36 protein-coding genes and 1 pseudogene are annotated in these 42,578 nt (G+C 72.0%); 16 read left to right on the top strand and 21 right to left on the bottom strand.

The window, feature by feature from the left end; all coding sequences use genetic code 11:
* Together ABZZ04_RS36000 and ABZZ04_RS35995 are read left to right on the top strand one after the other, a co-directional pair.
* Positions 1-1,266 (top strand): aldehyde dehydrogenase family protein (locus ABZZ04_RS36000; protein ID WP_356936451.1); only part of this gene is annotated, 1,266 nt, incomplete at its 5' end.
* A gap of 6 nt (positions 1,267-1,272) precedes the next feature.
* Entirely contained in the window at positions 1,273-2,058 is a 786-nt protein-coding gene (locus ABZZ04_RS35995; protein WP_356936450.1) for a 3-oxoacyl-ACP reductase, read from the top strand.
* A gap of 114 nt (positions 2,059-2,172) precedes the next feature.
* On the opposite strand, the gene ABZZ04_RS35990 is transcribed toward ABZZ04_RS35995, so the two are convergent.
* The 4 genes from ABZZ04_RS35990 to ABZZ04_RS35975 all read right to left on the bottom strand — a co-directional run bounded on the left by ABZZ04_RS35990 (position 2,173) and on the right by ABZZ04_RS35975 (position 5,282).
* Positions 2,173-2,832 (bottom strand): ATP-dependent endonuclease, encoded by a 660-nt coding sequence (locus ABZZ04_RS35990; RefSeq protein ID WP_356936449.1) that lies wholly within the window; start codon positions 2,830-2,832, stop codon positions 2,173-2,175.
* Positions 2,833-2,930: 98 nt separating this feature from the next.
* Complete coding sequence (locus ABZZ04_RS35985; protein ID WP_356936448.1) at positions 2,931-3,614, bottom strand: DUF4232 domain-containing protein; 684 nt, start codon at positions 3,612-3,614, stop codon at positions 2,931-2,933.
* Positions 3,615-3,778: 164 nt separating this feature from the next.
* Positions 3,779-4,693, bottom strand: coding sequence for an alpha/beta hydrolase (locus tag ABZZ04_RS35980; RefSeq protein ID WP_356936446.1), 915 nt, complete (start codon positions 4,691-4,693; stop codon positions 3,779-3,781).
* A complete protein-coding gene (locus ABZZ04_RS35975; protein WP_356936445.1) occupies positions 4,686-5,282 on the bottom strand; it encodes a WHG domain-containing protein in 597 nt (198 codons plus the stop codon). The genes ABZZ04_RS35980 and ABZZ04_RS35975 overlap by 8 nt, the downstream gene beginning before the upstream one ends.
* A 172-nt stretch (positions 5,283-5,454) precedes the next feature.
* On the opposite strand from ABZZ04_RS35975, the gene gndA reads away from it, so the two are divergent.
* From gndA to ABZZ04_RS35960, 3 genes are all read left to right on the top strand, one after another.
* Positions 5,455-6,897, top strand: coding sequence for an NADP-dependent phosphogluconate dehydrogenase (gndA, locus tag ABZZ04_RS35970; RefSeq protein WP_356936444.1), 1,443 nt, complete (start codon positions 5,455-5,457; stop codon positions 6,895-6,897).
* A gap of 248 nt (positions 6,898-7,145) precedes the next feature.
* Positions 7,146-8,231: a Dyp-type peroxidase gene (locus tag ABZZ04_RS35965; protein ID WP_356936443.1), complete on the top strand. Its 1,086-nt coding sequence runs from the start codon at positions 7,146-7,148 to the stop codon at positions 8,229-8,231.
* The gene (locus tag ABZZ04_RS35960; RefSeq protein WP_356936442.1) at positions 8,231-9,028 is read left to right on the top strand and encodes a family 1 encapsulin nanocompartment shell protein; all 798 of its coding nucleotides are present in this window, start codon (positions 8,231-8,233) and stop codon (positions 9,026-9,028) included. The genes ABZZ04_RS35965 and ABZZ04_RS35960 overlap by 1 nt, the downstream gene beginning before the upstream one ends.
* Before the next feature lie 346 nt (positions 9,029-9,374).
* On the opposite strand, the gene panD is transcribed toward ABZZ04_RS35960, so the two are convergent.
* Positions 9,375-9,800 carry an aspartate 1-decarboxylase gene (gene panD, locus ABZZ04_RS35955; protein ID WP_356936441.1) on the bottom strand — a complete coding sequence of 142 codons (426 nt, stop codon included), beginning with the start codon at positions 9,798-9,800 and terminating at the stop codon, positions 9,375-9,377.
* A 1,314-nt stretch (positions 9,801-11,114) separates the two neighbouring features.
* Between panD and ABZZ04_RS35950 the strand changes: the two genes are divergently transcribed.
* A complete protein-coding gene (locus ABZZ04_RS35950) occupies positions 11,115-15,701 on the top strand; it encodes a hypothetical protein (protein WP_356936440.1) in 4,587 nt (1,528 codons plus the stop codon).
* A gap of 428 nt (positions 15,702-16,129) precedes the next feature.
* Here the strand turns inward: ABZZ04_RS35950 and ABZZ04_RS35945 are convergent.
* A pseudogene (locus tag ABZZ04_RS35945) lies at positions 16,130-16,726 on the bottom strand (transposase family protein); the annotation flags it as partial.
* Positions 16,727-16,818: 92 nt separating this feature from the next.
* Here ABZZ04_RS35945 and ABZZ04_RS35940 point away from each other — a divergent pair.
* Entirely contained in the window at positions 16,819-17,277 is a 459-nt protein-coding gene (locus tag ABZZ04_RS35940; RefSeq protein ID WP_356936438.1) for a hypothetical protein, read from the top strand.
* A gap of 96 nt (positions 17,278-17,373) precedes the next feature.
* Here ABZZ04_RS35940 and ABZZ04_RS35935 read toward each other — a convergent pair whose 3' ends face one another.
* The 3 genes from ABZZ04_RS35935 to ABZZ04_RS35925 all read right to left on the bottom strand — a co-directional run bounded on the left by ABZZ04_RS35935 (position 17,374) and on the right by ABZZ04_RS35925 (position 19,093).
* The gene (locus tag ABZZ04_RS35935) at positions 17,374-18,315 is read right to left on the bottom strand and encodes an IS3 family transposase (protein ID WP_356936437.1); all 942 of its coding nucleotides are present in this window, start codon (positions 18,313-18,315) and stop codon (positions 17,374-17,376) included.
* Complete coding sequence (locus tag ABZZ04_RS35930; RefSeq protein ID WP_356936435.1) at positions 18,312-18,611, bottom strand: transposase; 300 nt, start codon at positions 18,609-18,611, stop codon at positions 18,312-18,314. Before ABZZ04_RS35930 ends, ABZZ04_RS35935 begins: the two co-directional genes overlap by 4 nt.
* Before the next feature lie 158 nt (positions 18,612-18,769).
* Entirely contained in the window at positions 18,770-19,093 is a 324-nt protein-coding gene (locus ABZZ04_RS35925) for a transposase (protein WP_356936453.1), read from the bottom strand.
* 45 nt (positions 19,094-19,138) lie between these two features.
* Between ABZZ04_RS35925 and ABZZ04_RS35920 the strand changes: the two genes are divergently transcribed.
* Entirely contained in the window at positions 19,139-20,275 is a 1,137-nt protein-coding gene (locus tag ABZZ04_RS35920; protein WP_356936452.1) for an agmatine deiminase family protein, read from the top strand.
* Positions 20,276-20,600: 325 nt separating this feature from the next.
* Here the strand turns inward: ABZZ04_RS35920 and ABZZ04_RS35915 are convergent, their stop codons facing one another.
* The 7 genes from ABZZ04_RS35915 to ABZZ04_RS35885 all read right to left on the bottom strand — a co-directional run bounded on the left by ABZZ04_RS35915 (position 20,601) and on the right by ABZZ04_RS35885 (position 27,351).
* The gene (locus ABZZ04_RS35915) at positions 20,601-20,906 is read right to left on the bottom strand and encodes an SHOCT domain-containing protein (protein ID WP_356936434.1); all 306 of its coding nucleotides are present in this window, start codon (positions 20,904-20,906) and stop codon (positions 20,601-20,603) included.
* Between the two features lie 60 nt (positions 20,907-20,966).
* Positions 20,967-21,428 (bottom strand): DUF6325 family protein, encoded by a 462-nt coding sequence (locus ABZZ04_RS35910; protein ID WP_356936432.1) that lies wholly within the window; start codon positions 21,426-21,428, stop codon positions 20,967-20,969.
* A 96-nt stretch (positions 21,429-21,524) separates the two neighbouring features.
* Positions 21,525-21,893 (bottom strand): amphi-Trp domain-containing protein, encoded by a 369-nt coding sequence (locus ABZZ04_RS35905; protein WP_356936431.1) that lies wholly within the window; start codon positions 21,891-21,893, stop codon positions 21,525-21,527.
* A 41-nt stretch (positions 21,894-21,934) separates the two neighbouring features.
* Positions 21,935-22,351 carry an SHOCT domain-containing protein gene (locus ABZZ04_RS35900; RefSeq protein ID WP_356936430.1) on the bottom strand — a complete coding sequence of 139 codons (417 nt, stop codon included), beginning with the start codon at positions 22,349-22,351 and terminating at the stop codon, positions 21,935-21,937.
* 120 nt (positions 22,352-22,471) lie between these two features.
* Positions 22,472-22,669, bottom strand: a complete 198-nt coding sequence (locus ABZZ04_RS35895) for a hypothetical protein (protein ID WP_356936429.1) — start codon at positions 22,667-22,669, stop codon at positions 22,472-22,474.
* Between the two features lie 74 nt (positions 22,670-22,743).
* Positions 22,744-24,384: an MFS transporter gene (locus ABZZ04_RS35890; RefSeq protein ID WP_356936428.1), complete on the bottom strand. Its 1,641-nt coding sequence runs from the start codon at positions 24,382-24,384 to the stop codon at positions 22,744-22,746.
* A 207-nt stretch (positions 24,385-24,591) separates the two neighbouring features.
* On the bottom strand, positions 24,592-27,351 hold the full coding sequence (locus ABZZ04_RS35885; RefSeq protein ID WP_356936427.1) for a LuxR C-terminal-related transcriptional regulator: 2,760 nt from the start codon (positions 27,349-27,351) through the stop codon (positions 24,592-24,594).
* Positions 27,352-27,698: 347 nt separating this feature from the next.
* Here ABZZ04_RS35885 and ABZZ04_RS35880 point away from each other — a divergent pair, with 347 nt between their 5' ends.
* The 5 genes from ABZZ04_RS35880 to ABZZ04_RS35860 are packed head-to-tail and all read left to right on the top strand — an operon-like array spanning position 27,699 to position 32,908.
* Positions 27,699-28,583: an ABC transporter substrate-binding protein gene (locus ABZZ04_RS35880; protein WP_356936426.1), complete on the top strand. Its 885-nt coding sequence runs from the start codon at positions 27,699-27,701 to the stop codon at positions 28,581-28,583.
* Positions 28,584-28,591: 8 nt separating this feature from the next.
* Positions 28,592-29,566, top strand: a complete 975-nt coding sequence (locus ABZZ04_RS35875) for an amino acid ABC transporter permease (protein WP_356936425.1) — start codon at positions 28,592-28,594, stop codon at positions 29,564-29,566.
* The gene (locus tag ABZZ04_RS35870) at positions 29,563-30,336 is read left to right on the top strand and encodes an amino acid ABC transporter ATP-binding protein (protein ID WP_356936424.1); all 774 of its coding nucleotides are present in this window, start codon (positions 29,563-29,565) and stop codon (positions 30,334-30,336) included. The genes ABZZ04_RS35875 and ABZZ04_RS35870 overlap by 4 nt, the downstream gene beginning before the upstream one ends.
* On the top strand, positions 30,336-31,955 hold the full coding sequence (locus ABZZ04_RS35865; RefSeq protein WP_356936423.1) for a D-aminoacylase: 1,620 nt from the start codon (positions 30,336-30,338) through the stop codon (positions 31,953-31,955). The genes ABZZ04_RS35870 and ABZZ04_RS35865 overlap by 1 nt, the downstream gene beginning before the upstream one ends.
* Entirely contained in the window at positions 31,952-32,908 is a 957-nt protein-coding gene (locus ABZZ04_RS35860; RefSeq protein ID WP_356936422.1) for a serine hydrolase, read from the top strand. Before ABZZ04_RS35865 ends, ABZZ04_RS35860 begins: the two co-directional genes overlap by 4 nt.
* 13 nt (positions 32,909-32,921) lie before the next feature.
* On the opposite strand, the gene ABZZ04_RS35855 is transcribed toward ABZZ04_RS35860, so the two are convergent.
* Positions 32,922-33,845, bottom strand: coding sequence for a LysR family transcriptional regulator (locus ABZZ04_RS35855; RefSeq protein ID WP_356936421.1), 924 nt, complete (start codon positions 33,843-33,845; stop codon positions 32,922-32,924).
* Positions 33,846-33,854: 9 nt separating this feature from the next.
* Complete coding sequence (gene lysA, locus ABZZ04_RS35850; protein WP_356936420.1) at positions 33,855-35,192, bottom strand: diaminopimelate decarboxylase; 1,338 nt, start codon at positions 35,190-35,192, stop codon at positions 33,855-33,857.
* Positions 35,193-35,454: 262 nt separating this feature from the next.
* Here lysA and ABZZ04_RS35845 point away from each other — a divergent pair, with 262 nt between their 5' ends.
* Entirely contained in the window at positions 35,455-35,970 is a 516-nt protein-coding gene (locus tag ABZZ04_RS35845) for a hypothetical protein (protein WP_356936419.1), read from the top strand.
* A gap of 58 nt (positions 35,971-36,028) precedes the next feature.
* Here ABZZ04_RS35845 and ABZZ04_RS35840 read toward each other — a convergent pair whose 3' ends face one another.
* Positions 36,029-36,952: a PfkB family carbohydrate kinase gene (locus ABZZ04_RS35840; RefSeq protein WP_356936418.1), complete on the bottom strand. Its 924-nt coding sequence runs from the start codon at positions 36,950-36,952 to the stop codon at positions 36,029-36,031.
* 449 nt (positions 36,953-37,401) lie between these two features.
* On the opposite strand from ABZZ04_RS35840, the gene ABZZ04_RS35835 reads away from it, so the two are divergent.
* The gene (locus ABZZ04_RS35835) at positions 37,402-39,693 is read left to right on the top strand and encodes a hypothetical protein (RefSeq protein WP_356936417.1); all 2,292 of its coding nucleotides are present in this window, start codon (positions 37,402-37,404) and stop codon (positions 39,691-39,693) included.
* The gene (locus tag ABZZ04_RS35830; RefSeq protein WP_356936416.1) at positions 39,683-41,011 is read left to right on the top strand and encodes a hypothetical protein; all 1,329 of its coding nucleotides are present in this window, start codon (positions 39,683-39,685) and stop codon (positions 41,009-41,011) included. The genes ABZZ04_RS35835 and ABZZ04_RS35830 overlap by 11 nt, the downstream gene beginning before the upstream one ends.
* 153 nt (positions 41,012-41,164) lie before the next feature.
* On the opposite strand, the gene ABZZ04_RS35825 is transcribed toward ABZZ04_RS35830, so the two are convergent.
* The gene (locus ABZZ04_RS35825) at positions 41,165-41,989 is read right to left on the bottom strand and encodes an urease accessory protein UreD (protein WP_356936415.1); all 825 of its coding nucleotides are present in this window, start codon (positions 41,987-41,989) and stop codon (positions 41,165-41,167) included.
* A 100-nt stretch (positions 41,990-42,089) separates the two neighbouring features.
* On the bottom strand, positions 42,090-42,578 hold a 489-nt coding region (locus ABZZ04_RS35820), incomplete at its 5' end, for a GTP-binding protein (RefSeq protein WP_356936414.1).

The raw sequence follows: 42,578 nt of genomic DNA, 5'->3' as shown, positions 1-42,578 counted from the left end.
GCCCAGCGCGCCTGGGCCGCCGCGGCACCCGCCGACCGCGCCCGGCTGCTGCGCCGTTTCGCCGCCGTGGTCGACGAACACATCGAGGAACTGGCCCTGTTGGAGGTCCGCGAGGCCGGCCACACCATCGGCAACGCCCGCTGGGAGGCGGGCAACGTGCGCGACCTCCTCGACTACTGCGCGGGGGGCGCCGAGCGCCTGACGGGCCGACAGATCCCGGTCGCGGGCGGCATCGACTTCACCCTGCTGGAACCCCTCGGCGTCGTCGGTGTCATCGCACCCTGGAACTTCCCGATGCCGATCGCCGCCTGGGGCACGGCCCCGGCGCTCGCCGCCGGCAACGCCGTCCTGCTCAAGCCCGCCGAGACCACGCCGTTGACCGCACTGCGCCTGGCGGAGCTGGCCCTGGTGGCCGGACTGCCCGACGGACTCTTCCAGGTACTGCCGGGCGAGGGCGCGGTGGCCGGGAACGCCCTGGTGGAGCACCCCGGCGTGGCCAAGATCGTCTTCACCGGCTCCACCCGGACCGGCAAGCGCATCATGGCCCGCTGCGCCGACCGCGTGAAGCCCCTCACCCTGGAACTCGGCGGCAAGAGCCCGAACGTGGTCTTCGCCGACGCCGACCTGGCCGCCGCGGCCGCCGCCGCCCCGATGTCCTTCCTGGACAACGCCGGCCAGGACTGCTGCGCCCGGACCCGCATCCTCGTCGAGCGCTCCGTCCACGACCGCTTCCTCGATCTACTGACCCCGGCCGTCGCCGCCGTGGTGGTCGGCGACCCGTCCGACGAGAAGACCCAAATGGGGCCGCTGATCTCCGCCGTCCAGCGGGAGCGCGTGAGCGGGTTCGTGGACGTCCTGCCCGACGGCGTACGGACGATCCTCGGCTCGGCGCCCGACGGCCCCGGGTTCTGGTATCCGCCGACCGTGCTCGCCGGGGTGTCGCCGGACGCGCCGGTGGCCGTCGAGGAGGTGTTCGGCCCGGTCGCCGTGGTCCTGCCCTTCGACGACGAGGCGGACGCCGTACGCCTGGCGAACGCCACGGAGTACGGGCTCTCCGGCTCGGTCTGGACCCGCGACGTGGGCCGCGCCCTGCGCGTGGCCCAGGGCCTGCGGGCCGGAAACCTCTCGGTCAACTCGCACTCCAGCGTCCGCTATTCGACTCCCTTCGGCGGTTACAAGCAGTCCGGGCTGGGCCGTGAACTCGGTCCCGACGCCCTCGCCGCCTTCACCGAAACCAAAAATGTCTTCATCAGCACGGAGGCCTGAAGCACCATGACCGACACCACCGCCGTCTGCCGCCGCCTGGTCGGCCGCACCGCCGTCGTCACCGGAGCCGGCAGCGGCATCGGGCTCGCCACCGCACGGCGCCTGGCCGACGAGGGCGCCCACGTCGTCTGCGCGGACGTGGACGAGGAGAGCGGCAAGGCCGTCGCCGAGGAGGTCGCCGGCCTCTTCGTCCGTACCGACGTCACGGACGCCGAGCAGGTCGAGGCGCTGTTCAAGGCCGCGTTCGACACGTATGGCTCGGTCGACATCGCCTTCAACAACGCGGGGATCTCGCCGCCCGACGACGACTCGATCCTGGAGACCGGCCTCGACGCCTGGCGGCGGGTGCAGGAGGTCAACCTCACCTCCGTCTACCTGTGCTGCAAGGCGGCGATCCCCTACATGCGCCGCCAGGGCAAGGGCTCCATCATCAACACCGCCTCGTTCGTGGCCCGGATGGGCGCCGCCACCTCGCAGATCTCCTACACCGCGTCCAAGGGCGGCGTCCTGGCCATGTCCCGCGAACTCGGGGTGCAGTTCGCCCGTGAGGGCATCCGGGTCAACGCCCTGTGCCCCGGGCCGGTCAACACCCCGCTGCTCCAGGAGCTGTTCGCCAAGGACCCGGAGCGGGCGGCACGCAGGCTGGTGCACATCCCGGTCGGCCGGTTCGCCGAACCCGACGAGATGGCCGCCGCCGTGGCCTTCCTGGCCAGCGACGACTCCTCCTTCGTCAACGCCACCGACTTCCTGGTCGACGGCGGGCTCTCCGGCGCGTACGTCACGCCGCTCTAGGCCGTACTGCCGGGCTCCCCCACCCGCATCGCGTGACGGCACCTGGCCCCCATACGTCAGTACGGGGCCGGGTGGCCGTCACGCGGTGCGGACCCGCGGCCGCCGGTCGAGCCGCTACAGGTGCGCGAGCAGGCGGTCCAGCGGGCGCGGCACCCGGGCGAGGTCCAGGGCGTCGACGAGGGAGCGGGCGTACTGGCTCTTCCGGCCGCTGATGGTTCCCATGAAGCGCCGCAGCTGCCGCTCGACGCTCCGCTCCCGCTGGGCGGGCTGCTTCCGGAAGATACGGAAGGCCCGCAGGTCGCCCTGGGCCTCGATGACCTGTTGCACGGAGTCGGCGCCGAGGGCGCGGATCAGCTCCTCCTCCAGGTCGGCGACGCACACGTGGAAACCGAGCGGCTCCATGTCGGCGCGCGTGAGGTCGTGGCCGAGGCCCGCCCGCTCCAGGGCGCGCGAGAAGTGACCCTCCTCGCCGACGTCGCACAGTCCCGCCACCGCGATGCCGAGCCCCCGTGGACCCAGCAGGCTCAGGAACCGGCCGATGTTGGTGGCGCCACCGAGCGGGACGACGGCGATGCCCTCCGCGTCGAGGGCGCGGCCGTGGCGCGCGGCCAGCGCTTCGAGCGCCACCCGGTCGCTGGCCCCTTCCACGAGCACGGCCGTGCGCAGGTCGGGGCCGGTGGCCAGTTCTCGTGCGGCCTCGGCGGCCGCCGGCGCCCCGGCACCGTCGGCCGCCCACTCCACGACCGCTGCCCGGAATCGCCTCGTCGTATCCATGGGCCCAGTCTCTCAATCAGGACCGGGGCGTCCGCAACGAACTTTTCCCGCGCGGGACTTCGCCCGGTCAGACTTTTCCCGCGCGGGACTTCGCCCGGTCAGAAGTCGTAGGGCCTGGCCGTGTTCCAGTTCGTGACGTCGGCGCCGGACCAGGTGAACTCCGACGGCGCGCCCTCGCCGTCACGGGCGTCCTGCTCGACGGCCCGGCCCGTGTGCCCGGTCCCGTCGCGCAGGGCGATCGAGAGGCCCGCCGCCGTACGGGTTCCCGGGCCGTCGGCGAAGAGCGCCACGGCGGAGTAGACCCTGCCGCCGGGCCGGACCGTGATCCGGGCGCTGCCGCCCGGGGCGTCCTTCGTCGAGTGGGGCAGGACGTCCGGGCCGTCCCCGAGCACGACCGACGGGGACGAGGTGACCCAGCAGGGCGCGGAGCCGGCGTTCCGCGCGGTGATCAGCAGGTGCTCGCCCGGCTGGTCCGGGAAACGGTGCAGCACCGAGTACGCCATCTCGTCGCCCGCGCACGGAACGGCACCGGCGGAGGTGACGGTGCCGCCCGCGGCGGAGCCGGAGCGCGAGACGGAGGCGAGGACGTTCTTGCCGTCGTCCGTCCCCGACACCTGCCACGTGTTCTCCGCCCCCGCCGAACCGCCCACCGTGGTGGTGCCCATGCGTGTGCTCGCGGCCCCGCCGACGGCACTGTCCGAACCGCCGCAGGCGGTCAGGGACAGGGCGAGTGCGGCGGTGCCGACGGTCAGAGCGACGGTGCTGATCCGGAAAGTGCGCATGTCGAGGTTCCCCTGTGCGGTGAGGTGGGTTTCGCGGGGTCGTCCCCGCCGCGGTCACCAGCCCGTACAGCCCTGCCGGCGCATCGCTCGCGCCCGGCCGGCGTCTCGCCGAGGTGGCGGCCGACGGCACAGAGCCTACGTCCCGCACCCCGTTCTTCCCGGTCTCACGCGCCGGGGCTGGTCCGGTCGAGCAGCACCGACCGCAGCCGCGCGGCGAACGCCTCGGGGTGCTCGCTCGATCCGGTGTGCCCGCCGGGGAACTCCACGAGGCCGCCGCCCGCCCGGTCCGCCAGCCGGGGGCCCGGGACCGCCGTGAGCAGGGTGCCGGATTCCGCTCCGACCCCGACGACCAGCTTCCGTCCACCGCGTGCCAGTGCTTCCAGGTCCAGGGTGTGACCGCTGAACGAGCACAGCACGTGTTCCAGGAACACCGGAAGGTTGGCGTGCATCCGCTGCACGGCCTCGGCCTCCCGCACGGTCTGCTCGACCGGCTCCGGCTCCATCCTCGGCTCCGTCTCCGTCTTCGCGGCCGTCTCCCGTACGGGGGGCGAGGACGGGGCCGAGGCCATGAGGCCCTCCGTCATGGTGGCCAGTGCCGCGGCCACCCCACCGGCGCGGAAGGAGTCCCGCACCGAGGCGAAGAGCCGTCGTCCCCGTTCCGGGTCGGGCAGCAGTTCCACCAGGGGCGGCTCGTGCGCGACCACCCGGTGCAGCCGCCCGGGGTGCCGGGCGAGCAGGTCCAGGGCCACGATCGCCCCCGAGCTGGCGCCGAAGACCGACACCGGTCCGCCGTCCGGCGCGAGCAGCTCGATCAGCCGGTACGCGTCCTCGCTCTGCACCGCCACCCGCTGCTCGCCCGTCCCGCCGTCGATGACGCTGCGCGAGTACCCGCGCGGGTCGAGGGTCGCGACGGTCCACCTGTCGGCGAGCCGCGCCGCCATCCGGTCGTAGATCCCCGCGTCGGCGCTGCCTCCCGGCAGCAACAGCAGCAACGGGCCCTCGCCGCGCACCTCGTGGTACAGCGTCGCGCCGGGCACCTCCAGGTGTCCGGTGCGGTCCGGTGCCATGTGGTCAGCCATCCTCGTTCTCCCCCTCGTCCGTGGCCGACGGCCAGTGCTCCAGCAGGAAGTGCAGGGCCTCGACGGCCCGTTCCCAGGACGTCCGCACATCGCGGGGCGCGCCGAAGCCCCCGCTCGCCTCCAGCGCGCAGTAGCCGTGGAAAGTGCTGCGCAACAGCCGTACGGCGTCCGTGAGATCGGGCTCGGCCAGGCCGTAGGCCCGCAGCATCGCGCCCGTGGTCTCGATGGTGCGGCGGTACGCGGACGTCCGGGCCGCGACGGCGGGATCGACCCGCAGCTGTGTCGCCTCGTACCGGCCAGGCCGCTCCAGCGCGAAGGCCCGGTAGGCATCGGCGAACCCGATCAGGGCGTCCTTCCCGGCCCGTCCCACCACGGCGGCGGCGATCCGGTCGATGAACTCCTCCGAGGCCAGCACCGCGACCCGGAACCGCAGGTCCTGGAGGTTCTTGACGTGCGAGTACAGGCTGGCGTCCTTGACGCCGAAGCCCCGGGCCAGGGCGGAGATCGTGACCTTGTCGAAGCCGATGTCGTCGGCCAGATCGGCCGCCGCCTCCACCACGCGCTCGGTCGTGAGTCCCGCGCGAACCATCCGCCACCTCCGCCGCAATCAATCCTAGGGACCCTAGGCACTTTTCTAACATACCAAGGTGACTTCGCGCAGTCGACGGCGAACAGGCCGTTCCCCCGCCCCGAATCCATACTGAAGATCCCGGCGAAAACGAGGATCCGGGCATTCCCGACATGGATTGCGGAGCGCACTGATGAGCGGCACGGCACAGATCGGCGTCACGGGACTCGCGGTCATGGGCCGCAACCTCGCGCGCAACTTCGCCCGCAACGGCCTCACGGTCGCGGTGCACAACCGGACGGCCGCGCGGACGGACGCCCTGGTGGCGGAGTTCGGCGGCGAGGGGGCCTTCGTCCCCGCGCACACCCCGCAGGAGTTCGTCGCGGCACTCGAACGGCCGCGACGGCTCGTGATCATGGTGAAGGCGGGCGACCCGACCGATGCCGTGATCGAGGAGTTCGCCCCGCTCCTCGAAGAGGGCGACGTCATCATCGACGGTGGCAACGCGCACTTCCAGGACACCCGGCGCCGGGAGAAGGAACTGCGCGGGCGCGGCATCCACTTCGTCGGCGTCGGCATCTCGGGCGGCGAGGAGGGCGCGCTGAACGGGCCGAGCATCATGCCGGGCGGTTCGGCCGAGTCGTACGAGTCGCTGGGGCCGCTGCTGGAGCGGATCGCCGCCCGGGCGAAGGACGGCACCCCGTGCACCACCCACATCGGTCCCGACGGGGCCGGGCACTTCGTGAAGATGGTCCACAACGGCATCGAGTACGCGGACATGCAGCTGATCGCGGAGGCGTACGACCTGCTGCGCACCGTGGCGGGCTACTCCCCCGCGAAGATCGCCGAGACATTCCGCGGCTGGAACACCGGCCGCCTCGACTCGTATCTGATCGAGATCACGGCGGAGGTCCTCGCCCACACCGACGCGGCCACCGGGAAGCCCTTCGTCGACATCGTGCAGGACCGGGCCGAGCAGAAGGGCACGGGCCGCTGGACGGTGCAGATCGCCCTGGACCTGGGAGTGCCCGTCTCCGGAATCGCGGAGGCGGTCTTCGCCCGGTCCCTGTCCGGGCACGCGGATCTGCGCGAGGCCGCCCGGGACCTGCCCGGCCCGTCGGCCTCCCCGCTCGGCGCGGCCGAGGCCGCGGTCTTCGCCGACCGGGTGGAGCAGGCGCTGTACGCGTCCAAGATCGTCTCGTACACGCAGGGGTTCCACCAGATCCGGGCGGGCAGCGAGGCGTACGACTGGGACATCGACCTCGGTGCGGTGGCGGCGATCTGGCGGGCCGGGTGCATCATCAGGGCCGCGTTCCTCGACCGGATCCGGGCCGCCTACGACGCCCGTCCCGACCTGCCGAGCCTGCTGTCGGACGAGAAGTTCGCCGCGGAGATCGGCGCGGCGCAGGACGACTGGCGCGCGGTGGTCGCCGAGGCGGTACGGCAGGGCGTGCCGACGCCGGGGTTCGCGGCCGCGCTCTCGTACTACGACGGCCTGCGCGCCGACCGGCTGCCCGCGGCGCTCACCCAGGGACAGCGCGACTTCTTCGGCGCGCACACCTACCGCCGTACCGACCGCGAGGGCTCCTTCCACACGCTCTGGGGCGGCGACCGGTCGGAGGTCGCCGCGGGGTGACCCGGGCTGGGGCGACGCGGTCCGTGCGGGGCGATGCGTCCGGTGAGATCCGTGCGGACCGGCACGGGAACTCCCACCGGAACGGCCCGTGCGTCCGCCCGCCTCCGGAGTCGCCCGGCCGGGTGTCCCGGGGTGCGGCGGCGGCCCGCCCGTGCGTAAGTAGCAGCGAGCCCCTTCCCCGGCTCCGGCCCATCGCCCCGCCGCCCCGCCGCCCCGGCCCGCCGTCGCCCGTCCCAGGGAGCCCCCGCATGTCCGACGCCACCCCGGAACCCGCCTCGGAGCCGCCCGCGGCCCAGCCCGTCGTCTCGCCGCTGACCGGCGCCGCCCTGATCCTGGTCGCCACGATCGAGCCCGGCGGGGAAAGCACGGTGCGCGAGGTGCTGCCCGACCTGGCGGCCTTCGGCCGCTCCATCGGATTCCGGTTTCCCGACACCGGCCTGGCCTGTGTGACCGGCTTCGGCTCCGACGCCTGGGACCGGCTGTTCTCCGGACCCCGGCCGGCCCTGCTGCATCCGTTCCAAGAACTGCGCGGCGCCCGGCACCACGCACCCGCCACCCCGGGTGACCTGCTGTTCCACATCCGGGGCGAGCGGATGGATGTGTGCTACCAGTGGGCGGCCCAGTTGTTCGACCGGCTCGGCGGGGCGGTGAAGGTGGTCGACGAGACCCAGGGGTTCCGCTACTTCGACCACCGGGACCTGCTCGGATTCGTCGACGGTACGGAGAACCCGGTGGGCGCGGACGCCCGGTCGGCGGCGCTGGTCGGCGCCGAGGACCCCGCGTTCACCGGCGGCAGCTACGTCATCGTGCAGAAGTACCTCCACGACCTCACGGCCTGGAACTCTCTGAGCACCGAGGCCCAGGAGCGGGTCATCGGCCGCACGAAGGCCGACGACATCGAGTTCCCCGACGACCTCAAACCCGCCGACTCGCACATCGCCCTCAACACGATCACCGACCCGGACGGCACGGAACGCGACATCCTGCGGGCCAACATGCCGTTCGGCAGCTTCGAGGAGGGCGCGTTCGGCACGTACTTCATCGGGTACGCCGCCGACCCGGGCGTGACCGAGCAGATGCTCCGCAACATGTTCCTCGGTGACCCGCCCGGCACCCACGACCGCATCCTGGACTTCTCGACCGCGGTCACCGGCACCCTCTTCCACGCCCCCTGCGCCGACTTCCTCGACGCCCCGCCCCCGCCGCCCGCGGCAGCCGGGACCGAGCCCCTGCCGGAGCCGGTGCCCGTGCCGGTGGCGGCGGGGGCTCCCGGCCCGGCCCGTCCGTCCGACGGTTCGCTGCGCATCGGCAGCCTGCAAGAAAGCGACCGGTGATGAACAACCTGCATCGTGAACTCGCCCCCGTCACGGAAGCCGCCTGGGCGCAGATCGAGGAGGAGGCCCGGCGCACCTTCAGCCGCCATCTGGCGGGCCGCCGCGTCGTCGACGTGACCGGCCCGGAAGGCCCCGGGCTGGCCGCCATCGGCGACGGTCATCTGCGCGACATCGACCCGCCCGCGCCGGACGTGATCGCGCGGGCCCGCACCTCGGTGCCGGTCATCGAGTGGCGGGTGCCGTTCACGGTGACCCGGGCGGCCGTGGACGACGTCGAGCGCGGCTCGGACGACAGCGACTGGCAGCCCGTAAAGGACGCCGCCCGCACCTGCGCGTTCGCCGAGGACATGGCGATCATCGACGGCTACGCCTCGGCCGGGATCACCGGGCTGCGGGACGGTTCCTCGCACGCCCCGCTCTCACTGCCCGCCGACGCCCGCGACTATCCGACCACCGTCAGCCAGGCGCTCACCCGGCTGCGGCTGGCCGGGGTCGACGGCCCGTACCGGCTGCTGCTCGGTGCCGACGCCTTCACCGAGGCCACCGAGACCTCCGACCACGGGTACCCGGTGGCCACCCATCTGGCCCGGCTGCTCGACGACCAGATCCTGTGGGCCCCGGCCGTCAAGGGCGGGGTGCTGCTGTCCACCCGTGGCGGCGACTTCGAACTGTGCCTCGGCCAGGACCTCTCCATCGGCTACCAGGACCACGACGCGACCGGCATCAGGCTCTACTTCCACCAGTCGTTCACCTTCCGGATGCTGACGCCCGAAGCCGTGGTGCCGATCATCGCCTGAGCGGCCGGGCCCGAACGGGCCCGGCCGACCGGCCTATTGGGGCGACGGCTGGGGTTCGGGCCCGGGTGTGGGCGGGATCGGATCCGGCGCCGGGCCCGGCGGTACCGGGCCGGGCGGCGGAGGCGGTGGCTCCGGCAGCGGGGCCGGCGGTCCGGGCATCGGCCCGGGGGTGGGTGCCGGAGGCACCGGGTCGGGATACGGATTGGTCATCGGAGGCCTCCGAACGGTTCGGGACGGATCTGCTTCCACCGTCTCCCGGACCCGCCGCCCGCGCCCGGTGGGGCCGTACGTACGGGTTCCGGATGCTCCGCCGGACCCCTGCGGACCTCGCCCGGGCCGGCCCGGGTCAGCGCGCGGCGGGCACCGCGTGCGGGCTCCGCTCGGTGGCGGTGCCGGGCACGGGCTCCGACGCGTCGGAGCCGAGCTCGACGATCCGGTTGTCGGCGTCGACGTGCACGACCCGCGGGACCAGGCTACGGGCCTCGGCGTCGTCGACCTGGGCGTAACTGATCAGGATGACCAGGTCACCGGGGTGGACGAGGTGTGCGGCGGCCCCGTTGACACCGATGACGCCGGAGCCGCGTTCGCCCTCGATGACGTACGTCTCCAGGCGGGCGCCGTTGTCGATGTCGACGATGTGCACCAGCTCACCGGGCAGCAGGTCCGCCGCTTCCATCAGCTCGGCGTCGATGGTGACCGAACCGACGTAGTGCAGGTCGGCCTGGGTCACGGTGGCCCGGTGGATCTTGGACTTGAACATGGTGCGCAGCATGTTGGACTCCTGAAAGACGGCTCCCTGCCTGCGTTCTTGCAGGTCAAGGGCGTTCTTCACTTTACACCGGCACACGTTGGACTCGAAGGTTGTGAGGAACATCGCTTCCCTCTGGCGAGGAGGCTCCCTGCCTGCACTTCCGCACGAACCAGGCTGTTGTGACGCCACCGACCAGGCGCCTGTTCGGACAGCCGTCTCGGAATGTTCGGAGACTGATGCTGATCAGATGCCGACCTACCTGATGACACATCAGGTGCATGAGGAGGCATTTCAGCACGCAAGCGCGCGAGGTAAATGACCGCCCCCGATTGACGGTCCTACGTCGTCGTTGACGCAGGCGTCGAGAACCGCCTCAAGCGCCCCACGCGTACGCAGCTTTCACCCAGATCGCAGGACGGGCTTCGCACCCTCGTGAGGGGCTTGCCGTCAAGATCGACACCAACGCCCTCCGAGAGCGGTCGCCACTCCGGGAACCGGTCTGCTCTACGCCGCGATGCACCTCCGTTGAGCCCGACAACCGTCGGTCACGGTTATGAAACGTCTTGCTGCGCCCAGACATCGGTGTCTCACAGTGCGCGCCCCTCACGGGTGCGCCTCATGAGCCGGCCCGCGCTCGCCGGCCAAGTTCCCTCATGCAACCCCTGTCCGTTGGCGAGTACCACCAGCTCGGCAAGCAGGACGATGCACGCCGTAGCCGAACAGACAGCCCACTGCGCCACGCCCAACGGTCGCGGTGCCAGAAGACACCACTGGCCCCGGGGACGTAAACGGTGACGGCCTGTACGGCGAGGACGCCGGCCAGACACAGCCACATGGTGTGGTCGCGGAACTGGTGCCGGCCCAGCACGGAGCCGTCGTCCGCACGGGCTTTGAGCACGTTGAACAGCTTGTATCAGTCAGTGTCCAGAACCACCCGAACGACTCTGTGCTCGCTCACCCCGTCCTGACGAAGAGCGCATGCAGCCGCAGGACTCGGCCCAGGGCAAACGGGCGGACCCGGGCAAGCGGTTTCCCGTCACAGGCCGCGTCGATCAGCCGGTCCGCGAGGCAAGGCGTTCGCTCGATACAGCAGGCCACGAGCACGCTGTGCCGCTTGGCACGGCCGAGCAGACGGAACTTGCGCCTCCGTCCCCACGCCCGGTCCTTCCCCCCAGGATCCCCACCAGATGCCTGGTGGCCGGACCGAAGTCCTCCGGCCGTCCGGAGACGGGTCAGAGCGCCGGCTTCGGCTTGTTCTGACCAGCGGCTCCAGTACGTCGGCCGGAGGAGAGAATCATGGCCGGGGCAGGAGCGACAGCGGATGGGGGAAGTGTCATGGCACGGTGGACTGCCAAGGAGAAGGAAGCCGTCGAGTGGGCGGAGCGACTGTTCAAGAAGTCGTGCGGACCGGTCGTGCCCGAGCCAACGACGCCGGAAGCGGTCCGTGCAGCCATCGAGCGCTTCGCTGAGCTGCCCACCGAAACAGGTGTGATGCAGGACTTGGCGATCGGGGCCCGACGCGCAGCGAAAGGGGTTTCCACGGATCGTCTGCAGGGGCTGTCTGAGGTCGTGCAGAATGCGGAGGACCTCGGAGCGACCGAGGTACGGATCCAGGTACGTGAGGCGACCCTGCTGGTGGCCCACAATGGCAGACCGGTCCTGTTGACAGACGTCATTCCGCTGTCGATGCCGTGGCTGACGAGCAAAGCCGAGGACGCTGAGGCCATCGGGCGGTTCGGCATCGGTCTCATGACGCTTTTCCACCTCTCACCGACGATCGAGGTGTATAGCGGCCACTACCGTCTACGGATCGGCGAATCGGGTCTGAGCCTGGCTCCAGGGCGCGTTCTTCCTCCTGAGCTGGGCGGCGACGAATGGACGGTCTTCCGTGTCCCGCTCACCGAGGAACCGCTCACCGCATCCGACGTGGACGACTGGCTGGCCTCCTGGGGTAACGAGGCACTGCTCTTCCTGCGTCATGTCGCCGCGGTGGTCCATCTCGACACCCACGGCCGGACCGTGCGGCGCCTTGCGCTGCAGCGAGAGGCCGCCGAGCGGTTCAACGCCGAAGTCGCGGGACAGAGCGTATCGGTAGAGGTGACGGACGTGCGCGATCCCGTCGGCCTGCGCTGGCGGGTGTGCCATGCCGTCGTGGCGTCACCGCCGAGTCTCGAACCTGCGGCGAAGGCCGTCGGCGACGTCACGCCCCTGGCCGTGGCCCTTCCGTTGGAACCTGCGGGCACCACCGTGCCCATCAGCGAAGCCCGATCCGGGCACGTCCACGTCCGGCTCCCCGTGACCCCTCTCGCTCTCCCCGTCCGCGTACACGCCGCGTTCGACCCCACCCCGAGCCGGCAAGGTCTCCAGGCGACTGTCTGGAACAAGGCGCTCGTGCCGCGCTTGGCAGATCTGTGGGCGGCAGCGGTAACCGAGCAGTTCCGGCTCGCCCCAGCGTCATCCTGGTCGATGCTGCCGCTGCCGCTGCCGCTGCCGCAGAAGACAAGCCGGCAAGGGCAGGCCGAGGTCGTCGGCGCACTGGAAGCGGCACTCCTGGAGCGGGCCCGTCTACAGGTCTCCGCGTGTCTGCGGGTCGACGTTCCCGGCCGCGGACCACAGACGCTCGAGGACCTGGCCGTTGAAGCCGCTGAACTCACCGACGTCGTGACCGAGGCTGAGATCGAGCGGCTGACCGAGCACCCGGCCCTTCCATACGCCGCGCGGGACTCGGCAGGCCGCTACCGCCAAATCCTGGAAGACTGGGCGGACCACGGTGCCGCCAAGCCGGTGTCGGTCGACGTGTGGGACGCCCTGGAGCTCCTGGGGGACGAGGACCGCTCTGTGGAAAGCGCCATCGAGCTGGCCGCCGTGGGGGTGGCATCCGGGTGGGTAGACCACCGTCTGTCCTCCTTCGCCTGGCTGGCGGACGACAAGGGCGACCGGCACCAGCCCCCCGAATCCGGGGAATTGCGGATCTTCGCCGACCGTCCGGGCAGCCTCGCGGAGAGCCTCGGCTTCACCCACGTCCTGCATCCGGCCTTCCTTGCCGACTCCCCTTCCCCCGCCTGCGTACGAAAATGGCTGGCCAAGCGCAATGCTCTGCTGACTGATGGGGACGAGCTCACCGCCCTGCGGCGTCTGGCAAGTTACGGCAGAGCCCGCATGAACGCCCCAGCCCTGCGGCTCACCGACGAGCAGCTGCGCGACCTCCAGGACGCCTTCGCCCGGCTCGACACTCCCGACCGCTCCCTGCTCGGCGGCGCCGTGGGCCTGGCCATCGCGCTCCAGGCCCACAGATACGCGCCCGACGGCAGCCGGCACGAGGTGTGGGAGTCTCCGGCGAAGTCGTACCTGCCAGGGGGCATCGACCGTACCGACCGTGCCGAGAGCTTCGCCCATGCTGCCAGAAGCGCCCCGGGCCTCACCTGGCTGCGCCGGCGCTACAGCGACGTTCTGCGGGGGGCCGGCGCCGGGATAAGCCCCCTCGGCTTCCTCCGGCTGCTGGGAGCCGAGTCGGCACCCCGGATCCAACTGCACCGCCACCGTGAAAAGCGGCTCAACCGCCGGGAAGTGCCCGTTCACGCACCGGGTTCACCGGAGAGCCGGATCGCGAAGATGAGTGCGCTTGGCGCCGAGTACACCCTGAACGACCGCGAAACGCCCGACCTCGACGCCGTGGCGCACGCGATCGCCGACGAGGCGGACGGAACGGTACGACGTCAGCGGGCCATCGCCCTCATCCATGTGCTCGGCAGGGCCTGGGCCAAGCGGTACTCGGACCACGAGTCGGTCACGGCCGCCTACGCCTACCGCTCGTGGAATCCCGTGGGCAAGGTTCCTGGGTTCTGGCTCTGGCGCCTGAAAGAGATCCCGTGGCTCGACAGCGAGAGTGGGAACCCTACGGCGCCTTCGGTCCTGCGCCGACGGACCGAGGCGACCGCGGTGGTGTACGGCGCGGAGGCGGACGGGCTCCTGCACCCGGAGATCCAGGCCGCCGTCGGCCGTCGCGTAGACGTGCTCAAGGCCCTCGGCGTCGGTGGAGAACCCACCACTGCCGACATCGTGGGCCGGCTGCGCCGACTGCGGGAGACGGAACGGGCAGGCGGAAGCCGCGACGCATCCGGTGCCCTGCTGCTCTACCGTGCCCTGGCTGCCAAGACCGTTCCCTCCCGTGCCCCTGTCGGCGACCTGTCCCACGACGACCTCCGACGTGCCTTCGCCCAAGGTGACGGGCTCGTCCTCACCGAGGGGGGCTGGAAGACTCCGAACGCGTGCCTGCGCGGCACACCGCTGTTCGGCCGACTCCGTGCCTTCGCTCCCCACTTCACCGGCGGGGAGGCGCTGTGGCAAATGCTGGGAGTGCCAGAGCCCGGCGCGGACGACGCGATCGCCGTCATCCGGGAACTCGTGCCATCCGGTCCCAAGGCCAAGCGGAAGGAACCGGACGCGGAGACCCAGACGGTCCTGCTCCAGAGCCTGCAGTTCCTCGAGGGCCTGGCATCCAGCAATCCGGAAGCACTCAAGGGCAGGCCGCTGCGACGGCTTCCGCTGTGGACAAGCCGCGGCTGGACGAGCCGTCGTCCTGTGTACGCCGTGGCGGACGAGGCGGTCGCCGTCTTGCTGGGCGCCGCGCTCACCGAAAGCGGGAACGACGCCGCGGTGTGGCGCCCCGGGGCGGAGATGGAGCACTTCCGCGGGCTCATCGACCGGCTCGGCCTCACCACCGTCGGCCCCGACGACACCGCCCCGCACGTGACTGGGCGCCCCCTCCCCGACCCGCACGCCACGGCCCGCCTCGTGGCGGCCGTGGCCCACCTCCGCGAGGATCTCCAGCGCAACGATCCCGGCACGGCGCGCGAACTCACCGGCACCTGGGAAGGGCTGGCCGGTCTCCTCGTCTGCGTCGAGCCCGGCCTGATGTGCACGGTCACGCTGCCCGGGCAGGCCACTCCGATCCACTTCCCCGTCGAAACAGCGATCGACACGGGACAGGGCGTCATGTATGTCCGATCCACCTCGGCGCTCGCACGTTTCTCCCATGCCGGCCGGACTCTCGCAGGCCGCTTCCGCGCCCGACGGCGTGAAGTGGCGTACGCATGGGTCGCAGCCTGGGAACGCGCCGAGGCCGGTCTGTCCGCGATCGACATCACCCGGGCAGAGGACCGCATCAGCGCCCTCAACAAAGCTGCCGACGCAGAAGAGGAACAGCGACTGGCCGCCTTCCACGATGAGATCCACGAACGCCACGCCAAGGCGCGGGCCAGGACGGCCAGCGACGCCGGGCCCGGAACGCGCCCCGCCGACACCCGGGTCCGCCGAACCGCCCACGCCCCGGCGAAGCTCAAAGAACGACATCTCATCGACCCCACCAGGCTACGCCCGGTGTTCACGGACTCCGCGATCGTCCCTCAGAACGACCGGTCACGATCCGGCGCCTCAGGCTCCGGCTCCTCCAGCAGTTCAGGCCGTCCTGCGCTCTCCTGCCCGAGCTCGAGTCCAGCGGTCCCCCAACAACGGAGCGGAGTAAAAATGTTCACCCCGCAAGAGCAGGAAGCCGCAGCCCTGGCCCTTGTACGGGCGGCTCTGGCACGGGACTCCGAGGAACTGCGCGACCTGCGGGCCCAGCGCGGCGTCGGGGCGGACTCGGTGGACGAGTTGAACCGCTTCTACGAGGTGAAGTCATTCCTGGGGGCGGAGGAGGATTCCGTCTCCCTGACCCCGCACGAGTACGAACGGGCCACCACCGAGAACAACTTCTTTCTCGTCGTGGTGTCTGGGCTGCAACGCGGGGCAGGCGTACCGACGGCAGTGCGGATCATTCTGGACCCGCTGCGAAAGCTGTCGGCCCGCCCCAACGAAGCCATCACGCTCACCGGTGTCCGGGGATGCCGGAGCCTTCAAATTCCCTTCGAACAGGCGGACTGACGGCAGCGTCGGCCAGGTTCTTGGCGCTCTGGTCAGGCAAACGGGGCGATCGCTGCGGCCGTGAGCCATGAGGACAGAGATCCGCCGAAGGGATGAAAGTCGACACGGCCGACGGATGTCTCGGCATGCCTGTCAACGGGGAACCGATCCCCGAGCCGGGGGGCCTCTATGTTCTTCGTCAAGCGTCTGGGCAGCCTCTGCCCAGGGTTCGATCTTTTCTGTGGGACGTGAGATTGTCCGGTCGTGTCAGAGTTGACGAGTGGGTTGGAGGCAGCCTTGGCGAAGGCGTCGTCTCCTTCGTGGACACAACGTGTTCGTGCCGGGCGTGACCTTGCTTCTTTCGCTGATGTTTCTGAGGCTGTGGAAGCGTTGGTGGGGCTGCTGCTGGACGCCGAGGACACGGCGGTGACCCGGCAGACGGCAGAGGCTTTGACCCGGGTGGGGACCTTGCGGAGGGAGGTGTTGTGCTCTTCTTTCCAGGCGGGCAGTTCGCTCTGCCCGGGCTCACGGCGGTGCGGGATGACGAGCCCGGTTCCTCGATAGTCACCGTCGGCGATCACTGCAATCTTCCCGACGGCGGCCTTCGCCCCGGATAGCTCCCATGCCTTGCAGTCGTTGCGGTTGCCCGGCAACGGCCGGCCGACCACGACCACCAGTCGGGTGTCGGCATCGACGACCACCTGGTGATTCGTCGAGTACCGGTAGTTCTTGGACTGCTCGGCCACCGTGTGGTCGCGGGTGGGGACCAGGGTGCCGTCCACGATGAGCACGGCGTCCTCGCGAAACCGCTTCCGGGGCCGGAGCGCGGGAAGAGGCCCGCCCTGCCTGACGATGCGTCCGGCCGCAGACTTCGAGACACCGAAGAGCGGTGCGAGCCGGCGCAGCGTCAGGCTGGTACGCCAATACGCAGCCACCATAAGCACGCGGTCCTCCGGCGGAATTCCCCACGACCGGCCCTGCCGAGAGTTGTCGGCGCCTTCTCGCCGCAGCGCTCGCACCACCCGGTTGAACTGGCGCGGAGCCACACCAGCGAACGGGGCTGTCCAGACACCTCAGACGTGTAACTCGTCAGGTCAGGCTGGTTGTTGTTCGAATGCGTGTCGGTAGCATCATGGACATGCCCGATGTGTGGATCGGTCTCAGCGCTGCTGCTCGGCGGAGGAACTGGTGGTGGACCGGCTTCCTGACGCTCGTGTGCGCCGGGATGGCGGTGGCAGCGACCTCGACCGCGCCGACGTCGAACCGATGGTGGTGGGGTGGCGGTGTGGCGATTGCCTGGTTGGCCTCGCTCTTTTACATGATCAACCGTGGCTATGGCCGAACGCTCCTCACTGCGAGCGGGATGGAGTTCCGCACGTTCGTCAGTCGTCGCTCGATTCCGTGGAGTGAGATCACGCGGATCGAGAAACGGCAGCACCAGACGCGTGGTGGATTCTGGTGGGACCTGCGGGCCGTCCGGGTCCGTGGGCGTTCGCTCACGATTCCTGGGGTCTTCACTAGCCGGATGCGGGATGCGGAGTTCGAGCGGAAGTTGTCCGTCATCCATGAACGTTGGTCCCGCGCAGTCGGCGGCTGACGGGGGCTCATGCCGCGAGAGCCCCGGTTGCCGTGGGGAAGGCGACGACTTCGTCGAAGCGGGGCCCGTGTTGGAGGCAGTGGTAGAGCTGTCCGATCATGCGGTTGAAGAGGTTGCGTGAAGCTTCCCCGTGATCTTGGGCACTCGATGGTTATGCCGCGAGGGTGTGTCGGTGCCGTTGCCGGGTTTCGGTCGGGGTGAGGTAGCCGAAGACCTTGTGTCTGCGCAGGCGGCGGCGGTTGTAGAACGTCTCGATGAAGTCGAAGATGTCGGCACGGGCGGTGGCCCGGTCGGGCCAGATGCGGGTGCCGATCTCTTCTTGAGTAGGGCCCAGCAGCTCTCCGCGGCGGCGTTGTCGAAGCAAGTTCCGGTACGTCCGCAGCTCTGGCGAAGGCTCAACTCGGTTATTCGGTCCCGGAATCGGGTCGAGGTGTACTCGCTGCCGCGGTCGCTGTGGGTCACGCAGCCGGGTTGCAGCGCAGCGCGGCCGTGGGCCATGTCGAGTGCATCGACGACGAGCTCGGCGCGGTGGTGGTCGGCCATCGAGTAGCCGACGACCTCGCGGGTGGCCAGGTCCAGCCGGCAGGCGAGGTGGAGCCGGCCCTCGCCAGTCGGCAGCGCGGTGATGTCGCCGACCATTTTCGTGCCGGGCACCTCGGCGTGGAAGTCGCGGCCGATCAGGTCCGGGGCCGGCCTGGCCTTCCTGTCCGGCCTGGTCGGCGAACGGCGCTTGCGGCGGGTCACGCCCTGGATGCCGTGCTCGCGCATGAGGCGGGCGACCCATTTGCGGTTCACCCGCCGTCCCAGCCGCCGCGGTTCGGCATGGACGCGCGGGACGCCACAGGTCTGGCGCGAGCCGACGTGGATCACGGTGATCTCGTGCACCAGGGTCTGGTCGGCGGCCCGGCGTGCGGCCCGGTTCTTCGCCGTGGCGAGCCAGGCATGGAACGAGGAACGGGCCGCCTTGAGCAGGCGGCAGAGGAAAGCGACACCGTGGGTGGTCCTCTCCGCCTCGATGAACGCGTACGTCTCGTTCACCGATCGCTCTCCTTCGCGAAGAAGACCGCGGCTTTTCGCAGGACCTCGATCGTCCTGGCCTGTTCGGCGTTCTGCCGTCGCAGCCGCTTGAGCTCCTCGCGCTCGGCGGTCGTGAGCTCTCCCGGGGCGCCCTCGCCACGGTCGGCCCCGGCCTGCCGGTACCAGCCGCGCGGGGACTCCGAGCTGATGCCGAGCTCCCGGGCGACGGCGGTGACCGTCTTGCCCGTGGAGTCGACGAGCGCGATGGCGTCCCTCTTGAACTCCGCGGTGTACCGCTTCGTGTACTTGCTTCCCACCTGGTGCTACTTCCTCTGGAACCTCAGGTCCCAATCTCCAGGTGTCCACGATCAAGGGGAAGGTTCAGGACAGTCCTTACGAGCTGGTGTGTGATTGCGGATCGTCTCGGCCACCGCCTCGCTAGTGCTGCTCCGCGGAAGTTCGTGGAGGGTGTTGATCAGGCGGCCTTGAGCGGGGTGCCTTCGTAGGTCCATCGGTAGGGCTTGGTGGTCTCGTTGTGCCCGATGACGTATGCCCCCAGCTTCTCGATCAGGTCGTCGCGGCTGGCGAAGTCGCCGTACCGCAGGACCCGGCGGGTCGGGGCGGAGAAGAACAGCTCGACCTGGTTGAGCCAGGAGGCGTGCGGCGGGATCCAGCGGACGTGCCGGCGCGGGTGTGCGGCCGGCCAGGTCTTGGTGTGCTTGGCGGTGTGGGGGGAGCCGTTGTCGAGCACGACGCGGGTCTCCTTGTCGGGTGCGACCGCCCGGTCGAGCCGTTCCAGCGCGGCGCGAAGCGTGGGAGCAAGGGCTTGGGGCCGGGACTCGCCGTGGTGCGCGCGATCCCCCTCGCCCGACCCGCCTCGGCAAGGTCACCGCGGTCTTCGGCCTGTGGGCCCGGCGACGAACCGAGGGGTTCCACAAGCAGCGCCCGTGACCGGAGCACCGCAGCCGAGGGGCTGCGCATGGGTGCCGAGTGGGAGAGCCACGCGCGCACGTTCATGTCGTGGCCCGCCCTGGAGTCGGTGTGGGACGAGAACCTCCGTTACGTACGCGAGGACATCGCACGCGTCGCCCGCGCCGTCGCGGAGTACGAGTACGTCGTGATGCTGGCCGGGCCCGACCAGCAGAAGGCCGCCCAGAAGGCGTGCGGGCGCGGCGTCGAGGTCATCCCGCTGGCCGTCGACGACCTGTGGGCCCGCGACACCGTGCCGGTCTTCGTGGAGCAGGACGGCGACGTCGTCGGTGTCGACTTCAACTTCAACGGCTGGGGCAACAAGCAGGTACACACCAACGATGCCCAGGTGGGCCGCACCCTCCTGGCGAAGTACGACATCCCGCGCAGGACCGCCCCTCTGGTCGCCGAGGGCGGCTCCTTCGAGACCGACGGCGAGGGCACTCTGCTCATCACCGAGAGCTCGATCGTCAACGACAACCGCAACCGCGGGAGGAGCAGGGACCGGATCGAGGCCGAGCTCAAGCAGACCCTGGGCATCAAGAAGGTGATCTGGCTGGCCGGCGTGCGCGGCCAGGACATCACCGACGCGCACGTGGACAGCCTCGTACGGTTCACCGAGCCCGGCGTGGTGCTTCTGGACATGGCACACCCCGACACGCCCGCCGACTCCTGGTCGCGCGCGGCCGACCAGGCGAAGGCCGTCCTCAGCGAGGCGACCGACGCCAGGGGCCGGCCCTTCGAGATCGTCGAACTGCCACAGCCCGACCTGTACGAGATCACTGGCGAAGGCGACGACTTCGTCTCGACGTACGCCAACTTCTACATCGCCAACGGCTCCGTGTTCCTGCCCGAATTCGGGGACCGGAAGGCCGACAAACGCGCCCGGAGCATCCTGCAGGAGCACTTTCCCGGGCGTGACATCGTGCAGGTCCGGATCGACACCATCGCCTCCGGTGGCGGCGGCATCCACTGCTCGACGCACGACGAGCCCGGCGAACCGGTCGACTGAGCCCGCCCCAGCCGACGGAGCGGCTGTGGCCACGACGCGAATCCCCACTGCCCGGCAGACCGCTGGCCGACGGACTGGCCATGCTCGCCGCAGCAGCAGCCGCAGCCGCTGGACGCCAGGCCCTGGACACCCGATACCGCGCGGGGAACGTCTCCCGACCGGGCACGTACGTGTGCCGGCCGGAGCTCGGCGAGCACCACAACGCTTCCCTGGCAGCAGCCTGTTCGGGGGGCGTGCGGGGACGCCCGAACCACCACGGGTACAACGCCGATGTTCCCGTACCCGCCTCGGTGGTCCGGTCCGCAGCCGTCCTCCTCCCCAGTGGTCAGGAGCCGAGGATCCTGCTCTTCTGGGCCGCGAACTCGTCGTCGGTCAGGATGCCCTGTTCCTTCAGCTGCGCGAGTTCCTTGAGCTGGGCGATCCTGCCGCCCATGTCGTCACCGGCCGCGGCGGGCTCCGGTGACGGCGGCGGTGGCGGTGTGTTCTGCTGTGCCGGTGTGTTCTGCCCGGTGGCCGCCACGTCCTGTGCGGCCCACCGGCCCGCCTGGCGTCGCGAGACCCTGTTGGAGACCGCTGTCGCCGTGCCGGCCACGACTGCGGTGCGGGCGACTCCTCGAAGAAGTCCTGGCATGGCCGTCCTCCTTGGCTGCTTTCGAGCTGATCGGCTTCCCCGGCGCCCCGTCCGGTGGCGTCAGGGGGCGGCTTCGCCGACGGTCTGCGCATCCGCGGCGTCGAGCGAGGCCAGAAGTGCCTGTACGGGAATGCGTCCGCCGGCCACGAGCTGCGCGCCGCCGCGTCGCAGGGCCAGCGCGAGAGGGGCGGCCCAGAGGTTCTCGTAAACCAGGACGGCGGCCGAACTGCCCGGTTCGAGAGCCGCCCCCGCCTCGTCGAGGTCGTCCTGTCCGAGCAGTCCGGACGACGAGCCCTCGAACACCGACAGGTCGAACTCGCCGCCGACGTCCAGTTCCCTCAGTTCCAGGGCGACGGTGCTCCCCTCGGTGTCCTTCCGGACGAACAGCAGGTCGAGAACGCGGATGATTCCTCTGTCGACCAGGTCGAGGAGCAGTGGGAAGCCCTCGCCCGTCATGCGGTTGCCGGGGAACTCGATGACCAGGAAGTCGACCGGGCCCATGTCCTCGAAATCGTGGTTCATGACCGCTCCATGTCGCTGGAGGATGATCGTGCCCGCCCCGGTGCGCCCCCACGGGCACGACCGGACGCGGCTTCATGCTTCGTTGCGGCAGCCGGGTCACGACCGCTTGGCGGCCGAGCGCTTCGGTTTGGCGGACGGCGTGGACTTCCGGCTCCGGGTGGCGGGCGCGGTCTGCTCGGCCGGAGCGCGCTCGGACTGCTCGGACCGCTCGGCCTTCCGTGCGGGAGCGCCGGATACACCATCCGTCCGCCATTTCAGTTCGATCTCCAGCTCGATCTCGCCGTCGCCGACCTCGAACTCCACCTCGCTGCGGAACTCGTCGGGCACTCGCATGCTCAACACACCGGTGCCGAGCTCCAGTTCGGCCTCTCCGCCCTTCCGGAACGCGTCGGCGAGCCCCGCCAGCCGCTCCGCGGCCTCACTGCGGGACAGGGAACCCTTCTGTTCGAACTTCAGGTGCTTCACGGCTGCCTCCAGCGGACTGGTCGGGGATCACGGGACGGCCCTCAGTGGCTGCCGCTCAGGACGAGTTCCTTGGCCCGGCGGAATTCCTCGTCGGTGATGTCGCCGTGCGAGCGGAGTTCGGAGAGCTTGGAGAGTTCCTCGGCCCGGCCGGTGCCACCGCTGCCCGCGGCATCGCGGATGTACGCGTCGAACTCCGCCTGCTGCTTGCGGGCGTGTGTGATCTCCCGGCGGCCCATGGCCTTGCCGCGCGCGATGAGGTAGACGAACACGCCGAGGAAGGGCAGCAGGACGACGAACGCCATCCAGCCCGCCTTGCCCCAGCCGCCCAGTGTGTCGTCGCGGACGATGTCGCCGATGATCCGGAAGAGCAGGATGAACCACAGGACCCACAGGAAGAACCACAACATGGTCCAGAAAGCGCTCAGCAGCGGATAGTCGTAGGCGAGAGTGGTGCTCATCTCCGTGCTCCGTTCCGGTCGGGTACCGCGGTGCCGCCCCGTTCCGTCTCCAGCGTGCGCGATTCCGTGCGCGGACGCCTCACCCGGCACGGGTGAGGCGTCCGCCGGCTCCGGGCACGGTCACTCCAGGAGCCGCCGCAGTTCCACCACGCGGAGGCCGAGCGACTGGAAGCGGGCCAGCAGTCCGTAGAGGTGCGCCTCGTCCACGACGGGGCCGTAGAGCACCGTCTGGCCGGAGATCGTCACATGCTCCAGTTCGGGGAAGGCGCCGATCAGCGTCTCCGACATGTGTCCATCGACGCGGATCTCGTACTGCATGCTGCGATGGTCCGTCCCCGGCACCCCGGTCGGCCTCACCCCGTGCGGGTGACCCGCGCGTCCGGTTGCGGGCATCACGTCCTCCTCGGCCTGCGCGAACGTTGCTTCGGCGGGGCCTGCGGGGTCGGGTCGCCCGCTCCGGGGGCCGGGCCCGCGGTGGGCAGGGCCCGTGTCACCAGGAAGCTCGCCAGTGTGATGCCCCCTGTCGCGAGGACGGCCGTCTTCAGGCCGTTGAGCTGGGCCGAGGCGTAGGACTCCGTGACGGCGTCCACCTCGTGCGGGGGAAGTCCGGCCCGCACGGCCGCCGAGCGGACCTGGTCGGTGGAGACGAAGCTGACTCCGGATTCCAGGGCGACGCTCGTCTCCTGCCGGGCCTTCTCGGAAAGGCGCGGGTTCTGCTCGACCTGTGTGGTGAAGGCCTGGGCCAGGGCGCCGATCAGGATCGACCCGATCAGGGCCGTGCCCAGCGCGGATCCCAGGTTCTGGGCGGTGAACTGCAGGCCGCCGACCTCGCTGCGCTCCTGCTCCCCCGCGCTGGACTGGACGACGTTGCCGAGCTGCGAGGCGAGCATCCCCATGCCCAGTCCGAGGAGCGCCATGGCCCCGAAGAACTGGCCGTTGTCGAGGACCGGGTCGATGGTGGCGAGCAGCCAGACGATCGCCGCCACCAGCAGCGCCAGGGCCACCCGCACGACCCGGCGCGGTCCCGCCCTGCGTCCGAGCCGGGCCCCGCCCAGGGAGGCCACGAGCATGGTGACGGAGACCGGCAGCAGCCGCAGCCCCGTCTGGAAGGCGTCGAGCCCCTGCACCACCTGCAGGTACAGCGGGATGGTGAAGAACAGCCCCAGGAGGATCAGGTTCTGGCTCAGCAGTGTCAGCAGCCCCGAGCGCAGCACGGGTCTGCCGAGCAGGGACAGATGGACCAGCGGGTCGTCACCGCGCCCCTCCCGGCGCCGCTCCCAGGTCTGGAAGAGGCAGAGGAGTCCGGCTCCCGCCGCGACCACGAACAGGGTGGGGGCGAAGCCGAACACCGTGAAGGGCGGATCGCGCGGCTTCACCCATCCCCAGGTGGTGCTCTGCAGCACCCCGAGAACGCCGAGGCCCAGTCCGGCCGCCGACAGCACGGCGCCGACGACGTCCAGGCCGGGGGTCCGGCCCTCCGCGGGCCGTTCCGTGACCGCCCGCCGGAAGATCAGTACGCCCAGCACCACCACGACCTCGCCGGCGAAGACCAGGCGCCAGGTGAGGTACGTCGTCACCCAGCCGCCCAGCAGCGGCCCCACCGCGATGCCGGCCCCGGCCAGGCCGCCGATGACGCCGTAGGCGACGGCACGGTCCCGGCCGCGGTAGGACTCGGCGACCAGGGCCGCCATGGACGGCAGCACGAGGGCGGCGCCCAGCCCCTCGATGACCGACCAGCCCAGCGCCAGGACCCACAGGGTGGGCGAGACGGCGGTCAGGGCCGACCCCACGCCGTAGACGGCCATGCCGGTCAGGAAGACGCGACGGCGCCCCAGGATGTCCCCGATCCGGCCACCGATGATCATGAACGCGGCCATGACCAGGGCATACAGGGTGATGACGGCCTGGATCGCGGTCACCTCGGTGTCGAAGTCGTCGACCAGCCGGCTGATGGAGACGTTCATGACGGCGGTGTCCAGCACCATCAGGAACTGGGCCGCCCCCAGGACGATCAGTGCCCGCCACCGTCTCACCCTGTCCACCTCACCGTGTCGGGTCGGGCGGCCCGGAGAACGGTCGGCCACCCGGCGGAGCGCGCCGCCGCTGCGACGGCCACGGCCCGCCGTTGCCATCGCATCCGAAACGCCCGTCGGCCGCCTCACCCGTCACGGGTGAGCGGACCCGCCCCGACGCGCCGGCGCACGGAGGCATCGACGGCACGGCGGCTCCGCGCCGGAAAGTCACAGCAGGCCGAGGTCACGGGCCCGGCGCACCGCGTCGTTGCGCCGGTGCACCGACAGCTTGCGGTAGGCGCTCTTGAGGTGGGTCTTCACCGTGTTGACCGACACGTACAGATCGGCGGCGATGTCCTCGGTCGACATCGTCCGGGCGAGCCGCCGCAGCACGTCGCGTTCCCGTTCGCTCAACGGTTCCACCGGTGGCCCGGCTCCGGTGTCCGGACCGGTCGCGTCGCCGTCCCGTACGGACGCGGGCGCGGGCCGGCCGTCGGTGCGGGTCCACGGGGGCGCCGTCGCCAGGAAGGGGGCCAGCCAGGGCCCGGCTTCCAGGAACGGGCGCCGCAGCCCCTCGGGCTCGGCCTGCCGGAGTGCCCGGTCGAGCAGCCGGTGCACGGCGGGGAGGTCGCCCGCCAGCTTCGCGGCCTGTGCCCGCACCAGGGCGGCGCGTACGGTCACCGCCGGGCCGGTGCGTCCGGGGCCGGGGAGGTCGTCGAGCAGTCGGAGGGCCGTGGTGCGGTCACCGGCCGCGAGGTGGGCACGGGCCGCGCCTACCAGGCACGTCGGCTGGTCGGCGGTCACCGCCCGAAGGGCCTCGACGGCGGCGTCCGGGCGGCCCTCGGCCAGGCGGACGGTCGAGGCGACCAGGGCGGCGTGGGCCCGGGCCCAGGGGGATTCCTCGTCGGCGGGGACGGTTCGTTCCGCCACGTCAAGCGCGGCACGGGTGTGCCCCTGCGCCAGGAGCAGACGGGCTCTGGCGAGGTGGCGGCCCGCGGCCGTCACGGGGTCCGGGGCCGCCGTGTCGGGCATCCGGTCGAGCAGGGCCTGGGCCCGGTCCGTCTCGTCCCGCTCGACCGCGACCGCGGCGAGGACCGCCTGCCCGATTCCGGATTCAACCGGTCCTGATTCGACCGGTCCCGATTCGGCCGAGCCTGATTCGATCAGTCCTGATTCGACCAGTCCTGATTCGGGCGGCCGGGGAAGACCGAAGCGCTCCGCCTCGGCCGCCGCCGCCCTGATCCTGTGTTCGGCCCGGCCCGGCCATCCGTCGAGGTAGTCGATGAACGCCAGGTGCTCCGAGGACTCCCTGCGGGGCAGGGCCATGGCGGCGGTCCCGGGGCCCCGGGACACCTCGTCGAGGGCGGCCCGCGCCTCGTCGAGACGCCCGGCCCACAGCCGGGAGGAGCCCAGCTGGGTCTGCAGCAGGGCCCAGAGCTCGGGGTGCTGGTCGAGCAGTGCGGCGGGCACCGACCGGAGCAGTGCCGAGGCGGTTCGGGCGGCCTCCTCGGCCTGGTGCGCGGAGCCGGTCAGCCGGCCCGCCGTCGCTTCGAGCAGGGCGCAGCCGAGCCGGGCCGCCACCCCGTCCCGGGTGCTGGAGGCCAGTTGCTCCTCGGCGTGCCGGAGGTGCTCCAGGCCCCGGTCGAGGTCGTGGCGGGACAGCTCGCACGCGGCGCGGACCAGGTCCGTGGCCGGACCCGCCCGCTCGGCCTCCGTGCCCGTGCCCGTGCCCGTGCCCGTGAAAAGCTTCGTCAGTCCGTCCGGGCGCGGGCCGGTGAGCAGCCGGCCGATCGCCAGGTCGTGCACCAGGGCCTCGGCGACGAACGTCCCGTCCTCCGCGGCGGCACCGTGGGCCAGCGCCTCCGACAGCATCCCGGAACTCCACAGCCATTGCGCGGCCCGCCGGTGCAGCTGCCGTTCCAGGCCGGGGGAACGTCGGCGCAGATGGGCCAGGAGGATCTCCCGGAACAGGGGGTGGAGCCGGTACCGCGTGTGCCCGAAGTCCTCGACGAACGCGTTGTCGCGGACCAGTGCGGCCAGGATCGGTGCCGCGTCGCGCCGCCCGGTCAGCGCGTCCGCGAGACCGGGCCGGAACCGGTCCAGGACGCTGACCCGGAGCAGCAGGTCCTGGGTCCGGGGCGGCTGCCGCTCCAGCACCTCGGCGAGCAGGAAATCGGCGATCGTGCTGCGGCCCGCCTCGAACTCCTTCAGGTAGACCTCCGGGTCGTCGGGGCTCAGCCGCGCGGCCAGTGCGCACAGCCGGAGACCCGCCGCCCATCCCCGGGTGCGCTCCACCAGCGCGTCGACCGCGCGGACGGGCAGGTCGAGCCCGTGCACCCGGAGCAGTGCGGCCGCCTCCTCCGTGGTGAAGGCCAGTTCGGCGTCCCGGATCTCGGTCATCTCGTCGGCCACCCGGTAGCGGTGCAGCGGGAGGAGCGGTTCGGTACGGGTGATCAGGACGAGGTGGAGTCCCGAGCCTCCGTGGCGCAGGACGAAGGCGAGCTGCCTTGCGATCTCCGGGGTGTTCGCCCGGTCGAACTCGTCGACGACCACGGTCACGGGCCGGTCGCGGTCGTCGAGCTCCGCGGCGAGCCGGGAGAGCAGCGCGTGGTCGACCGGGCCCGCCGGGGCGGGTGGGCCGGTCGTGGAGGGCATCGGCGCGCCGCCGACGCGCAGTGCCCGGCGGAAGTGTGCCCAGAACATGTCGGGGGTCCGGATCGCCGGGTCGACGGTGAGCCAGGCGGCCGGCGGGTCGAGTCGCCCGGCCCAGTCCGCCACCAGCAGGGTCTTGCCCGCGCCGGCGCAGCCCTCGACCACCGTCAGCGGGGTCGGCGACTCCCGTCCGAGGCGCGCGGTCAGCCGCTCGCGCCGCAGGAACGTGGCGGGCCTGGCCGGCGCGACGAAACGGGTGCGCAGGAACGGGTCCCCCACGGGGTCGACGTCGGTGCCGTCCGGTCCCTGCGGGAAGCCGTCGCGGAGTGCGTCCACGCTCACCACCCTCCGGGGCCCGGGGGCAGGCCCCACAGGAACCAGTCTCTTCCCATCCCGGGCATCCGGCCCGGGATGGGGTGGCCCCTCGCGGCCGGCCGGGGGCCCGAACGCACGGCCGCCGGGCCCGCCCCCGTGCCGGGGCACGGTCACGGGCCCGGCCCCGTACCGGGCCACGGCCCCATGACCAGGGCACGAGCCCGGGTCCGGACCCGGGGCCGCCCCGTACCCGCACGCCCGTACCCGTACGGATTTCGATGGTCAGGCATGAATGGCTTCATCATCTTCCGTTCACCGGGGCACGGCTGCCAGCATCGGCGCACCGCCACCCCGTGAGGGAGAATCCGATGAATCGTCCCCGTTCCCTGCGCTGTCTGGCAGCCCTGGCCGTGGTGGCCCTCGCCGCCACCGCATGCGGGCGCTCCGGTCAGGGCGACGCCCCGGCCGGAGCCGAGTCCCGGGCCGCCTCCGGCCGGACCGCCGCCGAGCTGCTGCCCGCCCAGGACCGCCAGAAGGGGGTGCTCCGGGTGGCCACCGCGGTCGGCTACCCGCCGATGGAGATGTACGAGCCCGGCACCACCCGGCTCACCGGTGTCGACCCCGATCTGGCCGAGGCCATCGCGGACCGGCTCGGGCTGAAGCTGGAACTCACCAACGCCGCCTTCGACGGACTGATCCCCGGTCTGGCGTCCGGACGGTTCGACCTGGTCATGTCGTCCATGACCGACAACGCGCAACGACGGCAGGCGGTCGACTTCGTCGACTACTTCCGCACCGGCGGCGTCATCATGACGAAGCGGGGCAACCCGCAGGGCATCAAGTCCCTCGCCGACCTCTGCGGAAAGACCGTCGTCCTCGCCAAGGGCAGTTCCAACCTCCACATCGGCGAGGAGCAGAACGCCAAGTGCGGGGAGAAGATGCGGATCTCGCAGAGCGAGGACGCGCCGACCGGGCTGCTGCAACTGGACAGTGGACGCGCGGTCGCGACCATCGTCGACTATCCCGTCGCCAGGACGTTCACCAAGAAGAGCAGCGCGTACGAGGTCCTGCCGGAGCAGTACGGCACCGCCCCCTGGGGCATCGCGTCCGCGAAGAGCCGGAGCGGGCTGCGCGACGCCGTCCGCAAGGCGCTGCAGGAGCTCATCGACAACGGCGACTACAAGAAGATCCTCGACACCTGGGGCGTCGGCGGCAGCGCCGTGCCCGAGGCCACCGTCAACGACGGGCAGTGAGAACAGTCATGAAACATCAGAAGACACCCGGCGCCGCCCTCGGCACGGCGCCGGACGCCGCCCCCTCCGGCGGGCCCCTGCCGGAGGAGGACCTCTCCCTCCAGGTCACCGGACGTCCGCGTCCCGGACGCTGGCTCGCGGTCCTGGCCGCCGTGCTGTTCGTGGTGTGGCTGGCCTACACCGTCATCGTCAATCCCAATCTGCACTGGGACATCGTCGCGAAGTACCAGTTCGACGGTGTGATCCTCAAGGGCCTCTGGGTGACCGTCCAGCTCACCCTCGTCTCGATGGCGCTCGGCATCGTCATCGGCGTCGTCGTCGCGGTGATGCAGCTGTCCGACAGTCCGGTCCTGCGGCTCACCGCCGGTGCCTACACCTGGTTCTTCCGGGGCACCCCGCTGCTGGTCCAGCTCATCTTCTGGTTCAACCTGGCCCTGCTGTTCCCCGTGATCAGCATCGGAATCCCGTTCGACGGCCCCAAGCTCGTCAGCTGGCAGTCCAACCAGGTGATCACCGGTTTCGTGGCCGCGCTCCTCGGCCTCTCCATCAACGAGGGCGCCTACATGGCCGAGATCGTGCGGGCCGGCATCCAGAGCGTGGACCCCGGCCAGCGCGAGGCGGGCGCCTCCATCGGGATGTCGAACCGTCGGATCCTGTCCCGGATCATCCTCCCGCAGGCGATGCGGGTCATCATCCCGCCGTTCGGCAACCAGTTCATCTCCATGCTGAAGACGACCTCGCTGGTCTCGGTCATCGCCGGTGCCGATCTGATGACCGTCTCCCAGCACCTCTACCTCGCCAACTTCGAGGTGGTCGCGCTGCTCATGGTGGCCTCGATCTGGTACCTCGTGCTCACCACGGTCGCCAGCATCGGCCAGCACGCCGTCGAGCGGCGCTACAGCCCGGGCACCGCTCCCGTGCTGCGGAGCAGGATCCTGGCCAATCTCCGGCCCGGACGCGCCAAGAAGGGGGCGGCGGCATGAACGACGTGATCCTCAGGGCCCGCGGGGTCCGCAAACGGTTCGGTGACACCGAGGTGCTGAAGGGCATCGACCTCGACGTCCGCAGCGGTGAGGTGCTCTGTGTCATCGGCCCCTCCGGCTCCGGGAAGTCCACCCTGCTGCGCTGCTTCAACCACCTCGAACGGATCGACGCCGGGCGGGTGTGGATGGACGGCGAACTGGTCGGCTACGAACAGCACGGCCCGTCCGGCCGGGTGCTGCGCGAGCGGCGCCCCCGGGACGTACGACGCCAGCGCGAACGGATCGGCATGGTGTTCCAGCGGTTCCACCTGTTCCCGCACCGCACCGCGGTGCAGAACGTGATGGAGGGTCCGGTGGCCGTCAAGGGACGGTCCCGTGCGCAGGCCGAGAAGCAGGCCCGCGGGCTGCTGGCCGACGTCGGTCTCGCGGACCGGGCGGACCACTACCCGGCGCAGTTGTCCGGCGGGCAGCAGCAACGCGTGGCGATCGCCCGCGCGCTGGCCATGGAACCCGCCCTGATGCTCTTCGACGAGCCCACCTCCGCCCTCGACCCCGAACTCGTCGGCGAGGTGCTCGGCGTCATGCGCGACCTGGCCCGCAGCGGCATGACGATGGTCGTGGTCACCCACGAGATGGGTTTCGCCCGCGAGGTCGCCGACCGGGTCCTGTTCATGGACCGGGGCGCCGTCGTCGAGTCCGGGAGCCCCGACGTGTTGTTCACCGACCCGCGGCACGAGCGCACGCGGGCCTTCCTGTCGACGGTGCTGTGATGGGCCGCTCCCCCGATCTGCTGCTGCGCGGCGGCACACTCGTGGACGGAACCGGCGCACCCGCCCGGGAGGCGGACGTCGCGGTGGTGGACGGGCGGATCGCCGTGCTCCCCGCCGGTACCGGCGTCACGGCCGCCGAGAGCCTGGACGTGACCGGGCGGGTCGTCGCGCCCGGCTTCATCGACGTGCACACGCACTCCGACGCCCTCGCCGCGCCCCACGGGGCCGGCGGCACCGCGGAGCCGCTCGACGACCTCCGCCTCGCCCCGCTGCTCCAGGGCGTCACCACGGAGATCTGCGGCAACTGCGGGACCAGCCTGTTCCCGTCGCTCCCCGAACGGCTGCCGGAACTCGCCGATCACCTCCGGGTGACGTTCGGGCTCGGACCGGTACGGCCCGCCGTGGACTTCGACGCGTTCGCCGCCGGCCAGGACCCCGCCCTGCGCCACACCCACATCGCCTCGCTGGTCGGCCACGGCACACTGCGTGCCGGGGTGATGGGCTTCGCGGCGCGGCCTCCCCGGCCCGCCGAACTGGACGCCATGTGCGCACTGCTGGACCGGGCGCTGGCCCGGGGGGCGGCCGGTCTGTCCACCGGGCTCATCTACCCTCCCGGCACCTATGCCGACACCGAGGAGATCGTCGCGCTGGCCGAGGTCGCCGCCCGGCACGGCAAGCCCTACGTCACCCATCTGCGCGACGAGATGTCGCAGGTGGAGTCCGCCCTGGAGGAGGCCCTGGAGATAGCGGTGCGCTCCGGCGCCCCCTTGCAGATCTCCCATCACAAGACCGCGGGCCGGCACGCCTGGGGCGCCACGCTGCGCACCCTGCCCCGGCTGGAACGGGCCCGTGCCGAGGGCGTGGACGTGCTGTGCGACGTCTATCCGTACACGGCGGGAAGCACCGTCCTGCACGCCATGCTGCCCCCCTGGGCGAGCGAGGGCGGCGTCGGCGCCCTGCTGGAACGGCTGCGCGAACCCGGGACGCGCGACCGGATCAGGACGGACATCGCCCGGGGCGTCGCGGGGTGGGAGAACACCGTGGGCAACGGCGGCTGGGACCTCATCTCGGTGGCCGCCGCGCCGACGTCCCCCGGGGCCGAGGGGCGCACCGTCGCCGACCTCGCGGCCGGGCGCGGCGTCGATCCGGTCGACCAGGCGTGCGACCTCCTGCTGGCCGAGCGGGGCGAGGTGACCATCATCAGCCATTCGATGCGTGAGGACGACGTCCGCCGGGTGCTCGCCAGCCCGCTGTCGATGATCGGTTCGGACGGTGTCCCCAAACCCGGTCGGCCGCATCCGCGCTGGGCGGGAAGTTTCGCCCGGGTGCTCGGCCACTACGCCCGCGACGAGCGGCTGTTCCCGCTGGAGGCCGCGGTGCACAAGATGACCGGGCTGCCCGCCGGGCGGTTCGGCCTCACCGACCGCGGTGCGGTCCGCGACGGCGCCGTCGCGGACCTGGTCGTGCTCGACCCGGCGTCGGTGCGCGACACCGCCGGCTTCGACCGCCCCCTGCTGGCCCCCGAGGGCATCGATACCGTCGTGGTGTCGGGGCGGATCGCGGCGAGGGACGGCCGCCCGACCCCGGTACGGGCGGGAGAGGTGGTGAGGGTCCGATGAGTCTGGCCCAAGTGGCCGCGGCGGCGCGGCGTTCGGCCGCGCTGCCGCTCACCCTGGCCGTCGCCGCCGTGGACATCGACGGCGGCGGCACGGTGGGGGTGGACGAGTGCACCGTGCTGCCGGTGGCGTCCGCCTCGAAGCTGCTGCTGCTCGCCGAGGTCGCGCGCCGGCTGGACGGCGGGGAACTGTCCGCCGACCGTGTGGTGGAGGTCCTCGACGAGGACGTGGTGGCGGGCACCGGTCTGCTGCGCCGGCTGAGCGGGCGCGGCTGGACCGTCGAGGACCTGGCCTGGCTGACGGCCTCGGTGAGCGACAACACCGCGACCAACGCGCTGTTGCGCCTGGTGGGGCGCGAGTCCACGGCCCGGCTCGCGCGGGAGCTCGGGCTCGATCACCTCACGCTGCACGACAGGGTCCGTGACGTCCGGGGCCCGGACGTGCCGCCGGTCTTCGCCACCGGCACCGCACGAGATCTGGCCCGGCTGGTGGCGCACGCGGTGCGCGGCACCATGAGCGGCCCGGCGGCCTCCGCCCGGCTGCTGAGCTGGATGCGCGCCAACACCGACCACGGTCTGGTCCCCGCGCTGGTCGACCACGACCCGTACGCCCCGGGCTTTCCCGGACGGCCGGGCGACGGGCTCCTGGTGGCCAACAAGACCGGCACGGACACCGGTGTCCGTGCCGATGCCGGTGTCATCGTCGGCAGGCGCCGGCTGGCCTACGCGGTGGTGGCGCACTGGGACACGGCGCTGGGCCCGAGCACCGAGCGGGCCGCCGTGCACGCCATTCGGGACGTGGGACGGACCCTCGCGGCCTGCGCCGGACACCGCCGGACCACCGATCGGGGCACGGGCACGGGTACGAGCACGGGCACGGACCGCGGCTCCGGCTCCGGCTCCGGCTCCGGCTCCGGCTCCGGCTCCGGCTCCGGCTCCGGCTCCGGGGCAGTGTGACCGGTCCGCCCGGTCACGCCCACTGCACCTCCAGCAGCGACCGGATCTCCTCGGCGGCCGACCGCAGGTCGTCGAGGAAGATCCGCAGCAGCGGGTTGCGGTTGGTGGGCCGGGTGGCGACACCGATGCGCCGGTGCAGCCGGGGGTGGTCCAGCCGGCAGACGTGCACGCCGGTGGTGTCGCCGATCCCGAGCGCCGGGACGAGCGCGATGCCCATGCCCGCACGGGCCAGGTTGATCGTGACCTGGTAGTGGTCGCTGCGGCAGCGGACCCGGGGGCGGAAGCCCTCCGCCGCGCACGCGCGTTCCAGCACCGGTTCACCGGTGTGGCCGCCGTGCGTGCCGATCCAGCTCTCCCCCTCCAGGGCGGCGAGCCGGACCTCGGCGTGCCGGCCGAGGCGGTGCCGCAGGGGAAGGACCACCAGCTGCGGCTCGTCGAAGAACATCTCCACGTCCACGGTCGCCTGTCGGCACCAGGGGTCGAGCGGATGCTCGAAGACGACCGCGGCGTCGAGCCGGCCCGCCTCCAGGTCGGGCACCAGCTCGTGCGGCTGCCCGAGGATCAGTTCCAGCTCGACCTGGGGCCGGTTCGCCGCGAACGCCGAAAGGGCCCGGGGCAGCAGCTCCAGGCCCGAGGAGGCGAAGAAGCCCAGCCGCAGGACCCCGGCCTCGCCCTCGGAGTGCGCCCGCAGGTCGTCCTGGGCCACGGCCATCAGATCGGCGACCGCCTGCGCGTGCTCGGCAAGCCGCGCCCCGGCCTCGGTCAGCCGCAGGCTCTGCGGCTGACGCTCCACCAACGCCACCCCGAGCTCCTGCTCCAGCCGGGCGAGCTGGTGCGAGATCGCGGAGGGACTCAGATGCAGTGCCCGGGCCGCGGCCACGATGGTGCCGGTACGGGCGATCTCCAGCAGGACGAGCAGTCGGGCGCTGTTCAGCATCGGGTCAGGTTAGGCCGCGCCGACGCGTTGCGCCGCTCCGACACCGGCCCGCTCCGGGATCCCGGCGGACTCGTCCACGTCCAGGCGCAGCAGGTCCTCCTCGGTCTCCCGGCGCACCACGGTGCGGGCCCGGCCGTCGCGCACGAAGACGACGGCGGGGCGCGGCAGCTTGTTGTAGTTGGAGGCCATGGCGTACCCGTAGGCGCCGGTGACCGGTGTGGCCAGGAGGTCGTCCACCGCGACGTCGGCGGGCAGGGCCGCGTCGTCGACGATCACGTCACCGCTCTCGCAGTGCTTGCCGACCAGCCGTGCCCGCATGGACCTGGAGGCGCGCGGGCTGCGCGGCAGGAACGCCTCGTAGCGGCTGCCGTACAGGGCGGGGCGCAGGTTGTCGCTCATTCCGCCGTCCACGCTCACGTACGTCCGCACGCCCTCGATCCGTTTGATCGTGCCCACCCGGTAGAGGGTCAGCCCGGCACGGGCGGCGATGGAACGGCCCGGCTCCACGGTCACCGAGGAACCCCAGCCCGCGTCGCGCACCGCGGTCCGCACCCGGGCCGCCCATTCGGCGAACGACGGTGCGGTCTGGCCCGCCTCGTACGCGACGCCGAGGCCGCCGCCGACCGTGAGCCGGTGCATGCGGGTGTCGGCGGCGAACCGGGCGACGGCCGCGGCCCCGGCCGCGAGCTCCGCCGGGTCCAGCACCTGCGAGCCCACATGCGCGTGGACGCCCTCCAGCATCATCGCCGGGGAACCGGCGGCCCGGCGCACGGCGGCCTCCGCGGTCCCGCCCGCGAGGCCGAAGCCGAACTTCGAGTCGTTGCCACCGGTCCGGATCGCCTCGTGCGCGCCCGCGGCCACTCCGGGCGCCACCCGCAGCTGGATCCGGGCGGGCGGCAGGTCTTCCTCGGCGTGCAGCCGTTCGATGCGGTCCATCTCGTCGAAGCTGTCGACCACCAGGTGCCGCACCCGGACGGACATGGCCGTGCGCAGCTCCGCCGCGTCCTTGTTGTTGCCGTGCAGGACGATCCGGTCGGCGGGCACCCCGGCGTGCAGCGCGACCCGCAGCTCGCCCCCGGAGGCGACGTCGAGCAACATCCCCTCCTCGTGGGCCAGTCGGGCCATGGCCGTGCACAGGAACGCCTTGGAGGCGTAGGCGACGTTGTCCCGGCCGAAGGCGGCGACCGCCTCCCGGCAGCGCCGGCGCAGATGCTCCTCGTCGTACACGAAGAGGGGCGTTCCGAAACGGCGTGCCAGTTCGGTGAGCAGGACGCCGCCGACGGCCAGACCTTCCGGACGGATTTCGGATGTGCCGGGCAGCAGGCCCGATTCGATGGCTGACGTCATGCGTTCCTCCCCAAAAGCCGGATCGCAGCCATCCTGCGGCCTGGACGGGGGGTCATAAAAGCGCATTCTTCTATGGCTGAGCCTCACGCTTTTCGATGCTCGTGCCGTACCGGCGGGTCCGGTCCGCGGCCGTTGTCACACCCCTGTGCCAGGCTTCTTCGTGAACGCCGGGGCGGGCACCGCCACCCGGTGACGACTTCGGCCGCCCGATCGCACGACCGCCCCACTGCCCCACTGCCCCACCGTCCTAGGAGCGCACATCATGTCCGACACCGACACGGTCCGTACCTCGCTGGAAGCCCTGGCGGTGCTTCTCGCACCGGCCCGTCCGGACGTCGCCGAGCAGGTGTTGCACGCCCACGACGATCCCGAGGGCTATGTGCGGGCGCATGCGGACCGGCTGGATGAGCGCGGCATCGACGAGCCCGTCGCGGACCTCGCGTGGATAGCGCTCATAGACGCGCTCGACGCCCACCAACTGCTCGTGGAATTCGACTGGAAGGAGGATCCGCAGGAGATCCGGGCCCAGTTGGGGATGCTCGCCTCCCGGCCGTCGGTGGACCCCTGGGTGCTCTTCGACGCCGCCGAGACGTCCCTGCCGACCCACGAGTTCCTGACCGCCTGCGGTCGGCACCATCGCGAGGTCGGTGCGGCGCTCGCCGTCCTCGACATCGAGTCGGACTGCTACCCGGTGGTGTGTCTGCGTGCGGCGCGGGCCGAGGAGCTGACGGCGCTCGCCGGCCGCGCGGGGTTCACCGCCCGGATCCTGGGGGACTGAGGACGCCGCCCCGGTCCGTGGTGGACGAAGGACCGGCGCCCCTGGTCATGACGGGCGGTCAGTTCCCGTTCCTGGAAAGGTCCGACGCCAGCAGGACCTCCTTCGGGACGAGGGCGGTGGAACCCGGCGCGGTGCAGGCGTACGCCCCCGCCACGGCGCCCAGGCGGGCGCATTCCAGTGGGTCCCGGCCGGCGAGCCTCCCGTACAGGAAGCCGCAGACGTACGCGTCCCCCGCGCCGTTGGAGTCCACCACCGGTGCGGGCGGGACGGTCGCCGGGATGTGGTGCGGGGCGGGGCCGCCGTCCCGGGTGAGCACGTGGGAGCCGTCCGCGCCCGCCGTGGCGATCACGGTGTCGGCGCGGCCCTCGCGGAGGATTTCCCGCATCAGGGCGAAGGTGTTCCCGCCCGCGCCCGCCGCGCTGAGGAAGACGAGGTCGGAGCGGAGCGCGAACTCCCGGTGGTAGTCCGCCAGTCCGTCCCAGTCGTGCAGGTCCGTGGAGACGGGGACTCCGAGTTCCTCGATGTCGTCGTAGAGGAAGCGGGTGAAATTCATGATGGACAGGTGGACGTGGCGGGTGCGCCGCAGCCTCGGCAGGTAGAAGTCCCGGGGCATTCTCAGGTCGGCCGGGTCACGGGCGTCGTAGAACGACATCCGGCGTCCGGTCGCGTCCACCAGGTTCACGGCACGGCGGGTGCCCGCCGCGGAGATCAGCGGGTCGAACTCCACGTCCCCCGCGGCCATCCGCTCGCGCACCTGGGCACCGATCCAGTCGTCGCCGATGCAGTCGAGGAGTGCGACCTCCAGGCCGAGCGCCCGGGTGCCGAGGGCCACGTTCCCCCCGGTGTGGCCCGGCCATTCCTCGATCGGCCCGACGTGGACCGAGTCGGCGAGCGGGACGGGCAGGGCGTCGACCCGCACGATGGTGTCCACCCCGCTCCCTCCGACGACCAGGACGTCGTACCGCGTGTGCTGTCGGGTCATCTCCGAGCCTCTCTGTTCCCGCGGCGGCCCAGTATGCCGTGGGACCGAGCGGTCTTCCACGGCCGCCTGCCGCCGTACCGGACCGACGGGCCCGCCCGGTGGAAACGAAGACGTGCCGACGCAACTCCCTTCCCTCTCCGCCCTCTTGCCCGTCGTTCTGCCGCCGCCCACGGGAAACGGGACGGCGGTACTCGATGCGTGTCGTCCCGGTTCCGGGAATTCGGCCGGGTACGGCTCGCTCTTCCGCCTCGGGCGCTTCCGGAACCGCCGGGGAAATTCAATCCCGCACGGAAACCGAAATGGCCGGTCCCCATTCGGCGGAAACACCCGGGTCACGGCGAAGGCCGGATATTCGGCGGACGGTCCCGTGAATGCGGAAGACCTCGTGAATGTCGTCGCCGAAATCCGGCGCGGGTAAAGTGACCGGCCGAACCACCGGGAGGGCGCCGATGAGAACGTTGGCAGGGATACGGGGACGGGGACGGTCCGGGACGTTCAGGGTCCGGGCGGGCACCGCACTCGCGGCCCTCGCGCTCCTCGGGGGCGCGGGAACGGCCGTCGCGGCCGGTCCGGGCACCGCGCCGAACGCCACGGCAGCGCCCGCCACGACCGCCGACGACGGCGCGACCCAGTCCGGGCGCCTGGCCGAGGAGCTCCGCAAGGACCCGGTGTACATCTCGGCCGACCGTCCCCGCAGGCTGCCGCGCTCGCTCGCCCCGAAGATCGCCGCCCTCGCCGGACGAACCGGTGTCCCCACCTACGTACTGGCACTGCCGACGGGCGACGCCACGCTCCTCGCGCTGGTGCACGACCGGCTCGGCAAGGACGGCCTGTACGTGCTGATCGGCGACAACAGCACCGTCACCGCCTCCGCGTTCGGCGTCGACGTACCGGTCGACGAGGCCCGCCGCATCGCCATGTACGGCACCCCGTACGGGGCCGGGCCGCTCGCCGCGTTCGAGTCCTTCGTCGACGCGATCGCCTCCGGCCACGACCGGGCCGCCGCCGAGGCCGACGAGCTGCACGACCGTTTCCACGAGCACGACAAACCCGATCTGTACATCAGCCCCACCGACCGGCAGAACCAGAACCTGCTGCTCGGCCTGGCCGTGGTGGTGCTCCCGGGGCTGGTGCTGGCCCTCGGCATCCGGCTCTCCCACCGCCGTCCGCGGCCGGCCGGGAAGGAAGGGGCCGGGAAGGAGAAGGCCGCCGCCGGTCCGAAGCCCCCGCCCGTCACCCTGGCCAAGGGCCCGGCCAGGAGCCCGGTCGAACGCTCCGGCACGACCCCGGACAGGAGTCCGGGCAAGAACCGGGGCAAGGATCCGGGCAGGCGCTCGGGCGGAGCCGCGGCGGGGCCGAAGGCTCCGGCCCGTACCGGTTGGCCCGCCGCCCGCCGACGCGGTGTGCTGCCGGTGACGGTGGTGGCGACGGTGGCGACCGTGTTCGCCGTGGTGCTGGCCGCGCCCGCCGTCTTCCCGCAGACCATCGACAGTCCGTACCTCGACGTCACCCGGGCCGACCTGGACGCCCGGGTGGAGGAGGTGGCCGCGGGCCTCGCCGCCGGACCGGTCTACCAGGACCCGTCGGCCCCGGACGTACTGACCGGCGCCGACCTGTCCGCGCTCCGGCAGCGGATCGCCGAACTCGCGCCCAAGGGCCCGGTGCACGTACTGCTCACGCCGTCCGACAGCGACGACGAGAGCGGCGGCAACGAAGACGTCCTGCTCGCCCGGGTCCACCAGCGCACCGGTCAGAACGGCGTCTACGTGCTGGTCGACCCCGTGTCCGGCCGGATCTCCCTGGAGACCTTCGGCACCGGCCAGGACGCCTCACGGCGCTTCGGGCTCCTGCCGTACGACGTCCGCTACCCGGAGTACCGCAGGGACGGCGACCTGCGGGTGGTGCCGCGGCTCGACCGGACCCTGGACGCCGTCGCCGACGCCCGGCCGAGGGAGGGATACGACTCCGTGGCCCGCGACACCGAACTGCCCCCGCTGCACGACAACCGGCTGCCCGGCCTGTTCAGCAGCGACTTCGGCCCGGGGGTCGGGCTCGGCACGATCCTGCTGGGCGTGCTGCTGCTGTTCGCCTGGCTGGGGATCGTCATCACGCGGGCCGTGCTGACCTCGCGCCGCGCCCGCGCGGCCGATCCCTCGCCACCGCGGCGGACCGGCTCCCGGCAGGCCACCGCGCTGCCATCCGTCCGGCAACTGCGTTCCTGGGCCGCCGACGACGTCCGCGAACTCACCGAAGGGCTGGCCGCCGCCGGCCAGGACGCGCCCGGCCGCACCCGTGCCTGGGACTGCCTGGACGCCGCCGGGCTGCTGGCCGACACCGGTGGCGGACGCCCGGACGCGGCCACCGCGGCGAGCGACCTGGCCGCCGTCGTGGTGCTGGCCCGGGCCGGACTCGACGCCCTGCACGGGCAGCCCCGTCCCGACCTCTGCCGGCTCAACCCGCTGCACGGCGGGGCCACCGGCGGCAAGGCCCCGGTGCGGCTCGTCGGCCCCGGTATCGGTCCCGGGTCCGCGCGGCTGTGCCTCGCGTGCCGGGACGCCCTGCGCGGCGTCCCGGGCCCGGCCTCCCGCGAGCACGAGGTCACCGAACGGCTGCTGCGGCTGCCCGGGGCGGACGGTCGTGACCGGACCGTCTGGGACGAGGCCGGGCAGGTCCTGCCGGCCGCCCGCGAGGGCATCGAAGCACTCATCCTCAGGGCCAGGGAGTCCGCCAGTGTCCAGTGAACGACCGACCGCCGACCGCCCGTCCGGTGCCTCTCGCGGCCCTGCCGCCGGGCTGCTCGCCGCGCTGCTGCTGGCCTGCACGGTGCTGCTCGGCACCGGCGCCCCCGCACGCGCGGAGAGCACCGGGCCCGGGCCGACCGCCTCGACGATCGCCGGGGCGCTGGCCACCGACCCCGTCTACGTCGACCCGTTCTACTCGGCCGCCGTCACCCCCACCCAGCGGCGGGCCCTGGGCGATCAGATCGCCGCGACCGGCCTGCCGATCAAGGTGGTGCTGGTGCCGCTGAAGAAGGGCGACGCCTTCGACGGCAGCGCCCGTGCCCTCGCCTCGGTGGTCAAGGAACGGCTCGGCCTGCAGAAGCTGATCCTGATCACCACCGACGACTACGGGAAGTGGCTCAACGGCACCGAGTGGCCCACCGACGCCCACCAGACCCGCGACGCCGCCGCGGCGGTCGGCTTCCTGGACGAGCTCGACGACGCCGGACTGGCCGCCCGGGTCGGCAGGGCCGTGGAACTGATCGAGGCCGGCAACGGCACCGAGGTCTACGAGGCCGAGACCGCCGAACTCGACAAGAAGTACTCGGCGCGGCCCGGGAACGACGAAAGTGCTTCCGGCTCCTCCGGCGGCTCGGGGATCCTGCTCGTGGTCGCCGCGGTGCTGGTCCTCGCCGGTGGCGGGGTGTTCCTGACGCGCCGCCGCCGCTCGCCCCGGCACACCGCCTTCACCTTCCCCGACGCCGTCTTCGCCGCCGACGAGGCAGCCGACGAGGCGGGGCTGCGCCGTCGGGCCGCCGCCGAACTGCTCGCCCTCGGCGAGGCGGTGGAGGACGCCGACGGCGCGGTCACCCCGGGCCTGGGCCGGGCCCTGGACGCCTACGACGCGGCCGGCCGGGTGCTGGACGCCGCGCGGGGGCTGCCCGACCTGGCCGGAGTGCTGGCCCTGGTGGCCGAGGGACGCTCCGCCCTGGCCCCGGTCCCCGGACTCCCGCTGTGCTTCTTCGACCCCCGGCACGACACCGCGGTCCGCCGGACCACCTGGCGCCCGCTCGGCCGCCGGGAGCGGGTCGACGTCGCGGTCTGCGAGGACTGCGACCGGGCCCTGCGCGCCCGCCGGTCGCCGCAGGTGCTCGCGGTCCGGGACCGGGGCCGCACCGTGCCCTACTTCGAGGTGCCCGCCGCACGCAGCCTGTGGGCGGCGACCGGTTACGGCTCCCTGCTGTCCGGCCCCGACGACACCCTCGCCGCCCGGGTCGGCTCCGGCGAGTTCCGACGCGCCCAGCGGCGGTCCGGGGACCACGACACGGCCGGGGACTGAACACCACGTGCCCATCGGCGGAGCGCCGGTTCCCCGACGGGACCGGCGCTCCGCCGTTCCCGTCACCCGCCCGGGCCGTACGGAGGAGTCTTCCTCCCGGCCGCGTGCCGGCCGGCGGGCGGGGCTTTGCCGTCCCGTCCGCCCGCCGTCCGGTCAGCGCCCCGCGGCGAGTGCTCTTCGCAGTGCCTCGTCGAGGAGGTGGCGCAGCCGGGTGGCGGTGTCGGCCACCGCGGTGGCGAGGAGTGCGGGGCCGGCCAGCGGGGCCAGTACTCCGTGGGCCGGACCGTCGGGGTCGCCGAGGAGGACCGGCGGGAGGCCGGCCGGGGTGAAGGCCGGGTCGACGACGAGGAGCTGGCCGCAGGCGCGGTGCGGTCCCACGACGGCCGGGCCGTCCCAGCCGGGGTGCGGGGCGCCGTAGGAGGTGTGCTGGTCGAGGAGGGGGCGGCCGCCGCGGAGCACGGTGAGGCGGGCGGTCAGGTCGCCGCTGGTCTCGCCGGTGCGGCCGAGGACCTGTTCGTCCCTCAGGACGAGGCGGGCGGTGGGGGCGAGGGCGACCGCGCAGGTCTGGCGGAGACCGCTGCCGGCGGTGCTGATCAGGGGCTGCGGCAACCAGTGCAGTGCCGCGTCGTCGCCGACGGCCAGACGGATGTCGTAGGTGGCGGCTTCGTCGGTGGGGCCGCGCAGTGCGATGGTGGAGGCCGCCGCGGTGATCCGGAGGCGGGCGCGCGGGCCGATGTCGGCGTGGAAGGCGAGCCGGTCGCCGCCGAGGGGGCCGCTCATGGCGCCGATGACGTCGACCCGGGCCATGCCGTCCCGGGGGCGGAGCCTCTGGAGGTGGAAGGGGCCGTCGCCACTGAGCAGCGGAAGGATGGTGGTGCGGCCGTTGTGTTCGGCCCGTACCCGGGCGGTCGCCACGACGCCGGACGTGTCCGGGAGGGGCTCGGAGAGGGGTGTGAGGTCTTCGGCGAGTGTGCTCATGTCCTCTGTTCTTCTGCCGGTGTCTGCTGCCGGCGTTCTTCTGCCAGTGTTCTTCGGCCGGCTTTCTGCTGTCGGTTTCTGCTGCCGGTTCGGGGCGGGGTCAGTGCGAGGTGGCCGCGGGTTCGTGCCGTGCGGTACCGCTGCGCCAGGCGTCGAGGCGCTCCAGCACCCAGTCGGCGACGGGCCGGACGCCGTCGTCGCCGGTGAGGGAGGTGAAGACGGTGGGCAGTTCGCCGCGCTGCCGGGCCGCGTCGAGGGCCATGGCGGCGAGGTCGGCACCAACGTACGGGGCGAGGTCGGTCTTGTTGATGACGAGGAGGTCGGCGGTGGTGATGCCGGGGCCGCCCTTGCGGGGGATGTCGTCGCCGCTGGAGACGTCGATGACGAAGACCTGGGCGTCGACGAGTCCCCTGGAGAAGGTGGCGGTGAGGTTGTCGCCGCCGGACTCGACGAGGACCAGGTCCAGGGCGCCGAGGCGGTCCTCGAACTCTTCCACGGCTTCGAGGTTGGCGGAGATGTCGTCGCGGATGGCGGTGTGGGGGCAGGCGCCGGTCTCGACGGCCTGGATGCGCTCGGGCGGCAGGACGGC

This window comes from Streptomyces sp. NPDC006435 (genome assembly GCF_040612315.1).
Classification (GTDB): domain Bacteria; phylum Actinomycetota; class Actinomycetes; order Streptomycetales; family Streptomycetaceae; genus Streptomyces.
This window is presented reverse-complemented; position numbering and strand designations above follow the sequence as displayed.

Excerpts from the sequence above, each read along its gene's own strand:
- ABZZ04_RS35995 (WP_356936450.1), top strand. The coding sequence starts at position 1,273 with ATGACCGACACCACCGCCGTCTGCCGCCGCCTGGTCGGCCGCACCGCC.
- ABZZ04_RS35990 (WP_356936449.1), bottom strand. The coding sequence starts at position 2,832 with ATGGATACGACGAGGCGATTCCGGGCAGCGGTCGTGGAGTGGGCGGCC.
- ABZZ04_RS35985 (WP_356936448.1), bottom strand. The coding sequence starts at position 3,614 with ATGCGCACTTTCCGGATCAGCACCGTCGCTCTGACCGTCGGCACCGCC.
- ABZZ04_RS35980 (WP_356936446.1), bottom strand. The coding sequence starts at position 4,693 with ATGGCTGACCACATGGCACCGGACCGCACCGGACACCTGGAGGTGCCC.
- ABZZ04_RS35975 (WP_356936445.1), bottom strand. The coding sequence starts at position 5,282 with ATGGTTCGCGCGGGACTCACGACCGAGCGCGTGGTGGAGGCGGCGGCC.
- gndA (WP_356936444.1), top strand. The coding sequence starts at position 5,455 with ATGAGCGGCACGGCACAGATCGGCGTCACGGGACTCGCGGTCATGGGC.
- ABZZ04_RS35965 (WP_356936443.1), top strand. The coding sequence starts at position 7,146 with ATGTCCGACGCCACCCCGGAACCCGCCTCGGAGCCGCCCGCGGCCCAG.
- ABZZ04_RS35960 (WP_356936442.1), top strand. The coding sequence starts at position 8,231 with ATGAACAACCTGCATCGTGAACTCGCCCCCGTCACGGAAGCCGCCTGG.
- panD (WP_356936441.1), bottom strand. The coding sequence starts at position 9,800 with ATGCTGCGCACCATGTTCAAGTCCAAGATCCACCGGGCCACCGTGACC.
- ABZZ04_RS35950 (WP_356936440.1), top strand. The coding sequence starts at position 11,115 with ATGGCACGGTGGACTGCCAAGGAGAAGGAAGCCGTCGAGTGGGCGGAG.
- ABZZ04_RS35940 (WP_356936438.1), top strand. The coding sequence starts at position 16,819 with ATGCCCGATGTGTGGATCGGTCTCAGCGCTGCTGCTCGGCGGAGGAAC.
- ABZZ04_RS35915 (WP_356936434.1), bottom strand. The coding sequence starts at position 20,906 with ATGCCAGGACTTCTTCGAGGAGTCGCCCGCACCGCAGTCGTGGCCGGC.
- ABZZ04_RS35910 (WP_356936432.1), bottom strand. The coding sequence starts at position 21,428 with ATGAACCACGATTTCGAGGACATGGGCCCGGTCGACTTCCTGGTCATC.
- ABZZ04_RS35900 (WP_356936430.1), bottom strand. The coding sequence starts at position 22,351 with ATGAGCACCACTCTCGCCTACGACTATCCGCTGCTGAGCGCTTTCTGG.
- ABZZ04_RS35895 (WP_356936429.1), bottom strand. The coding sequence starts at position 22,669 with ATGCAGTACGAGATCCGCGTCGATGGACACATGTCGGAGACGCTGATC.
- ABZZ04_RS35880 (WP_356936426.1), top strand. The coding sequence starts at position 27,699 with ATGAATCGTCCCCGTTCCCTGCGCTGTCTGGCAGCCCTGGCCGTGGTG.
- ABZZ04_RS35875 (WP_356936425.1), top strand. The coding sequence starts at position 28,592 with ATGAAACATCAGAAGACACCCGGCGCCGCCCTCGGCACGGCGCCGGAC.
- ABZZ04_RS35870 (WP_356936424.1), top strand. The coding sequence starts at position 29,563 with ATGAACGACGTGATCCTCAGGGCCCGCGGGGTCCGCAAACGGTTCGGT.
- ABZZ04_RS35865 (WP_356936423.1), top strand. The coding sequence starts at position 30,336 with ATGGGCCGCTCCCCCGATCTGCTGCTGCGCGGCGGCACACTCGTGGAC.
- ABZZ04_RS35860 (WP_356936422.1), top strand. The coding sequence starts at position 31,952 with ATGAGTCTGGCCCAAGTGGCCGCGGCGGCGCGGCGTTCGGCCGCGCTG.
- ABZZ04_RS35855 (WP_356936421.1), bottom strand. The coding sequence starts at position 33,845 with ATGCTGAACAGCGCCCGACTGCTCGTCCTGCTGGAGATCGCCCGTACC.
- lysA (WP_356936420.1), bottom strand. The coding sequence starts at position 35,192 with ATGACGTCAGCCATCGAATCGGGCCTGCTGCCCGGCACATCCGAAATC.
- ABZZ04_RS35845 (WP_356936419.1), top strand. The coding sequence starts at position 35,455 with ATGTCCGACACCGACACGGTCCGTACCTCGCTGGAAGCCCTGGCGGTG.
- ABZZ04_RS35840 (WP_356936418.1), bottom strand. The coding sequence starts at position 36,952 with ATGACCCGACAGCACACGCGGTACGACGTCCTGGTCGTCGGAGGGAGC.
- ABZZ04_RS35835 (WP_356936417.1), top strand. The coding sequence starts at position 37,402 with ATGAGAACGTTGGCAGGGATACGGGGACGGGGACGGTCCGGGACGTTC.
- ABZZ04_RS35825 (WP_356936415.1), bottom strand. The coding sequence starts at position 41,989 with ATGAGCACACTCGCCGAAGACCTCACACCCCTCTCCGAGCCCCTCCCG.